Source organism: Agrobacterium sp. B1(2019) (genome assembly GCF_008274755.1).
Taxonomy (GTDB): Bacteria; Pseudomonadota; Alphaproteobacteria; order Rhizobiales; family Rhizobiaceae; genus Agrobacterium; species Agrobacterium salinitolerans.
The window spans coordinates 1856245-1913915 of sequence record NZ_VTPB01000001.1; the positions used below are offsets into that span (position 1 = coordinate 1856245).

The window sequence follows — 57671 nt, forward strand, 5'->3', positions numbered from 1 at the left end:
CTATTTAGGTTGATATCAACATATTTAGCGCATGTCAAACGCCAGCGCGATTCCTTTTTCGACAACTCTTCTTGTGCGCGATTCCTGCCTGTGCCTGCATGCGCAGCGCGCGGCACGGGCGCTGGCGCGGCTGTTTGATAATGCGCTGAAGCCGGTGGGTATCAATAACGGCCAGTTTTCGCTGCTGATGTCGCTGAACAGGCCGGAGCCGCCGCCAATGGGGCCGGTCGCCAATCTTTTGGCGATGGACCGCACGACGCTGACCGCGGCGCTGAAGCCGCTGGAGCGGCGCGGGCTGGTCAGCATCGAGCAGGACCCGAAGGACAAGCGTGGCAAACGGTTGCGGCTGACGGCTGACGGGATGGCCGTACTCGCCGCCGCCTTCCCCATCTGGGAGCGGACCCATGCGGAAATAGAAGCGAAGATCGGCAGCGGCGACCCCAACCGGCTGCGCCGCGATCTTATCGACCTCGGATGACAAGAGTGACGGCATGATGCCGCTTTTGCGAGCAAAACTGTCATCCGGCTGTTGTGCCGGAGAGCGAAACTGACAAAACGCAATCAAGGAGGAATGATCATGCGTGCAATCGTTTTTGTGAAAGCAACAAAAAGCAGCGAAGACGGCGTGATGCCGACGACGGAGCTAATTGAGGCGATGGGCAAATTCAACGAGGAACTGGTCAATGCCGGCATCATGCAATCTGGCGATGGCCTGCACCCCTCCTCCAAGGGCAAGCGCGTGATTTTCGACGGCGACAGCCGGACCGTTGTCGATGGCCCCTTCCCGCATACCAACGAGTTGGTCGCCGGTTTCTGGATCTGGCACGTGAAGGACATGGATGAGGCCGTGGAATGGGTGAAGCGCTGCCCGAACCCGATGCTGGAGAAGAGCGAAATCGAAATCCGCCCGATGTTCGAGATGGAAGACTTCGGCGATGCCGTGACGCCCGAGATCGCCGCCCATGTGGAAGAACTGCGCGCGCGTGTCGGCAAACAATGATGCCAGCGCGCTGAACAAATCCGCGTAAAATGATCCGGTGCGGCACCTGTCACCCTCCGCTCTAGGATGGATCCGGCCGCACCGCCCTTCCCAAATCCTCACCCTTCTCTAATCGGGTTGCCATGGATCACCACCGCTGGTAATGGTCAGGCGGTTCAACACGTTTCAAGAAAGGAGGCTTCGCATGGATATTTCCTGCTTCTGGCGCAATCGTCAGCTCTGCCACCTTTTTGCCCTGCGGACACGTTTGCAGGGCTGACCGGAACACCACCCCTCTGGTTTGCCTAAAAGGCCGCGCAGGACGCAGTTTGTCTGCCATTGCGCATAGTTTCACGACGGATCACCGAGAACCGAATCCCGTCCTGCACGCGCAGGCAACGGTACGGGTCCGTCTTTGCCAGAGACGACATCATGACCATCATTACGCTGCGCAACCTCGGAATCATTCTGGGCAAGCCGCTTTTTTTCAATCTCAACCTCACCATCAATGCGGGGGACCCGCATCGGCATCGTCGCCGCCAATGGCTGCGGAAAATCCACCCTGCTGAACTGCCTCGCGGGTGACATTGAACCCACCAGCGGCGACATCACCCGGCTGCGCGGGCTGACGCAGTCCATCGTCCACCAGCACCTGCCCTCGCCGCTGATGGAACAGACGATGCGGGACGCCGTGCTTTCCGCCCTGCCGGCGGATACGATCGGCAGCGACAGCTGGCGCGCCGACATTATTTTCGACGGCATGCTGGTGCCGGAGCCATTCCGCGAGCGCCGCCTGAAAGAATTGAGCGGCGGCTGGCAGCGGCTTGCCATGCTGGCGCGGGCATGGATCACCGAGCCGGATGTGCTGCTGCTCGATGAGCCGACCAACCATCTCGACCTTGAAAAGATCAACGTGCTGGAAAGCTGGCTCGGCACCCTGCCGCGCGATACCGCCGTCATCATCGTCAGCCATGATCGCGCCTTTCTCGACAATGTCACGCGCTCGACACTCTTCCTCCGGCCGGAAAATTCGGCGCTGTTCCGGCTGCCCTATGGCCACGCACGGGCGGTGCTGGAAGAAGAGGATGCCGCCGATGAGCGGCGTTTCCAGCGCGACATGAAAACCGCCCAACAATTGCGCCGGCAGGCGGCCAAACTCAACAATATCGGCATCAATTCCGGCAGCGATCTTCTCACCGTCAAGACCAGGCAATTGCGCGAGCGTGCGGAAAAGATCGAGGAGAAGGCGCGGCCCGCCCATATCGAGCGATCCGCCGGCAAGATCCAGCTCGCCAATCGCGGCACCCATGCCAGGGTTCTGGTCACTCTGGAAGATGTGCCGGTCTCGACGCCGGACGGGACAGTGCTGTTTCGCAGCGGCCGGCAATTTGTCCGTCAGGGGGACCGCATCGTCATTCTCGGCCGCAACGGCGTCGGCAAGACACGGCTGATGTCGCTTCTGCAGGCGGCTGTATCGGGCGCAGGTCAGATACAGGACGGTATCAAGGCCACGCCCTCGCTGGTGGCCGGATATGTCGACCAGTCGCTCGCCGAGATCGATGACGACAGCACGCCCGTTTCGCTGCTGTCCCGCCGCTTCGATATTGGCGACCAGCGCATCCATGGCCTGCTTGCGGGCGCAGGCATTGACATGGAAATGCAGAAGCGCCGCATCGCCGCCCTTTCCGGCGGGCAGAAGGCGCGGCTTGCCATGCTGGCACTCAGGCTGGCGGAGCCGAATTTCTACCTGCTGGACGAGCCGAGCAACCATCTGGATATTGAGGGGCAGGAAGCGCTGGAGACAGAAATCATCAGCCGCGAAGCCAGCTGCGTGTTCGTCTCGCATGACAGGCGTTTCGTTCGGGCTGTCGGAACCCGCTTCTGGCTGATCGACAAGCGCAGACTCGTGGAAGTCGACGATCCCGAAGCATTTTTCGCCTCGGCCTGATGGTTTTGAAAAGCAAACGCCCGTCAGCCCAAAAGGCTGGCGAGGCGCGGATCGTTGGCGAAATCTAAAACTGCAAAACCCGTTCTGCGCATCGGAAATTCGCAGAGCGCCTGCACCCCCGTTTTCGACAGGTGGATACGCCAGCTCATCCGTTCCACCGGTGTCTTCGCGGCAAAAGCCTTCGGCGACAGAACCGCGATGTTGAGGCCGCCGGCGGGGTCGCGTACCGAGCGATAGAGGATAGCCTCGATCTTCGCCAGACGTGCCTGATCGGCCAGCGCCTGGCATGGCTCGTAATTCTGCAGATCGGTCCACAGGCGAGCATCCCGGCTCAGTTCCGGTTTCGTCAGGTTGAGCGCCGCATCGGTGGCGATACGGGCGGCGAAGGCGGAATAGTCGGCGGGATTGGCGGGCAGCGGCGTTCCAGGCGATTCGGCATAAAACAGCAGCCGGTAAAAGGCCATTTCGGCCAGCGCCGTCTCCACCTTATGGGCGGCGTAATAAACGCCTTCGGTATAGCCCGCGCGGCGGAAGCGCGAACCATGCGGATAAGCGGCTCCATACCGGAAGGGCGTGGCAAGAAGATAGTCGAAACCGGCGCATTCCGGCGGAAACGGCCGCTTGCTCACCTCCAGAATATCTTCCAGCAGCGATTGCTCCTCCACCGTGTCCACCAGTTTCATGGTGGAAACCTGATGCTGCGCTTCCACCAGCCGCCAGTATTTTCCCGATACGGCGCGTTTTTCAGACAGGAGCGCGTCGGGCGTCCAGATAGGAGAGGACATCGATCAATCCGGTAATGGTGGTCAGTTTGTCGGCAGGCACGGCGTTCAGCGCAACATTGTGATTGCGCAGCCAGTTCTTCGCCACGGCCTCATCGCCGCCGGCAATCGCATCCAGCGAGCGGAAAACCCGGATCAGCAGCACCGCAAGCTCGAAGGATTTGGCGCCCGGCTCCAGCAGGAAATCGAGTCGCTTCATGCGCGACACGGTGGGGGCGGAAACGCCGAGAATATCGGCCGTGCGAGCGGCATTCAGGCCCAGCCGCTCGGCGGCGGCGATGACAGCCTTGGTGACGACCCTGCCCTGCGATGTAGGTTCCATGGCGTTCTTGGCGTGAATATTCATGACGCATATCCTTTCCTTGGAAAGAATATAGCATTTTTCTTTCTGAAAACAAGAAGGCCGGGATGAACCCGGCCTCATTGCTCACATGGATTGCTTCCGCGAAATGGATCAGGCCACCGAGACCGGCACTTCCGTGGAGGTGCGCATGGCGTGGCTATAGGGGCAGACGATGTGAGCGGCGGCAACCAGCTTTTCGGCAACTTCGCGCTCGACGCCCGGAATATTGGCCTTCAGCGACACTTCGATGCCGAAGCCGCCGCCATCTTCGCGCGGGCCGATACCGACGGTCGCCGTCACAGTCGTGTCTTCAGGAATTTTTACTTTTTCCTTGCCGGCGACAAATTTCAGCGCACCCAGGAAGCAGGCGGAATAACCGGCTGCGAAAAGCTGCTCCGGATTGGTGCCACGGGCGCCATCGCCGCCCAGTTCCTTCGGAACGGTGAGCGTGACGTCGAGAACACCGTCTTCCGACTTGGCGTTGCCGGCGCGGCCACCGGTGGCGGATGCTTTGGTCGTATAGAGAATGGGCATGACATTTACTCCTTCGGGTTGATGTGAATATCTTGTAGCTCACAATTAAATTGTGCGCAATATAATTTTGCACATTGAATGCGATTTTGTTTTTTGCGATAATTTTCAAGAAATTTCGCCGCGCATCCATGCGGCAGGAACCGAAAGCGGGGGCTGATTGTTCCCTTCCCGGTTGATTTTGGAGCAGGAAAATGGACACAGCGGGCGACGAGAAGAAGATGGAAAGCCTGTTGAGGCTGGACCAGCAGATATGTTTTGCCCTTTATGGCGCGGCGCACGCCTTCACGCGCGCTTATAAGCCGTTGCTCGACCCGATCGGGCTGACCTATCCGCAATATCTGGTGATGATGGCGTTATGGGAAAAGGAGACATCCACCGTCAAGGCGCTCGGCGAAATGCTGGGCCTCGATTCGGGCACGTTGTCGCCGCTGCTGAAACGGCTCGAACATGCGGGGCTGATCACCCGCAAACGCGGCACGGTGGATGAACGGCAGGTGCTGGTGGCCCTGACGCCCAAGGGCGCGGACCTCAAAAAAGAGGGCGTGAAGATCATGGCAGCAATCGGCGGCGCCACCGGCTGCGGGCTGGAGGAACTGGTACAGATTCGCGACAGGGTGAATGCGCTCAAGGACAATCTCACTCGCCCTTAAACGAAAAAAGGCGGCACAGGGCCGCCTTTTTTCCTCGAATGAGATGGCTTACTGCCACACCACCACACGCGCCTTCTGCGGCACGCGGTCGTAAAGGTCGATGACGTCCTGGTTCATCAGACGCACGCAGCCGGAGGAGACGGCCTTGCCGATGGAGTTCCATTCCGGCGAGCCGTGCAGGCGGTAGAGCGTGTCCTTGCCGTTCTGGAAGATATAGAGCGCGCGCGCGCCGAGCGGGTTCTTCAGGCCCGGCGGCATGCCGCCGTTCTTGGACGAATATTTGGTGAGTTCCGGCTGGCGGGCGACCATTTCGTCCGGCGGGGTCCATTTCGGCCATTTCTGACGCCACTGGATGACGCCCTCGCCCGACCAGGCGAAACCTTCGCGGCCGATGCCGACGCCGTAGCGCATGGCGCTGCCGCCCGGCTCCACAACGTAGAGGAAGCGCGAACGCGTATCGACAACCACGGTGCCGGGGCGTTCGCCGGTCGGATCGACAACCCGCTGGCGATAATAACGGCGGTCGATCTTCTGATAGGGCACGGCAGGAATGACGTAACCGCCATCTTCAACAGAGCCGTACATGACGGCCAGTTCCGCATCGCTGACGCCCGGCGAGAACATCTGCCGGAAATCGCTGCCGATGGCGCCTGCCTGCTGACGAATGGCGCCTCCCGGACCGGATGAGGCACAGCCTGCGAGAAGCGAAGCGGAGGAGATGCCGAGAAGGGAAAGGAAGGTGCGTCTGGAAAGATCTGTGTCGGTGCTTGTCATAAGGCCGGGTTGTCCCACATTTCGAACGGCTATATCGCCGTTGTACGTCATTTGTTCCGTTTCATGCGTATTGCGAAAATAGTTAACCGACCGCTAAAAGCCAGTCACAAGGCGCTGGCGGAATGGGTCTGACAACTCTTTCTTTTAGAACGTGTTCAGATAACCACAATCTGCGCCCCTTGCGGCACACGCTCATATAGATCGATCACATCCTGATTGAGCATGCGCACGCAGCCGGAGGACGTCGCCTTGCCCACGGATTGCCAGTCCGGCGTGCCGTGGACGCGGTACAGCGTGTCCTTGCCGTCCTTGAAAATATAAAGCGCGCGCGCACCGAGGGGATTGTTGAGACCCGGCGTCATGCCGCCATTGGCAGCGGAGATGGAGGCGAGTTCCGGCTGGCGCTTAACCATTTCATCCGGCGGCGTCCAGCGCGGCCATTTCGCCTTCCACTGGATTTTGCCCCGACCCGACCAGGCATAACCGTCGCGCCCCAGCCCAACGCCGTAACGGATCGCCTTGCCCCCCGACTGCACAAGATAAAGAAAATGCTGCTTCGTATCGACCACGATAGTGCCCGGCGCTTCCGCCGTCTGGTAGCTCACTTCCTGCCTGAGATAGCGCGGATCGATGCGGCCATAGGGAATGGCCGGCAACGAGCGGTCATCGTCGCGGATCGGGCCATATATGACCCGGTGCAGCGGATTGGAAACCGGCAGGCCATAAGCCATGGCCTGACCCCGCCCCTGAGGGGCGTTATAACCTTGCACCTGTGGGGCTTGCAGCCCCTGCCCCCGCACCGGCGGACCGTATTCCTGATGGAAGCGGGTTCTGAACAGATCCGGCGGGCGCGTCGAAAGCTGGCCCGGCTGCGGCGGCAGTTCCGGCTGGCGATTAGAGCTGACGGAGTTGAAATTGAACACCGGCGCCGTTTCCCTGACGAAAACGTCCGGGTCCATCCGGGTCGTATCCGTCACGAAAAGGCAGCCGCTCATGAGAGGCAGCAGGGCAAGCCCCGCCAGAGAGGCCGCCCGGCGACCGTTTTTCAAAAGGAGTGCTATCATCTGAACCGCTTCATGGAATCCAATCTGCCGGCATGATGGACCCCGCGGCTGGCGCGAAGCTGGCGTTGGTCTTTCAAAAAAAATCGAAAAACCGCATTTTTCCTCTTGAAGCTCTAGTTGCTAGAGGTGCCAGATTGGCTGTCGAGTGGAATTCAGGAGCGAACCATGAATATTTCGACACGCGGCAGTTTGGACGGAGCATCGGAGGACCTGACCTTTTCGGTCGGCGGCATGGATTGCGGCAGCTGCGCGGCCAAAATCGAAACCGCGCTTTCCCGTTTGCCCGGCGTTGGCGACGTCAAGGTTTCGGTGGCCCGCGAAAGGCTGAACCTCTCGCTTGTCGAGAACAAGACCCCGGTCGACAAAATCGAGGATACGCTGCGCAAGCTCGGCTTCAAGCCCGCTCTGCTGCCGCAGGAAAAGACCGCACGCGAAAAGACGCCGGATCATAAGCACGAACATGACCATGATCCCGCTACATGCGGTGGCCATCACGATCATGACCATTCCGGGCATGACCATTCCGGGCATGATCATTCCGGGCATGATCATTCCGGCCACGACCATTCTGGAGACGAGCACCACTCCTGCAACGGGCATAACCACGATCACTCCGGCCACGATCATTCTGGTCACGATCACGGACACGACCATGCGGGCCACTCCCACGCTGCCGCGCCTGCCGCCGCAAGCCAGAGCGCCGGGATAGGGCATGCCCACGGCGCGGATGAAAAAGGCGCGTGGTGGCGCACCGCAAAGGCGCGCAACACCTTCACCGGCACGATCCTGGTCGCCATCGCCTATGCGGCGGAGCTGACCTTCCCGGCCTGGGGCAGTTACGCCTTCGTCGTCGCGACGCTCGCCACGCTTTTCCCGATCGCGAGAAATGCCTTCAACGCCGCCCGTTTCGGTGCGGTCTTCACCATCGAGATGCTGATGACGATTGCCGCCATCGGCGCGATCATCATCGGCGAGGCGGAAGAGGCGGCCATTGTCGTGCTGCTCTTCTCCGTCGGCGAATTGCTTGAAGGTTTTGCGGCCGCCCGCGCTCGCTCCGGCATCAAGGCGCTCGGTTCGCTCTTGCCAAAAACCGCGATGGTAGAGGAAAACGGATCGCTTCGGCAGGTCTCCGCCGATCAGGTGCGCATCGGCCAGATGGTCGTCGCGCGCCCCGGCGACCGTATCGCCGCCGATGGCGTTGTCATGGAAGGCCAGTCCAGCGTCGACGAATCGCCGATGACCGGCGAGAGCATTCCGGTCGCGAAAGAAAAGGGCGACCGTGTCTTTGCCGGCTCGATCAACCATGACGGCTCGCTGCGCATCCGTGTCGACCGCGCCCCGGAAGACAACACCATTGCCCGCATCATCACGCTGGTCGAGGAAGCGCAGGATGCCCGCGCCCCGACCGAGCGCTTCATCCAGAGCTTCTCGCGTTATTATATGCCGCTGATCGTCGCGATCTCGGTGCTGACCATCATCGTACCGCCGCTTCTCGGTCTCGGTGAGTGGGATACCTGGATTTACCGCGGTCTCGCGCTCCTCCTGATCGGTTGCCCCTGCGCGCTGGTCATTTCGGTCCCCGCAGCCATCGCCTCCAGCCTTTCGGCTGCGGCACGCCACGGCATGCTGGTGAAGGGCGGCGCCGTCATCGAAATGCTGGCGCGCACCGAAACCGTGGCCTTCGACAAGACCGGCACGCTGACGCTCGGCGAACCTGTCGTAACCGACGTGGTGGCGCTTGACGGCAACGAGGCCGAGCTGATTGCGCAGGCCGCAACCATCGAGCATGAATCGAGCCATCCGCTGGCGCGCGCCATCGTCAATCACGCCGAAAAAAGCGGTGTGAAGCCCCTGCCCGGTTCCAACATCAAGGCGATTTCCGGTCGCGGCATGCAGGGCAATGTCGGCGGAAAAGACCTGTTCATCGGCGCACCGCGCTTTGCAACGGAAGTCGGTACGCTCTCCAAGGATCTTGCAGATCGCATTTCCGCACTGGAAAGCGAAGGCAAGACGGTGGCTGTCGTGATGACCGGCGGGGCGGCAAGCGGCCTGTTCGCCATGCGTGACGAGCCGCGCAAGGATGCGGCCGACGGCGTGAAGGCGCTGAAGGATATGGGTATTTCCTCGCTGATGTTGTCGGGTGACAATGCCCGCACGGCGCGCGCCATCGGCAACAAGCTGGGCCTTGAGGCGCGCGGTGAACTCCTGCCGCAGAACAAGGTCGAGGAAATCCGCAAGCTTGCCGAAAAGAAGACCGTTGTCATGGTGGGTGACGGCATCAACGATGCGCCGGCCCTTGCCGCGGCAAGCGTCGGCGTCGCCATCGGCTCGGGCACTGACGTAGCGATGGAAGCGGCGGATGCGGCGCTGATGCGCAACAATGTCGGCGATGCCGCCCGCCTCATCGGCCTGTCGCGCGCCACCATGAGCAATATCCGCCAGAACGTAACCATCGCGCTTGGCCTGAAAGCGGTCTTCCTGGTGACCACCGTAACTGGCGTTTCAGGCCTGTGGCTCGCCGTTTTCGCCGACACCGGCGCGACGGTTCTGGTCACCGCCAACGCTATGCGGCTGCTCGGCTATTTCAACCGCAAGGGCTGAAATTCCATTCGCGTGCACGACGGCCGGGCCTCGTCCATCGAGGCCCGGCCGTCTTATTTACGGCATATTGACAAACTAATTGCGTCCAATACATACCGCCTACCTCCGTTTTCCACGCGCGCGACAAACGATTCCACGCGCAGGAGCGCTGACATTGGCAAAGACTGGCTATAACCGCATTGCGTATCGCGCGATCAAGATCGGCGGCAATATCGTGAAGGTTATTTTCTCCATCGATCTGTTTTTGCGGCCCGGCAGAAGAAAAACGCTTCCGCAGTATTTGCCTGCCAGGCGCAGCCCGAAATCGGAAAAAGCCATTCCCCGCATCATCTGGCAGACCAATTACTCCAACCGGGTAACGACGCCGATCTATGCGAATTTCCTGTTCAACCGTTGGCTGACGCCGGAATTCGAATATCGCTACCATGATGACGAGGCGTGCCAGGCCTATATCGACCGGCATTTTCCCGGACGTTACGCCGATGCCTTCCGCCGCCTGCAGGTGGGCGCCGCCAAGGCCGATTTCTGGCGTATTCTGGTTCTTCTGCAGGAAGGCGGCATCTATCTCGATATCGATTCCAATTTTGCAGCTCGCCCGGAAGATGTGATCGGCACGGATGAAGAAGCCGTTTTCATTGCCATGAAAGACGGCGAAATCACAAATTACTTCATGGCGTCAAAACCCGGCCACCCGGCGCTCAGGCTGATAGCCGATCGTATTGCCCAGAATATCGAAGACGGAACGCTCGTCAGCGTCTATGACATGACCGGCCCGACGGTGGTGCATGCCGTCGTCAAGGAACTGGGCCTGCCTGTCCGCAATTACCGCGAGATGTGTACCCAGGGGCAGTTCACCAACAAGCGCGCCCAATATGCCGACAAGAAGGACGGCGCATGGTGGGCGGAGCAGGCCAAAACCGCAATCGTCAAAAACTAGCGGCGGCCTTTCTGCTGGAGGCGAAACTGGCGCCTCAGGCGAAACCGTTGAAAAGGCGGATGCTTTCCTCGACCGCATGCGGCACCACACCATTATGGGTGCCGGGCAACAGCTTTTTGTCGACTTTGAAACCCGATGTCAGGGCGCGATCCACGAAAAGCTGGTGATCGGCATCGAAGGGCCGTTCCTCCGTGCCCCGCAAAAGCAGCGCCGGACATTTGAGGCTGGGGCCGAAACAGACGGAGGAGCGCATGATGAATTCGCGCTCGTCGGTCTCGTCGAAACAGATCTCGTCGCTATAGCGATTGAAATAACGCCAGGAACTGACGCCAGCGGAGATGGGTGCTGCGGCGCGAAACTTCCGGCTCATCGCGGCCAGAAGCGTCAGCGTGCCGCCATTGGAATGGCCGGCGATGAAGAAGCGGTTTCTGTCGATGCCGGGAAGATTTTCCAGATAGGCGGCGGCGGCCAGTGCATCCGTCGTTTCGTCGTAAAAACCGGAATAATTGCCGCTCTGGCCGTTTTCACCACGGAAGGATGGCAGAAGCACGACATAGCCCGCTTCCCAATAGGGCTTCATCAGCGCCCAATGGCCGTCCCCGGTGGCGTTGCCGCCATGGAGGAAAAGGACGGCGGGCTTTAGCGTTTTTGAGGGCTGGTAGTGGGAGAGCCACGCGACAAGCGCAATGGAACCATCCGGCCCGCCCGGATAGGTGATCCGTGTCGCCCCGGGCGGCGTGCCGAGTGCGGAAGATTTTTCCGGCGCCGGCATTTTTCGCAGGAGATGGGTGTGGAAATGCTGACGCGCCACCGCATAATCCTGCCGCTCAAGCGGCAGCACCTCTGGCGCAACAATGCCCGCTTTCGCTCGGGGTGGTAAAAATGCGGACGCTGAGAGCCCCATGGCGCCGGCCACAAGGCTTCGCCGCGTCAGGCCCGGCGAGATGGCGCCGCTCTTTTCCTGTCCGAAGGCTTGGGAAAGAAAGCGTTTGTCTGCCATATGTCACCTGCGGGGGATTGTTACTAGAGCAGTTCAACACTGCGGCTGGAGGCTGTCCAATCACGGATTCGCGAATGACAACAATGTATTCGCAGCCATCATGGCAATTTCTGGACAGCGTCTCTCCGTTCCTGCGCCTGCCGCGGGGGATGAGGGACGGGTCAAGGCGCCCTACCCTTCCACACCGTCGATCATCGCCACCAGAGTCGAGAGCCTGTCCGCCTCCGCCGGCACCTTGTCGGCGCGAAGCCGCGAAATGCGCGGGAAGCGCATGGCCACGCCGGATTTGTGGCGGGTGGAGCGGTTGATGCCCTCAAAGGCCACCTCCAGCACGAAACCGAAATCCGGCGTGGCACGCACCGCCCGCACCGGGCCGAAACGCTCGACGGTATTGTCGCGCACGAACTTGTCCAGCACCTCCAGCTCCGCATCGGTGAAGCCGAAATAGGCCTTGCCCACGGGAACAAGCTGTTCACCATCCTCGCCTTCCGCCCAGACGCCAAAGGTGAAATCGGAATAATAGCTCGATCTTTTGCCGTGGCCGCGCTGGGCATACATCATGACGGCGTCGATATTATAAGGATCGCGTTTCCACTTGAACCAGGGGCCCTTGGCGCGCCCGGCCTGATAGGTGCTGTCACGGCGCTTGATCATGACGCCCTCGATCACAGGATCGGGCGGTGCGGCACGAAGCGTATCGAGTTCCTGCCAGCTGGAAAAGCCAATCAGCGGCGAGAGGTCGAAGCGATCATGAGGCGCGTGCTCGATAATATCCGAGAGGCGGCCGCGGCGCTCCATGTAGCTTTCGGCGCGAATATCGTTCTCGCCCTCGAACAGCAGGTCATAGGCGCGAATGAAGGCTGGATAATCATCCAGCATCTTCGCAGTCACCGTCTTGCGGTTCAGTCGCTGCTGCAAGTCGGAAAAGGTGCGGGTGAGATTGTTGGACCGCACCGTGCCGCCAATCAGCAATTCGCCATCCATCACGCCTTCGAAATCGATGGCGTCGAGCACGTCAGGGAAAGCGCCGGAAATATCGTCGCCGGAGCGGGAATAGAGTTTTCGCGTGGCGCCTGCGCGGGACAATTGCACGCGAATACCGTCCCATTTCCATTCTGCGGCATAGTCGGCTGGGTCCAGACTATCGAGGTCGCCATCGGCCACCGGCGTCGCCAGCATGACCGAATGGAAGATGGCGGGCGTCGCCAGAACCGGCCGCTCGGACTTCCCCTCAAGCCACGCGAAAAGCGGCGTATAGGGCGGCGTCAGCCCGTGCCAGAGGGTTTCGATCTCGGTGATGTCTTTGCCCGCAAAATCCGCCAGCGCCTGCCGTGCCAGCCGCGCCGAAACGCCGATGCGCAGGCTGCCGGTTGCGAGTTTGAGGAAAGCGAAACGCGAGGACGTATCGAGCCGGTCAAGCAGATCGCGCACCGCGCCGCGAACCTCGGTACGGCCGAGCGAGTTCATCAGCGTCACGACGTCGCCGAGGCGCGGGTCCTGCGCCTCGGTGTCATCCGCGCCGCCGATATTGCCCCAGACCAGCGAAATGGTCTCGGCCAGATCGCCGACATAATCATAGGAATAGCGAAACAGCACCTCGTCCATGCGCTCCAGCACCAGTTCGCGCAGCATGGCCGGCTTGACGCTCTTGAGGTCCAGCGTGCCGGCAATCGCCGCCAGACCGTAACCCCGGTCGGGATCGGGCGTATCGCGGAAATAATCGGTTAGCAGCTTCAGTTTGCCGTTGCGCGAGGGAGTGAGAACGAGACGGTCGAGAAGGGTGGCGAAGGCTTTCATCTCAATCCCCCTCATCCTCGTAACCGACAAGATGCAGCGGCTTGGCGGCAATGCCCTGCAATTCACACCAGCGCACCAGCGCCTCCTCCCGGCCATGGGTGACCCAGACGGCCTGCGGGCCGATTTCCTTGATGGTCTCCAGAAGCTCCGGCCAGTCGCAATGGTCGGAGATCACCAGCGGCAGTTCCACACCGCCCTGTTTGGCGCGTTGCCGCACCATCATCCAGCCGGACGCGAAGGCGATCAGCGGTTCGTTGAAGCGCCGTGCCCAGCGTTCCTGAAAGGCGGAGGGCGGGCCGACGACAATCGCACCCTTGAAGGCGGAGGGATCGCTTTTTTCGAGCGTCGCGGGCCTGAGATCGCCGAGATCGATGCCCTGCGAAATGTAATAATCGCAAAGCCGCGCCAGCGCGCCGTGAATATAGATGGGATCGGAATAGCCGTTGTCACGGAGCAGCCGGATGACGCGTTGTGCCTTGCCCAGCGAATAGGCGCCGACAAGGTGCGTCCGCTCGGGAAACTGTTTGATGGAGGTGAGCAGCTTGGCCGTTTCCACGCGCGGCAGCGGATGGTGGAACACCGGCAGGCCGAAGGTGGCCTCTGTGATGAAGACATCGCAGGGCACCGTCTCGAAGGGAGCGCAGGTGGGGTCGATGCCGCGCTTGTAGTCTCCCGAGGCGACGATGCGCAGGCGATTCACTTCCACGGAGATTTGCGCCGAACCCAGCACATGGCCTGCTGGATGGAAACCGACGGTAACGCCGTTTACCTCCACCCTTTCGCCGAATGCGACCGCCTGCTCGCTGCCACAGAAATCCTCGCCATAACGGATGCGCATGATATCCAGCGTCTGGCGCGTGGCCAGCACCGCGCCATGGCCGGCGCGGGCGTGGTCGGAATGACCGTGGGTGATGAGCGCCCGCGCCACCGGGCGCACGGGATCGATATAAAAATCACCCACCGGGCAATAAAGGCCCTTGGGCGTGGAATTCAACAGCTGTTCCTGCTTCATATTCATTGAGATAGGGCCGCCCGCGCGAATCTAAAGTGCTGCGAGCATAACGCGGAACGGGCATTAAATTTCCAGCGGCGGTGTTTTTGTTTTGTGGGACCGTGATGGTGAAACACATTGCACGGCCCGTCCTTTCCCTCATTTCTATGCTCGTCACAGGGATGAGGGTATGGTGAGCAACGTGAACAAGGCGCTTCAATCCCATCGAACCGTATTGGGTGACGGACTTTACTCCCCCGCCCCTTCGGCCGGCTTCGCCTCAACCGCCGCCGGTAGCCGCACCGGTTTCAGCATCAGCGCCGCGGCAAGACCGATGGCGGCGGTTGCGGCGGCGGCGAAGAACAGCGGCGTAAACGCATCCGAATAGAGCGAGGCGACGGCGGCCTGTGAGGCGGCAGGCAGTTCGGAGAGTATTTTCGGCGTCAGTTCCTCAATCTTGCCGACACCGGGAATATTGACCGCGACACCTTTCAGGCTCGATGACACGATGGCGCCATAGACAGAAATGGCGATCGCCGCACCGCCCATGCGGGTCAGGGTCACCGCGCCACTCGCCGCGCCAATATCCGCCTTGGGTGCTGAATTCTGCACGCCGATGATCGGCGCCTGCTGGCCGAGCCCGACAGCAAAGCCTTGTGCCAACATGAGGACCGCAATCACCCAAAGCGGCGTTCCGGCATGCATCTGCGTGAAGAGCAGCATGGCGATGACGTTGATGGTAAGGCCCGCCACAGAGAAGGGCTTGTAAACGCCGGTGATCGAAATCAGCCGTCCGGCCGAAAGCGAGCCCATGACGATGCCGCCGGTGACGGCGATGAAGAACAGGCCGGCATGGGAAGGCGAAAGCCCGGTGGTGGTCTGCAGGAACAGGGCATAATAATTGACCATGCCGATGCCGATGCCGCCGCTGGTCAGCGAGACAATCATCAGCAGCGGAAAGGTGCTGTCCTTGAAGAGGCGCAGCGGCACGACGGGTTCCGGCGCGCGACGCTCCACCTGTACCCACAGGAAACCCGCAATGACGGCGAAGGCGACGATACCGAGGCTTGGGGCGGCGATCAACGAGCCGAACAATTCGCTGCTGTCGGCCCAGAACACCACGCTGGCAATGGTGGCAGCCAGCAGGATGGCGCCGAGATAATCGATCTTCGGCTGGCGCGCCGGGCGGCGGTAAGGCAGCATCAATGCCAGCCCTGCAATGACAATAATGCCGAGCGGCAGGTTGATGAGGAAGATTGATCTCCAGCCGAACAGGTCGCTCATCGTGCCGCCGAGGATCGGGCCGACACTGCCCGACGCCATGATGGTGAGGCTGGAATAGCTCTGGTAACGGGCGCGTTCGCGCGGCTCGAACAGATCCGCATTGACGGAAAAGATCGAGACCATGATGCCGCCGCCGCCAAGCCCCTGCAACACGCGGGCGGCAATCAGGCTGTCCATCGACCATGCCAGCCCGCAGGCCAGCGAGCCGAGCGTGAAGATGACGACCGCCGCGATCATTACATATTTGCGTCCGAACAGATCGCCGAGCTTGCCATAGACAGGCATGACAGCACTGGTCGCCAGCAGATAGGCGGAGCCGATCCAGCCGAAGCGCTCCAGCGCGCCGAATTCACCGACAATGGTGGGAAGCGCTGTCGATACGATCTGGTTATCGAGGGTCGCCATGAACATGGCCAGCATCAGGAACAGAAAGACGATGAGCCTGCGCCGATGATCCGACACAAGCGGCGCCACGGGGGCGGTGGACATATCCATGAAAAATCTCGTTGGCTACGGCGGTTTTGCTACGGCAATTTGTGTGCTATCAGCATATATATGTCAATAGCAAGTTTTTGACATCCATGTTATTCGCGCTAAATGTGATCGCGAACTGGCAATGAAAGGAACGGCAAAGCGTGGCGAGCGAGGAAAACTGGAACGAGGATCTGCCCGAGGACATCAAGCGGATCGGCAATACGATGACGCGCATGCGCATCATGATCGGCCGCCGCATCATCGGCCGCATGGCGCTTGCCAAGCTCGCTCCGGGTCTTGAACTCTCCCATATCGACGTTCTCGATATTCTGCGCCGCACCGAAGGCGATGTTACCGTGGGTGCGATTGCCGAGGGCATGCGCATCGATCCCTCACGCGGCAGCCGGGTGGTGGCAGATATGGTAGGGCGCGGCCTGCTGAAACGCAGCGTTTCCCAGGAAGACGGCCGCCGCAGCATTGTCGAGATTACGCCGCTCGGCACCAGCCTTTTGCAGAAAATGCGCCGGACCAAGATGAGCGTCATCGAGGATGTGATGGATGGATGGCCGGCGGAGGATGTAGAGACATTCGCCCGCCTGTTCGAACGCTTTATCGACCGTTTCGAATATCGTCTGTCACCGGATACGGACTTATTCGCGGATCAGAAAAAATCATAGTTGGCCCAGGGATCTGCAACTTCACTTTAAAGCGACGAAACCGTAACGTGCGGCGCATCGAACTGGTCAAGGGGTAATTTCGATGTTGACGATTTACGGTGTCTACCGTTCCCGCGCTACGCGCACACTGTGGCTTGCGGGTGAACTGGGCATAGAATTCAAGCATGTACCCGTGATACAGGCCCGCCGCCTTGCCGATCCGCTGGCTGCGGATGCGCCGCTCAACACGCTGTCGCCCGCATTTCTCGCCGTCAATCCGATGGGCACCATTCCCTGCATTGAGGATGACGGCATGGTGCTCTACGAATCCATGGCCATCAATCTCTACCTTGCCCGTAAATATGGCGGGCCACTTGCGCCGGTCGATCTGAAGGAAGATGCGGCGATGTTGCAATGGTCCTTCTTCGCCGCCACCGAAATCGAGACCAATTCGCTGAAGATTTCCTCCGCCATCGCCGAAGGCCTGTCGGAAAGCGACACTGGTAAGGCTGTTATCGACGTCGCCGCCCGCTTGCTGAAGCGCCCCTTCCGGGTGCTGGAACAGCATCTCGCCACCCATGATTATCTGGTGGGAGACCGTTTCACCGTCGCCGACCTCAACGCGGCGGAAATCGTTCGTTACGCCCAGGACCACAAACCGCTGTTCGATGCCCATCCGGCGCTGAAAGCCTGGCTGGATCGTTGCCAGGCCCGCACGGCGTTCAAGTCCATGTGGGATACCCGCGCGGCCGAGGCGGCTTGACACGAGCTTTGGGCGCGGACTGGAGACGTCCCTCCGTACTCAACGTCATCCTCGGGCTTGTCCCGAAGATCCAACCACGTCAAATAAAATCAATACGTTGCAGATCCTCGGGACAAGCCCGAGGATGACGACAGTAACTATTAACCCCTCTCCCCCGCCAGCGCCCGCTGCACTGCCGGCCGGTCGTTCATGCGGCGGAAGTGGTCGTGCACCTTCGGGAAGCGGGCAATATCCACGCCATCGCTTTCCAGCCAGCCGGACATGACGAAAAGATAAGGATCGGCAACCGAATAAGCGGTGCCCAGAACCCATGGGCCGTGCAGCATGCCGTGTTCGATCAGTTCGAAGCACTCGCCCATGGTCTGCGGCACTTTCGCCTTCATATCGGCCAGCGAACTATCCTCATTCGCCCAGCGGCTGCCCCGCCGGCCGTGGGCATGGGCGACATGCACCGTCGAAGAAATGAAGGAGTTGAAGGACTGCATCAACGCGAATTCGAAGGGATCGTCGAGTGGCGCGAGTTTCTTCTCAGGCGCCATCTGGGCGATGAAGGCGAGGATGGCGGGCGTCTCCGTCAGCACGCCGCTTGCCGTTGCCAGCGCCGGCACGCGGCCCTTGGGATTGATCTTTAAAAATGCCTCGGAGCGTTGCTCGCCTTCCGCAAAATTAACGCGGTGGGCCTTATAAGGCAGGCCGGATTCCTCAAGCACGATATGGCTGGCGCGGGAACAGGAACCGGGAGAGAAAAACAGTGTGAACATGGGTATGCGACCTCCAAAGCAATGAAGCGCCCGTTTCTTCCTCGTACGAACGCCGACCCGCGGCGACCAAGGGATGGCCGTCACACGCAGGTCGCACCATCATCGTGCCGGCAAACGGCCGCGTCAAAGGTTATTTAGAGACCGACGACCCTGACATCGCCGACATGGATGCCGTTCCAGTTGCGCATCTGCCGGTTCGCCATGCCGCTCAGCGCCTGTTGTTCGGCGCTGCCTTCATCGAAATAACGGGCGAGCAATGCCGAAACCATGGCTTCTGCCGCACGCGTCGTGCCGTCTTCGCATTTCACCGCCATGGCGATGCCCTTTGCCGGCAGGGCGGCGATGAAGACGCCCTCCGCGCCGGTCTTTGCGAAGATTTTTCCCGGCGCGATCTGCATCAGCTTCGTGCAGGCGCGGCCAGTGCCCGCCACGTAAAAGGGTTCAGCCATGCAGGCCTCGATGAGACGGCCCGAGGCTTTCGCACGCCCCGGTTCCAGCCCCCTGCCCGTCGCCATTTTCGCGAAACCATGCGCCAGCCCCTTGAGCGGCACGGCATAGGTGGGGATGGAGCAGCCGTCCACGCCGCAATTGTCATGGCCGAGAGTAGCACCCGTCAGGCTTGCCATCGTGGCGCGGATTTCCCGCTGCAGCGGATGATCGTAACCGACATAGCCCTTGGGGTCCGTGCCGGTGTGGCAGCAGGCGCAGATGAAGCCGGAATGTTTACCGGAGCAATTATTGTGAAGCGCCGTCGGCTTTTCCAGCGTGCGGGCCTGATGGATGATGGTTTTCTGGTCGGAAGACCAATGCGCGCCGCATTCCAGCGTATCGGCATCCCTGCCCGCCTTCGCCAGCATCGAAGCGGCGAGTTCCACATGCGCGTCCTCACCGGAATGGGAGGAACAGGCAAGTGCGAGTTCGCGGTTGCCGAATTGATAGGCATCCGCAGCACCGCTTTCCACCAGCGGCAGCGCCTGCATGGCCTTGCAGGCGGAACGCGGAAAGATGCCGCGCTCAATATCGCCAGCCGAAAACAGCACGCCGCCATCGCCATCCACCACCACGGCAAGGCCATGATGGCGGCTTTCGACCAGATTACCCCTGGTGACTTCGACGGTAACGGAATTGTTCATTTTTGTGGCCTCAAAAAATTCTGATTTCATGTGGTTGATACCGCAATTGATTTTTCGATGCACGGGGCTGTTCGTGAAATTTGCAAAACGTCTTCTGCTGGCGATTGCCGTTATCTATCTGCTTCCCGCGCTGGCATCGGCCGGCCTGTGGGCCATGAAGGACCATCCGCGCGGCTGGAACGCCGCGAGATGGTCGTCCTCCGGCATGCTGCCGGCCGCGTCCAGCAACAGAGAAGCCGCCGTCTACGTCTTTTCCGCCATGACCGGCGGTTTCAAGGGCTCGGTCGCCAGCCATGCCTGGGTCGTGCTGAAAAAGCCGGACGCCACAAATTATGACCGTTATGACAAGGTGGGCTGGGGCACGCCGATCCGCCACAATGGTTATGCAGCGGATGCCTACTGGTATTCCAACATGCCGCGCCAAGTGGTGGCCATTCACGGCGCGGAAGCGGAAAAGCTGATCCCCAAGATCGAAAAGGCGATTGCCGATTACCCCTACGGCAAGCCGGGCGGCTATCGCATCTATCCCGGCCCCAACTCCAACACCTTCGTCGCCCATGTGCTGCGCAGCGTGCCGGAACTCGGCGTCGTGCTGCCGCCGGATGCGGTTGGCCGCGATTATCTGCCGGACGGCGCGTTTTACCACATCGCCGACGACTGGAAGGATGTAAGCGTTTCGCTTGGCGGCCTGTTCGGCGTTTCGGCGGGTGCCCGCAGCGGTCTCGAGGTGAATTTTCTCGGCCTTGTCGCCGGCATCGATTTCAGCCGGCCCGGCGTAAAGATACCGGGGCTCGGTTATTTCGGCGTGGCGGGCGTCCGCGCGTAAGCGGTTAGGTTTCGCTGGCCTGAGCGGCGCGTCGGGCGCGGATGCTCTGGGCGATGAAGACCCGCGACAGGCCATGATAAAGCGGCTCGCGGGAGAAAAGCCGCGACGTCAGATATCCCAGCATCGATGCGGCCATGATGGGCATGACGCCTTCATGATTGCCGGTCATTTCGAGGATAATGACAAAGGCCGTCATCGGCGCCTGCACCACGCCCGCAAAATAACCCGCCATGCCGACGATGGCGCCGAGGCCGATGCTGGTGCCAAGCAAGGTGGCCATGGTGCTGCCGAAACCCGCGCCCACTGACAAGGACGGCGCGAAAATGCCGCCGGGAATGCCCGACATCATGGCAAGGAACGTCGCCGCCAGTTTTTCGATGAAGAAGAAGGTCGGCGCGGCCTCGCCCTCGATTGCGGCGCGCGCCTGTTCGTAACCGGTTCCGAAGGTGGCGCCTCCAGACGCTATTCCGATTGCCGCGGAGGCAAGGCCGCAGGCCGCCGCCACTGCCAGCATCCGCTTTAACGGCATGGTCTGGGCGAAACGGCGGATGCGCGCAGATAGGCGCAGGGCGCCAGAGCTGAAAAGAGCGCCAAACGCACCACCGCCGACACCGCAGACGAGCACCAGCAGCCAGTCCATCGTCGTTTTCGCCATGACCGAGCTGGTGCCGAAATAGGTATAGCTGCCGACCAGAGCCAAGGACGCAAGGCCCGACAGGATGACGGCAGTGAGAACCAGACCATTGGCGCGGGATTCATAGGTCTTGCTCATTTCCTCGATGGCGAAGACGATGCCCGCCAGCGGCGTGTTGAAGGCCGCCGCAATGCCTGCCGCCGAACCGGCGAGAATGAGGCCCTTCGCCTGCGCCATGCCGCCCCAGCGGGCTGCCTGCAGCATGATCGAAGCGCCAACCTGAACGGTCGGGCCTTCGCGGCCTATGGACGCGCCGGAGAGCAGACCGGCGACCGTCAGCACCACCTTGCCGAAAGCAAGCTTCAGCGACAGAAGCCGCGAACGGTCCGCATCTTCCCGCAGGTGCCGCGCAGCGATGGCCTGCGGAATGCCGCTACCGCCGGCATTGGGAAAAACCGTGATCGCAAGCCAGGCGCAGAGCGTAAACCCGAGCGGCGTGATGATGAGCGGCAGCAGAAACGCCCATTCCCCCGATGAGGTTGCCGCGAAGAAAAGGTGCTGGGCCCGATCCGCCGCCCACGCAAACCCGACGCTGATAAGGCCAACCGCAATCGCACCTATCCAGAAAACCGCCCTCGGCCTCCACACCCGCCATGAGCCCCAGACGACACGGGAACGGCGGAGCATCTTCAGCTTCTTGTAGTCGACGGGCATGGTGATTCCAGATCGGTGATTTCAGTTATTGTCGGGCGGGAGGCCCTTTTATCGGCCTCTCGGGCGGGGATTGCAAGGTTTTGCATTTGACAGGTCGCCCCTATCGGCGCATTCTTTGCGTCGCAATTGCAACGCATGGAGACGTGGACATGAAAACGGCAACGATCCCTTCACTGCGGGTGACGGCGGATTTTCGCGAGGCTGCTGAAAGCGTGCTGAAGGAAGGCGAGACGCTTTCTTCCTTCGTTGAAGAGTCCGTGCGCAGGCAGGTGCAAATCCGTAAATCGCAGGCGGAATTCATTGCGCGCGGGCTGGCGTCACTCGAAGAAGCGGAGCGCACCGGCATTTATTATAGCACCGACGATGTTCTTTCGATGATGCAAAAGAAACTTGATGCTGCGAAAGCCGCGAAGCGGAAATGACGTATGAGCTTCGCTATACCGAAGAAGCCTTGGCCGATTTTGATCGCATCTATGATTTTCTGATCGCCTACGACATCGATGTGGCTGAGAAAGCAATCCGCGCCATAAGAGCAGGACTGGAGATTCTCGGCGATTTTCCCTTCAGTTGCCGCAAGGCATCTGCCGAAAACAGCCTCTTACGCGAACTCCTCGTGCCCTTCGGTTCCTCCGGCTATATCGTGCTGTTCCGCATTGATGGCCCGAAAACCGTCACCATTGCCGCCGTCCGCCACCAGCGCGAGGACGATTACCATTGATCCTCACCGGTCGCTGACGGCCGCACGCGGGTTTACCCACGGCTCCTGATTGGAGCGCGGCAGCGGGGTTTTGCCGAGAATGTGGTCGGAAGCCTTCTCGCCCGTCATGATCGACGGGCCGTTGAGGTTACCATAGGTCACGTGCGGGAAGATCGAGCTGTCTGCAACGCGCAGCCCTTCGACGCCGATCACACGGCATTCGGGATCGACAACCGCCATCGGGTCGTTCCTGTCGCCCATGCGGCAGGTGCCGCAGGGGTGGTAGGCGCTTTCCAGATGTTCTCGCAGAAAGGCATCGATCTGCTCGTCGGTCTCGATATTCTCACCCGGCTGGATTTCCGGGCCACGGAATTCGTCGAATGCTTTCTGGCCAAAGATTTCACGCGTCAGGCGCACGCAATGGCGGAATTTCTCCCAGTCTTCTGGGTGGCTCATATAGTTGAAGCGGATGACGGGATCATCCGTGGGATCGGCGGAGCGCAACGTGACATTGCCACGCGACGGCGACAGGTTGTAGCCGACATGCGCCTGAAAACCATGGCTTTTCGCCGCCGCCTTGCCGTCATAGGAGATGGCGACAGGCAGGAAATGATACTGAATGTCAGGCTGTTTGAGGCCCGGTGCGGAGCGCAGGAAGGCGCAGGCCTCGAACTGGTTGGAGGCGCCAAGTCCGCCCTTCGACAACAGCCATTGCGCCCCGGCAACACCCTGCCAGAACCATGGTAGCCACGAGTAGAGCGAGACCGGCTTGGTGGAGACCTGTTGGAAATAAAACTCCATATGGTCCTGAAGATTGGCGCCGACACCCGGACGGTCCGCCTTTACCTCGATGCCCATGTCTTTCAGATGCGCGGCAGGCCCGATGCCCGACAGCATCAGCAGTTTCGGCGAATTGAAGGAGGACGCAGAAACGATGACCTCGCGACCCGCCTTGATGGTTTCCACCACGCCCCTGCGCTCGATCTCGACGCCAACGGCGCGACCGTTCTCGATCACGACCTTGCGGGCGAAACCGTTGACGAGCGTGACATTGCCGCGCTTCAGCGCCGGTTTCAGATAGGCATTGGCGGCAGACCACCGGCGGCCATTATGGATCGTCTGCTCCATCAGGCCGAAACCTTCCTGCTTGGAACCGTTATAGTCATCGGTCAGTTCAAAACCCGCCTGCGCGCCGGCCTGAATGAAGGCGTGAAACAGCGGATTGTTGACCGGCCCGCGCTGCACATGCAGCGGCCCGTCCGTGCCGCGCCAGCCCTCTTCACCGCCATGGCTGTGCTCCATGCGCTTGAAGTAAGGCAGCACATCCGCATAGGCCCAGCCATGCGCGCCAAGCTCTTCCCAGCGATTGAAATCCTCGGCATGGCCGCGCACGTAAACGAGGCCGTTGATGGAGGACGAGCCGCCGATGACTTTTCCGCGCGGGGCGGTGATGCGGCGATTGTTGAGATTGGGCTCGGGTTCGGAGAGATAACCCCAATTGTAGCGCTTCATGCTCATCGGCCAGGCAAGTGCGGCCGGCATCTGGATGAAGGGCCCGAAATCGGAACCGCCCGCCTCGATGACGATGACGGAATAACGGCCGTCTTCCGACAGGCGGTAGGCGATGGCGGAGCCTGCGGAACCCGAACCGACGATGATGTAATCTGCCTGCATTGTTTGCTCCACTTGGGGCTTTGGTTCCGATGAATGTATTGGGGTGGGGTTTACCCCCCTCTGCCCTGCCGGGCATCTCCCCCTCAAGGGGGGAAATCGACTCGCGGATAGGTCTCGCCTATCTCAATATTTGCGAATGAAGTGCTGGAGCGCCTCTTGCCGATTTCCCTCCTTGAGGGGGAGATGTCCGGCAGGACAGAGGGGGGTAAACCCCGCTCGCCAACCCATCAATAAGGCGCGTCCACCTTCCCCGTGCTCACGTAAACCGTCTTCAACTCGCTATAATGCTCCAGCGCCGCCGCCGAATTCTCGCGGCCGAAACCGGATTGTTTCGAGCCGCCGAAGGGGATTTCCACCGGGCAGAGATTGTACGTGTTTATCCACAGCGTACCCGCCTCCAGCTGATCCACCACACGGTGAGCGCGGGCGAGATCAGCGGTGAAGACGCCGCCGGCGAGGCCGAACTCGGTGGCGTTGGCGCGGGCGAGAACCTCTTCTTCGTTATCGAAATCCAGCACGCACATGACAGGTCCGAAGATTTCTTCACGGGCGATGGTCATATCGTCCGTCACATCGGCAAACACGGTCGGCTGAACATAAGCGCCCTCGCCCGCAACATTGTTGGGAATGCCGCCGCCAGTGATGAGCGTTGCCCCTTCCGCCTTGCCCTTTTCGATATAGGAGAGAACCTTCTCCTGCTGGGCCTTGGAGACCAGCGGGCCGAGATGGGTGGCGTAATCGAGGGGATCGCCGAGGATCATTGCCTCGGTGCGCTTTTTCAGGTTTTCGAGGAAACGCGCCTTCGCCTTTTTCTGCACGAAAACGCGCGTGCCGTTCGAGCAGACTTGCCCGGAGGAATAGAAATTGCCGAGCATGGCGCCACCGACAGCGCTTTCAATATCGGCATCGTCGAACACGATCATCGGCGACTTGCCGCCGAGTTCCATTGTGACATGCTTCAAATGCCCGGCGGCGGCGGCGGCAACCTTGCGACCGGTCGGCACCGAACCGGTGAGCGAAACCTTGGCGACATCGGGATGGTTGACCAGAAGCGGGCCAGTGTCACGATCGCCCTGGATGACGTTAAAGAGGCCCTTGGGAAGACCGGCCTCGATCAGGATTTCGGCGATCTTCAACGCGCCGAGCGGGGTGTTTTCCGAGGGCTTGAAGACCATGGCGTTGCCGGCGACGAGCGCGGGAGCGGCCTTCCAGCAGGCGATCTGCTGCGGATAGTTCCACGCGCCAATGCCAACGCAGACACCGAGCGGTACGCGCTTGGTATAGGCGAAATCACCGCCGAGGGGAATGTAGTCGCCATTCAATGCGGAAGGCGCGATGCCGCCGAAAAACTCGAAGGCATCCGCACCCGAGGTCGGGTCGGCGACGATGGTTTCCTGAATGGGCTTGCCGGTATCCAGCGTCTCCAGCGTGGAAAGCGCATCGTTGCGTTCGCGCATGATATCGGCGGCGCGTTTGAGGATGCGGCCGCGCGCCATGGGACTCATCGCCGCCCATTCCTTCTGGGCGCGCTTGGCCGAGGCGATGGCACGCTCGACAATCGTCGGTGTTGCGGCGTGAAGCCGGGCAATGATCTCGCCGGTTGCGGGGAAGATGCTGTCGAACGGCGTGCCGGTATTATCTTCGACATAATCGCCGTCGATGAAATGCGAGGCTTTCGGCTGCGCCCTAAGCGGCGTGGCGATGGTCATATCGAAGTCTCCTAGAGGGTGCGGATAGACGGCTTGGCGCGCTGTCCATCAGGAAAAGATTTGAGCTGCATGTCGAAATAATCCTCGACGAGCGCCGGCGCGGAAGCGAGGCCGAGCGGCGCGGAGCGCAGGCTGTGTCTGATATAAAGCCCGTCGATCAGCGCCGCCGCCCCTTCGGCAATCCGCGCAGCATCGTCAGGCGGGCAGAGCCGGTTGAGGCTTGCCATGAGGTTGGAGCGCAGGCGGCGGGAATAAATCACCAGCAGACGGCGGGTTTCTTCCGAGCGCTGCGCCTCGACGTAAAAGGCAAGCCATGCCGCCACCGTCTCCGGCGTGAACTGGTCGCTCTGGAAGGAGACATGCACGATGGCGCTCAGCTTTTCACGCGGACCGGATGCGCGGATCAATGCCGCTACGGCATCACGCCTCAGATCGCGCAGCAGGCTGCGGATGGTTTCCAGAAGCAGCTGCTGCTTGCTGCCGAAATAATGATGCGCAAGGGCCGCCGACACGCCCGCTTCCCGGGCGATGTCGGACATTGTCACATTCAGCGAACCATGGTGGCCTATGGTGCGCAGTGCCGCATCCACCAGCGCCTTGCGGCGCAGAGGCTCCATTCCGATCTTGGGCATAAGCGTCTCCTTGATGGCGGGCAAAATATTCTTGATTGATCAATCAATCAATAAAAAACGCGCCATTTTTTGTCGCTGATTTGCGATAGATCATATTTTCCGCCACCGGGGAGCTGTAGGTTGCCGCTCATCCGCCAAGCATGGCGCCTACGCCGCCGCCCGGCTCACGCGGGAAAAACTAAACCGTGATTTACTGCGAATTGGGAATGGAACGCGTTTCGTGCTAATATTGATGGCGATATAAATTTCGCTGGAAGCGGCGCCAGACGAAAGACGATAAAAACGCCCGCCATAGACCACGACGGCACCCGATCCCATAGATCGAAAGACCGTTCGCAGTGTTTAAAGAAGGGAGTGATATCATGCCAATGGTGACAGTATCGATTTCCCCGGAACAGGCAGCAAGAATGCGCGAGGCCGTGAATTGCGGCGCTTACGCATCCGGCAGCGAGGTCGTCAGGGCAGCGCTGAGACTATGGGCGGCCTCCGCCGAACATGGCGTCGGCGCAACGTCCACCGAACCTGTCGAAGCGGACCGGGAACGCATGAATGTCGCGGAACTTTATGCCGCACACACCGGGCATATCCGCCGGGCATAAGGCCCGGCGTAACAACCTTCCATATTGAAAGGGTTGTAACAAAACGTTCATCAAAGCTTCACAGTCGTGAAAGCTTTTGTTGACCTGTAATCTGCGATTGTTCGCCGCAAAAGAGACGGGTTCCCAATGGCGCATTCCATACGGCGCGCCACCAAAGGGACCGGCAACAGCGGAGAAATAGAAATGCAGGCCGTCACGCTGGAGAACGATGTCATAAGGCGTTTTGCCTCCGGGCACATGTTTCCCATGGCGAAACTGGTGCTTGAAACGGCGTTTCAGCCGATTGTCGAGGCGACGACAGGCACGATCTTCGGTTATGAATCGCTGATGCGCGGCCATGACCGGCTCGGTTTTTCCAATCCGCTGGCGCTTCTCGACCAGGCTGCCGCGGATGGTGAGTTGAAGGCCTTCGAGCAGATGCTGGCAAGCCGCGCGCTCGCGAAATTCTCCACGCTGCCCGATTTCTCCTCCGCCACCCTGTTTCTCAATCTCGATGTGCGGCTGATCCCGCATGGCAACGCCATTTTGGACAAGCTCGTCGGCTATCTGGCGCGGGCGGGCATACCGGCCTCCTCCATCTGCTTCGAGCTTTCCGAACGTTTCGACAATACCAGCGTGCCGGAATTCACGGCGCTGATCGCCCGCATGCGCAAGGAAGGCTTCAAGCTGGCGATTGACGATTTCGGCGCCGGCCATGGCGAAATGAAGCTGCTCTGCGACTTCCCGCTGGATTACCTGAAGATCGACCGGCATTTCATCACCGGCGTCGACCAATTGCCGCGCAAGCAGCACCTTGTGCGCAACATCGTCAACATCGCTCATATTCTCGGCGTCAGGGTCATTGCGGAAGGTATCGAAACCGAGGCGGAGTTTTTGACCTGCCGCGAATTCGGCGTCGATCTGGTGCAGGGCTGGCTGATCGCCAGGCCCACGGTCTTCACCAGCGAGCTGCCGGAGAGCTTTCCCCACATCAGCCTCATCGGCGTGGCGCGGCGCAGCAGCCAGACGCTCGACGAAATCCTCATTCGCCGGGAAATCGAGCGTCTTCCAACCGTCTTCGAACATGACAGTGTCGACAGCGTCTTCGAACTGTTCCGCAGTAATCCGCAGCAGGCGTTTTTCCCGGTCCTCAACGCCAATGGCGAACCGCGCGGCGTCATCAACGAATATCACCTCAAGGAATATATCTACCGGCCCTTCGGCCGCGATCTGCTCAAGAACAAGATCTATGAGCGCACCATCTCCCATTTCGTCGATCCCGCGCCGATTGTCGGCCTCGATGCAGATGCCGATCAGTTGATGAACATGTTCGCCAGCATGGGCGGCAGCGCCTGCATCATCCTGACCGAAAACATGCGTTACGCCGGCATCGTTTCCGCCGCTTCGCTCATCAAGGTCATCAACGAAAAACAGCTGAAGATGGCGCAGGACCAGAACCCGCTGACGGCGCTGCCCGGCAACCGCGCGATTGGCGGCTTCATTGCCGACCGCTGCAGCGACGGCGATGAAGTGCGCTTCTTCTGCTATTGCGACTTCGATAATTTCAAACCCTTCAACGACAAATACGGTTTCAACGCCGGTGACCACGCCATCACCCTGTTTTCAGCGCTGATGCGCCGTTACTTTTTTGCCGGAGATTGTTTCCTAGGCCATATTGGCGGCGACGATTTCTTCATCGGTGTGCGCGACTGGACGGTGGGAGAACTAACGGAAATCCTCGAGCGGCTGATCAGCGATTTTCATGATGACGTGGCCGAACTCTATTCGGACGAGGACCGCGCCGCCGGCTGCATGAAAGGTCAGGACCGCCACGGCAATGAACGGGACTTTGCGCTGCTGCGCTGCTCCATCGGCGTTCTGACCTTGCCGAAAGGGCATATCATCGCCAATCCAGAGCGGATCGGCAGCGAGATCGCGAGTGTGAAGGCGGCTGCGAAGGAAAACGAAGGCGGTCTCGTCGTACGGGTCTTCGGCGAGACAAATTGACACTCGTGACCAACGGCCTCCTTCCCTAAGCGGCGCATCTGACCTACATCTTCAGGCGACGCCCACACGTGAGGAGTTGCCCCTGCTATGCCCGACACCATGACCCTGCCCGAAACAATGCGCTTCATCGACCTTCCCTCCCATGGCGGCCCGGAGGTGATGCGGCTTTCGCAAGCGCCTTTGCCGAAGCCCGCCAAAGGCGAGGTTCTGGTGAAGGTCGAGGCGGCGGGCGTCAACCGGCCGGATATCGCACAGCGGCAGGGCGCCTATCCGCCGCCGAAAGATGCAAGCCCGATCCTCGGCCTTGAAATCGCCGGCGAGGTGGTTGCGCTGGGTGAAGGCGTCACCGAATTCAAGTTGGGCGACAAGGTCTGCGCGCTCGCCAATGGCGGCGGTTATGCGCAATATTGCACCGTGCCGGCCGGGCAGGCCCTCCCCTTCCCCAAGGGGTACGACGCCGTCAAAGCGGCGGCTTTGCCGGAAACCTTCTTCACGGTCTGGGCCAATCTCTTCCAGATGGCGGGCCTGACGGAAGGTGAAACCGTGCTCATCCACGGCGGCACCAGCGGCATCGGCACGACGGCCGTCCAGCTTGCCAAAGCCTTTGGTGCGGAAGTCTATGCGACGGCGGGTTCTGCGGAAAAATGCGAAGCCTGCGTGAAGCTCGGCGCCAGACGGGCGATCAACTACCGCGAGGAGGATTTCGCCGAAGTCGTGAAATCCGAAACAGGCGGCAAGGGCGTCGATGTCGTTCTCGACATGATCGGTGCAGCCTATTTCGAAAAGAACCTTTCGGTGCTGGCCAAGGATGGTTGCCTGTCCATCATCGCTTTTCTCGGCGGCGCCGTGGCCGACAAGGTCAACCTCACCCCCATCATGGTCAAGCGCCTCACCGTCACAGGCTCCACCATGCGCCCCCGCACGGCCGACGAAAAACGCGCCATCCGCGACGACCTCGTCGCAGAGGTCTGGCCGCTCATCGAAAGCGGTCAGCTGGCACCGGTCATCAACCGGGTCTTCACACTGGACGAGGTCGCGGAGGCGCACCGGCTGATGGAAAGCAGCAATCATATCGGCAAGATCGTGATACGGGTGTCGTGACGTTTTGAGCACGATCGTTGTTTTCATTGACAACACAGCAAAGTGTTGTCAAGAATAACAACATGAAGGCCATTCTGCTCGAAAAGACGCGCAAAGTGATCGACGAGACGGCCTTCTTCGAGGTTGTCCTGTGGCATCTGTCTGAGCCTGTTCCCGGAAGTCTTCACCCGTTCAAATATCGGCTGGCGCTGGTGATCAAAGGGGAATGTGTTCTGCGTTATGACAATGAACGCGGCAAAGGCGATCATCGTCACATGGACGGGCGTGAAGACACCATCGCCTTCACCACGCTCGAAGCCCTGTTCGATGCTTTTCAGGCGGATATGGAAAGGATTTTGTCATGACCGCACTCACCGTCCGTCTCAGCACGATCAAGGATATCAAGAGCCGCTTTGTTGCCGCCGGTAATCTGGCCATGTCTGGAAAGCCGGTGGAGGCGAAACCGTCCGTCGAATTTTCCAGCTATGAGGACCTGCACCGCATTCTCGCGCCGCTTCGCCTTGCCATCGTCAAGGCTCTGGCGGGACAGGGACCGCTTTCTATCCGGGAGGTTGCCCGTCGGGTCGGACGGGACGTACAGGCCGTTCATCGCGACGTGACGTCGCTCCTCCATGCGGGCGTTATCGACCGGAACGAGGCTGGCATAGAGTTTCCCTATGACAGCATCCACTTCGAATTCGACGTGAAGGCCGCAGACGCGGCATAGGTGCCGGGCGTCCCCTGGAAGTAATCCCTCTTGCATTACTGACGAATCGTACTACCTTCTAGTTATGTTCAACGTATCGGAAGGAGGTGATCCAATGTCTAGTGAGATTTCGGTCTCTGGTGCAGGCAATGGAAAGGGTGTGTTTTCGACGGGGCAGCCCTCGTTGTAAACCTCTTCTGCCTTCGGAACGTTGAGAAACAGTCCCGGGTCTGTAAACAGGACCAAACTCATGGAAGGGTCGCTTTGGCGACCCTTTTCCGTTTTTGCTTATTGCTTCGACGATTGGGGAAATCTGCGCCTGGGGTGCCGGTGCGGCTCTCCCGCGATGAGAAGAACTTCTTTCAGCCCAAGGACTTGGTCTGGCTGGATACCGGCTCGGGGCAGGTATGACGGAGAACTGAAGCGCGTCGCAAGAATCAGATCACAGTTCACCACAGTTGAAATCATAGACAGTGCTGGGTGTCGTTACCCCCCTCTGTCCTGCCGGACATCTCCCCCTCAAGGGGGGAGATCGGCAAGAGGCTTTCTCGCCACTTCATTCTCGACCGTCGAGAGGTGCGAGACCTCGCCATGGAACGATCTCCCCCCTTGAGGGGGAGATGTCCGGCAGGACAGAGGGGGGTAACGACACCCAGCACTGTCTATGATTTCAACTGTGGTGTACTGAGAGATCAAATTAAATGCGACGCGCGTTAGAGAGCGCCGTATCATCGACCAGCGTTTGCGTTCACGTATTCCTTATTTCTTCCCGAAAACCTTCCACCGTGTCGGGCGGAAGCGCAGTTCCGCGCCCACGGTCACGGCGGCGTTAAGCGGCACCTCGATTTCGAGGTGATACGGCTCATGGCCGTTATTGGCGATGTCGATTTCGGCGATGCGGGCGCCCGCGAGGCGGCGACAGGTGGTGACCTTGCCGTAAAGCGCGTCCTTCTCCTCCGTCAACACCACATCTTCCGGACGGAAGAAAAGCTCGCCCTCGCCAGAACCGTTCTCGTTTATGCCGATGCTTTCTCCCTGGAACAGCACATGGCCGTCGCGGATCGCGACCGGCAGGTTGGAGGATTCGCCGATGAAGGAGAAGACGAAGGGGGAATTGGGCGTGTCATAGACATCATCCGCCGTACCGACCTGCTCGATCTTGCCCTGGCTCATGACGACGACGCGGTCAGCCAGTTCCAGCGCCTCTTCCTGATCGTGGGTGACGAAGACAGTGGTGTGGCCGGTGCGGTCGTGGAACTCGCGCAGCCAGCGGCGCAGTTCCTTGCGCACCTTGGCGTCGAGCGCGCCGAAGGGTTCATCGAGAAGCAGAACCTTCGGCTCGATGGCGACGGCGCGGGCGAGCGCCACGCGCTGACGCTGACCGCCGGAAAGCTGTGAGGGGTAACGCTTCTCAAGGCCGGAGAGATGCACCATGTCGAGAAGCTCGGAGACGCGCCTGCGGATTTCCGCTTTCGGCGGGCGGCTGGCGGAGGGGCGCACCTTCAGGCCGAAGGCGATATTGTCGGCCACCGTCATGTGGCGGAACAGGGCGTAATGCTGGAACACGAAACCGACATTGCGCTCCTGCACCGTGCGGTGCGAGGCATCCTCGTCGCCGAAGAAAATCTGGCCGGTCGTCGGCTGATCGAGACCGGCGATAAGACGCAAAAGCGTCGTCTTGCCGGAACCGGAAGGACCGAGCAGCGCGATCAGCTCGCCGGAACGAATGTCGAGCGACACGTCGTTCAGCGCCGGAAAGCGGTCGAACTGCTTGGTGATGCCGGAAACTTTCACTTCCATGAAGATGCCTTTCAATGCTTGCCGGCTGCGTTGCCCGCGCCAAAGCGTAGTTCGAGAATGGTTTTGAGAACGAGTGTCACCAGCGCCAGACCGGCGAGCAGCGTCGCCACAGCAAAGGCCGCGCCTATATTGTACTCATTATAGAGTATCTCGACATGCAGCGGCATGGTGTTGGTCTCGCCGCGAATATGGCCTGACACCACCGAGACGGCGCCGAACTCACCCATGGCGCGGGCGTTGCAGAGCAGCACGCCGTAAAGCAGGCCCCATTTGATATTCGGCAGCGTGACGTACCAGAAGGTCTGCCAGCCGGAAGCACCGAGCGAAATCGCCGCCTCCTCATCGCCATTGCCCTGATCCTGCATCAGCGGGATCAGCTCGCGCGCGACGAAGGGAAAGGTGACGAAGATGGTGGCAAGCACGATGCCCGGCACGGCGAAGAGGATTTCTATGCCGTAACTCTTCAGCCATGGCCCGAGCACGCTATGGGACGAGAACAGGATGACATAGACCAGACCGGAGATGACCGGCGAGATCGAGAACGGCAAGTCGATCAGCGTGATCAGGAACGCCTTGCCCTTGAACTCGAATTTCGCAATCGCCCAGGCGGCCATGACCCCGAAGATCAGGTTGAGGGGCACCGAAATTGCGGCGACGAGCAGCGTCAAGCGGATGGCGGAGAGTGCGTCGGGTTCGACAATCGCCTCCCAGAAGGCGTCTGCGCCCTTGCGGAAGGCTTCGAAGAAGACCGAGACCAGCGGCAGCACGAGAAAGGCCGCAAGGAACAGGAAGGCTATCGCAATCAACGCCAGCCGGGCGGGAAGGCTTTCGCTGGCGGGATCGCGGAACGGCCGCGGGGACGTGCGGGAAACGGTCTCAGACATAACCGTACCTCCTGCGGCTCCAGGCCTGAATGAGATTGATGAGGAACAGCATGGCGAAGGAGATGATCAGCATGATGGTGGCGATGCCGGTCGCGGCCGCATAGTTGAACTCCTCCAGCCGGATGACGATGAGGAGCGGCGCGATTTCCGAGACGTAGGGAATATTGCCGGCGATGAAGATGACCGAGCCATATTCACCGACACCGCGCGCAAAGGCGAGCGCGAAACCCGTGAGGATGGCGGGCGTGAGGCTCGGCAAAAGAACGCGGCTGATAGTCTGGAAACGGTTGGCGCCAAGCGTTGCCGCCACTTCCTCCACCTGCCGGTCGATTTCTTCCATGACCGGCTGCACCGTGCGGACGACGAAGGGCAGGCCGATGAAGATCAGCGCGATGACGATGCCGGTCGGCGTAAACGCGATCTTGATGCCGAAGGGTTCGAACAGCGCGCCGACCCAGCCTCTGTTAGCATATAGCGTGGTGAGCGCGATGCCTGCGACCGCCGTCGGCAGGGCAAAGGGCAGATCGACGATAGCGTCCACGAAGCGGCGGCCGGGGAAGCGATATCGCGTCAGCACCCAGGCGACGATGACGCCGAAGACGGCGTTGACCAGCGCGGCAAGAAATGCCGTGCCGAAACTGACACGCAGCGCATTCAGCGTGCGGCTATCGGTGGCAATTGCAATGAAATCTGAAAAACCGAGTTTCGCCGTGGACCAGACAAGGCCGCCGAGCGGAATAAGAATGATGAGAAACAGATAGGTCACGGTGTAACCAAACGTCAGGCCGAAGCCCGGTATGACGCTCGACTGCCGCCATCTCCACCTGTTTCCGGATGTATTGTTGCTCATCAAGGCTCCGGATAAACTTTGTTCTATTTTATTTTCAGGACAGGAACCGGGGTCCGCTGTCCTGAAGATGCCCTCTGGGAGCCGGTATTCCCGGCGTGCATTACAAAGTATCGACCGGCACGGCGTCCGGTCGATCAGGCTTTCATCGCCTTGTCCCCGCGGACGGATGACGACGTGTCACCTCATCATCCGCTTACTTGGCGGGCTTGTAAATCTGGTCGAAGATGCCGCCGTCACCGAAATGTTCAGGCTGCGCCTTCGCCCAACCGCCAAACTGCGGGTCGTCAATGGTAACGAGCTTGATCTCGGGCAGCTGCTTGAGGAGATCCTTGGAAACCGCAGCGGGATTGGACGGGCGGTAGAAGTGTTTCGCCGCAATATTCTGGCCCTCGTCGGAATAGAGATATTGCAGATAGGCTTCCGCCACCTTGCGCGTGCCCTTGGCATCGACATTGGCGTCAACCACGGCGACCGGCGGTTCCGCAAGGATCGAGATCGGCGGCACGACGATATCGAAGGCGTCAGAGCCGAATTCCTGACCGGCGAGATAGGCTTCGTTTTCCCAGGCGAGCAGCACATCGCCGATCTGGCGCTGTGCGAAGGTCACCGTGGAACCACGGGCACCGGTATCAAGAACCGGGGCGCGCTTGTAAAGCTCGCCGACATAGGCCTTGATCTTGTCCTTGTCACCCTTGAACTCTTCGTTCGCCCAAGCCCAGGCTGCAAGATAGTTCCAGCGCGCGCCGCCCGAGGTCTTTGGGTTCGGCGTCACGATCTGCACGTCGCCCTTCACCAGATCGCCCCAGTTATGGATGCCCTTGGGGTTACCCTTGCGCACCAGGAAGACGATGGTGGAGGTGTAAGGTGAGGAATTATGCGGCAGACGGGTGCGCCAGTCCTTGTTGATCTTGCCGGAATTCTGGACGATGGCGTCGATGTCGCTCTGCAGCGCCAGCGTCACGACGTCGGCTTCCAGACCGTCGATGACCGAACGGGCCTGCTTGCCGGAGCCGCCATGTGATTGCTGGATGGTGATATCCTCGCCGGTATCGGCCTTCCACTTCTTGGCGAAGGCTTCGTTGAAATCCTTGTAGAGTTCACGGGTCGGGTCGTAGGACACGTTGAGCAGCTTGGTCTGCGCAGCGGCCGGGCCAGCGCCGCCAAACGCCAGTGAGAGGCCAAGCGCCACAACGCTCAAACCGGACAAAAGCTTGGACATCGGTATTCCCTCCTGATTGCGACGGCTTAACTCTACCGGTTGGGTAGAGTTGGTCAATGAGGCCGAATACGATCGAAAAACTGTTTCCCGAGAGCGTTTTTCCGGGCAACAAAAACAGCGTAGCGTCAGCGAAAGGCGCAAGAAGCGTCGTGTAAAACTTTGCTGAATGCAAAAGCGTTTCACATTCTAGATGATTTTTTTGCGCTGGCGCGAAAATATTATGGGGTTTTAGACGATTTTTTCGTTAGGGGGATGCAGGAGGGCGACAGCTAAGGGCTTTGCCGCTGTTTCGTTGTTTGAGCATTCACCACTGCGAAACTCGTGTCACAAGTTGCACGACCATGTGCCGACAGGCAGGTATGCCCTCTCCCCCGGTCATCCTCGGGCTTGACCCGAGGATGATGGTGGAATTTCTGGGTGGAGGTCGTGGATGGTGTGGTGCTAGGCCGTCAAAAGCTCGGGCACGTCCACCCCCGCCACCGCATCCGCAATAGTGGTATTGAAAAGAATGTTGCGCGTCGCATCGGCCACGCGGGCAAAGACGTGGCGGATCTCGCACTGCTTCTCGCCGTCGCAATCCTCGCAGCGGCGATAGGCGGTCTGCGACAGGCAGGGCAAGGGCGCAAGCGGCCCGTCGATGAGGCGCAGCACCTCGCCGAAGGTGATATCGTCCGCCGGACGGGACAGAAGATAACCACCCTGCTTGCCGCGCCTGCTTTCAACGAGGCGTTCCTTCTTCATTTCGAGAAGGATCTGTTCCAGAAACTTTTTCGGGATGGCCTGTTCTCTCGCAATGTCGGAAATCTGCACAGGACAGGCCCCGTCGGCCTTGGCCAGCGAAAGGAGCGCCCTCAGCGCGTATTTTGCCTTCTGCGAAATCATCGTAAAACCAGTAGACCACAAGCCCGGATACCCGGCAATTCCCGCTTAGCGCAGAAGTTGTCACAATTCAAATCCAAGCTGCAAAGAAGGTGAACGGGCATCTTTTGCTCATAGATCGTGCGCGTGAGGCATTTTTGCTCTGAAGTGCAGCGCACAAAGACTGTCATTTCTGTTCGCATAGCCGGATTTCAACAATAATCGGCCATGGAAATCCCGGACGTGACAATGACGATCAATTCAGCAAATGCCTCCGCCGATGCCGCTTCTCTCGACGCCACGCTTGCCGGGCTCGATCTTTCGGGTCGGCTTTCGTTTATCGCCGGCCTTGGCGGGCGGGCGGTGTTCACCACCAGCCTCGGCATCGAGGATCAGGTCATTACGGCCGCCATCGGCACGCACCGCCTGCCGATCGATGTCGTGACGCTCGAAACCGGCCGGCTGTTCAAGGAAACTGTCGATCTCATCGACGAAACCGAAGAGCGTTTCGGCATTGAAATCCGCCGCTTCCGACCGGAGCAGGACGATATCGACGCCTATGCCGAAAAATACGGCCTGAACGGTTTTTACGAAAGCGTTGAAGCGCGCCACGCCTGCTGTCATGTCAGAAAGCTGATCCCGCTTGGCAAGGCGCTGGAAGGCGCCACCTTCTGGATCACCGGCCTCCGTCGCGGCCAGTCGGGCAATCGAGCCACGACGCCGTTTGCCGAATTCGACTCGGATCGTAATCTCATCAAGATCAATCCGCTGGCTGACTGGGATATCGACCTCATCCGGGCGCATGTCGCGCAGGAGAACATTCCCGTCAACCCGTTGCATCAGCGCGGTTACCCCTCCATCGGCTGCGAGCCGTGTACGCGCGCCATCAAGCCCGGCGAGCCTGAGCGCGCCGGACGATGGTGGTGGGAAAACGACGAGAAGCGCGAATGCGGTCTTCACGTCGCCGGTGCGGAACAGAGCCCCACCGTTTCCACCATCCCGCAACGATAATCATTCAGTTCATCTCCCGGAGTTCAACATGTCCAACGCAGTCCACGAGACGGACAGCAAGAATACTGTCGCAGCCAAGCCGCCGCTCGATCCGCATCTGAAGGCGCTTGAAAACGAAGCCATTCACATCTTCCGCGAAGTCGCCGCCGAATTCGACAATCCCGTGATGCTCTATTCCATCGGCAAGGATTCGTCCGTGCTGCTGCATCTGGCGCGGAAGGCTTTCTTCCCCGGCCGCGTTCCCTTCCCGCTGTTGCACGTCAATACAGGCTGGAAGTTCAAGGAAATGATCGAATTCCGCGACAAGATCGTCAAGGAATACGATCTCGACCTGATCTCCTACACCAACCCGCGTGGTGCGAGCGAAAACGTAACGCCCTTTACCCACGGTTCGGCGCTTTACACCGACATCATGAAGACGGAAGCGCTGCGCCAGGCGCTGGACGCCGGCCAGTTCGATGCGGCCTTCGGCGGCGCGCGCCGTGATGAGGAGGCAAGCCGCGCCAAGGAGCGCATCTATTCCTTCCGCACACCAGACCATAAATGGGACCCGCGCAACCAGCGCCCGGAACTGTGGAACATCTATAACGGCATGGTCCGCAAGGGCGAAAGCGTGCGCGCCTTCCCGCTCTCCAACTGGACCGAAGTGGATATCTGGCGTTACATCGAGGCGGAAAACATTCCGCTGGTGCCGCTCTATTACGCCGCCGAGCGTCCCTATGTCGAACGCGACGGCATGATGATCCTTGCCGAAGACGAGCGGCTGGAACTGCTGCCCGGCGAAGAGATCAAGCATGGCTCGATCCGTTTCCGCACGCTCGGCTGCTTCCCGCTGACCGGCGCGATCCGTTCCGAGGCGGCGACGCTTCAGGAAGTGATCGCGGAACTCGAAATCGCTACCGTTTCCGAACGGCAGGGCCGCGCGATTGACCGCGACCAGTCCGGCTCCATGGAGAAAAAGAAGCGCGAGGGGTATTTCTGATGAGCGCTGCCGCTGCCAACACCCCCGCCTCTTCCGCCACCATCCTGCCCTTTTCCGAGCATTCGAAGGCGGCGCGCGACACGCGTCCGCTGCGCCTCATCACCTGCGGCAGCGTGGATGACGGCAAGTCGACCCTGATCGGCCGTCTTCTCTGGGACACCAAGGCCGTCAAGGAAGATCAGGCCGCAACGCTACACCGCGACAGCGGCAAGCAGAACGATCTTGGCCTGCCCGATTTCGCGCTGCTGCTCGACGGTCTTCAGGCGGAGCGCGAACAGGGCATCACCATCGATGTCGCCTATCGTTATTTCGCCACCGACCGGCGCGCCTTCATCGTCGCCGACACGCCCGGCCACGAGCAATATACCCGTAACATGGCGACCGGCGCTTCCACGGCCGATCTTGCCGTGCTGCTCGTCGATGCGCGCACCGGCATTCTCGAACAGACCCGCCGCCACGCCACCATCGCGGCGCTGATGGGCATCCGGCAATTCGTGCTGGCCGTCAACAAGATCGACCTGACGCATTACGACAAGGCCGGTTTCGAACTGATCGCCCACGAGTTCCGCGAGTTCGCCTCCGATCTCGGTATCAAGCAGATCACCGCCATTCCGATGTCGGCGCTGAAGGGTGAAAACGTCGTTCTGTCAGGCAAGGCCGCCATGCCCTGGTATGAAGGCCCAACGCTGGTGGAAACGCTGGAGTTGGCCACCGTTCGCTCCGCGCAGTCCGGCGGCTTCCGCCTGCCGGTGCAGCGGGTCTCACGCCCCGGTGAAAGCTTCCGTGGTTATCAGGGTACGGTTGCCGGCGGTTCGGTGAAGCCGGGCGACAGCGTCGTCATCCTGCCTTCAGGCATGGTCGCGAACGTCAAGCAGATCGTGACTTTCGATCTCGTGCGCAATGCCGCCGTGGCGGGCGATGCGGTCACGCTCGTCCTCGACCGTCAGGTGGATGTGTCGCGTGGCGACATGATCGTCTCCATAGAGGCGCAGCCGCAGACGGGACTTGCCTTCGACGCGCAGATCGTCGCGTTGCAGCCGGGCGGCATAGAAGCGGGCAAACGCTATTGGCTCAAAAGCGGCAGCCGCCGCCAGCGCGTCAGCGTCCAGCCGGTCAGCCAGCTGAACCTGAAGGAAGGTGAATGGCAGGCGCATGAAACCGCACTGCCGATGAACGCCATCGGCAAGGTGCGGCTTTCCTTCGATGAGACGGCGATCTTCGATCCCTATGAACAGAACCGTTCGACCGGTTCCTTCATCCTGATCGATCCCGACACCAACAACACGGTTGCGGGCGGCATGATCGCCGGCAAACGCAGCGTCGGTGCGTCGGAAGAACAGGGCGACCGGGTCATTCTCTCACTGCCCGCCGATCTTGCGGAAAAACTGCTGGCCAGCGAGCTCCTCGCCAAGCACCGCGACGAGATCGACATCCGCCGCACCGACGGCGCAACGGCCGCGCGGCTGATTGGCGATCTGGGCTGACACGCCCCCCGCTCAGACAAACAAAAGGCGACCGTCAGAGCGGTCGCCTTTTTCGTTTCAGGGCCTTTTCCGTGTCAGAGACGGCGGATTGGCTTAAAACACGAACATATAAAGCAGAATGATCACGAAGATCGGAACGCCCATAGCCCACAATGCGATACCCTTCAGCATGCTATCCTCCATTGTTGTCTGGTTGAATAACGACTGAGGCGGCTTTCCGATCCATGCCGCTCTCCTGATTTTTACGGGTTGTTTCTCGGCGGCAGAAAAAGCTGTTTGTTCATCCGACGTTCATGCACGAAAGGCGAATTTGCGTGCGGTCGCTCCGCCAAGCGGCCCAACAGAGGCTCGTTGTTTGAAAAAGCAGCGGGCCTCTTTTTTGATCGCGATAAGTTGATCGTGACGATGCCCCTGAAATTCAGGGCCTATGACGGTGATGGATAACTTCTTGGATTGTTACGAAGAATTGAGGCTTCTAAGACAGTTCCTGTCGCGCGTCCCCTGAAACAGGCCGCGACATTGAGGCCTGGCGCTTGGCGGAGCGACGGGCCTCTTTTGCTGGTATGCCGCGTGGCGACCCCAAAAGCCCGCCGAAGCGGGCCATCCCATTTTTTGAAGGCGCTTATTCGCACCTGCGCCCGGATTTCGAGAAGTAAGCGGTGAATGCAGTCCAGCCGGCGCGGCTTTTCACAGTCCGGTTTCGATGCGAGATTTTGATCTTGGAAGTTTCGGGATGAATTGCAAGCCGCTGTAACTATTCGGCTTCAAGCTGGTCGGAGTGAGAGGATTCGAACCTCCGACCCCCACGTCCCGAACGTGGTGCGCTACCAGACTGCGCTACACTCCGTGACCAGCGGCGCTTCTATAGACCAGCCTCCGGCATTCGACAAGCGGCTTATTGCATTTTTTGTGACAAGTTTTTCCCATCCGTTGAAGCAACCCTGCCAAGCGCCTGCGCCGCCGGCTGGAAGGCCTCAAAACGTTACAAAAAAGCAATTGTGGCAGGAAATTTTCATCGAACCTCACACCTCCCCTGCCCGCCGCCGCCAAATCTGCTAGGGGAACGGAATGACCGGCGGGAAGCCGGACACGGCACAAAGGACATTTCACCATGCTATCTCGCAGCGTAACGCTTGCAGCGTTTGCCATTGCGCTCTCGGCCTGCACCACCTCCACGGGCGGCTCCACTCCCTCCTTCACCCAGAAGAGCCCCGTTGAGACCCGCTGGGTCGGCCAGTCCGCAGGCGTTTTCTTCGCAAAATTCGGCCCGCCGCAGAGCGATACGGAAACCGGCAGCTCCACCGTGTATAACTGGCGCGGCGGCTACAGAAAGGCCACCATTCCGGCCAGGTTCGAAGATGGCAAGGACGGCAAGAAGGGTCGCCAGATCTCGCCCGCCCGCACCGCCTCGCTCTCCTGCACGGTGCAGCTCGTCGTTTCCAGCGACTATAGGATCACCGCCGTGCGCACGGTCTCCGACCGCCCCGGCGTCAACGGCCCGAGCTATTGCGCGGAATTCCTCGCCGCAGACTGATCTTCGGCCACAGACCAAACGCAGCAAGGCCCGCCCGAACCGGCGGGCTTTTTCATTTTTTCGGGATTATTGCCACTTTCCTGCAAAATTTTTACCTGTGGCCGCACCCTGCGACCCGCAATGCGCCGGAAACAGCGTCATGTCCGCCTTTCCGCGACACCCCGCTTTCAGAACCCTTTCAACCGTTTGAAAGCGCCGGCAAATCTTCGCTGTCACAAAAATGACGATCGGCAAGACTGCAAAATTGGCCGTTGCGACCATATTTCCCTGCAAAATCCCCGCAAAACTGCTTGAACCGGAGTGAAGAAGTCCGGGTTGTGCCAGTTTGCGCTTTGCTATAACGGGGCGAGCGGGAGGAGTGTTTTTAACACAAAACAAGAATCAGGTATGGCCGTGACTCCCATCGAACAAGACAAATCCCAGCTCACTGATCTCTCCCATGCATTTCCGATGAACCGCCGACAGGTTCTGGGCGGTGCGCTCGCCGGAATTGCCGCAGCGGCGCTGCCCTCTTCCCCGCTTCTCGCCAATACGGCCGCCAAGAAGGTCGACGTGCTTCTCATCGGCGGCGGCATCATGAGCGCGACGCTCGGTGTGTGGCTGCGCGAACTGGAGCCCACCTGGTCGATGCAGATGCTGGAGCGGCTGGATGGCGTGGCGCTTGAAAGCTCCAACGGCTGGAACAATGCCGGCACCGGCCATTCCGCGCTTGCCGAACTGAACTACACCCCGGAAGACGCCAACGGCAACATCAAGATCGCCCAAGCCATCAACATCAACGAATCCTTCCAGATTTCCCGGCAGTTCTGGGCATGGCAGGTGAAGAACGGCGTTTTGAAGAACCCGCGCTCCTTCATCAACCACACGCCGCATATGAGCTTCGTCTGGGGTGATGAGAACGTCGCTTATCTGGAAAAGCGTTATCAGGCGCTGAGGGCCAGCCCGCTTTTCGCCGGCATGGAATTCTCCACCGATCCCGAGCAGATCAAGAAGTGGGTGCCGCTGATGATGGAAGGCCGCGATCCTTCCCAGAAGATCGGCGCGACCTGGTCGCCGCTCGGCACCGACATGGAATTCGGCGAAATCACCCGGCAATTCGTCTCGCATCTGCAGGGTGACCAGAATTTCGACCTGCAGGTCAATAGCGAGGTTTCCGACATCCAGCGCAATGCCGATGGCAGCTGGCGCGTGACCTATACCAACACCAAGACCGATGCCGAACAGGTGGTGGATGCGAAATTCGTGTTCATCGGCGCTGGCGGCGGCGCGTTGCATCTGTTGCAGATGTCCGGCATTCCCGAAGCCGATGATTATGCCGGTTTCCCGGTGGGCGGCTCGTTCCTCATCAACGAGAACCCCGATGTGACGATGCAGCATCTGGCCAAGGCCTATGGCAAGGCCTCGGTCGGCTCGCCGCCCATGTCGGTTCCGCATCTGGATACCCGCATGCTCGGCGGCAAGCGTGTCATCCTGTTCGGACCATTCGCCACCTTCTCCACCAAGTTCCTGAAGGAAGGCTCCTATTTCGATCTCGTCTCCTCCGTCACGACTAGCAACGCCTGGCCGATGGTGCGGGTGGGTATCGATGAATATCCGCTGGTGGAATATCTCGCCGGCCAGCTGATGATGTCGGATGACGACCGTTTTGCTGCGCTGAAGGAATATTTCCCGAATGCCAAGCAGGGTGAATGGCGTCTCTGGCAGGCAGGCCAGCGCGTGCAGATCATCAAGCGCGACGAAGAAAAGGGCGGCGTACTGCGGCTCGGCACCGAAGTGGTTTCCGCCAAGGACGGCAGCATCGCCGGCCTGCTCGGCGCGTCTCCGGGCGCCTCCACCGCCGCACCGATCATGCTCAGCGTTCTGGAAAAGGTGTTCAAGGACAAGGTGGCGACGCCGGAATGGCAGGCAAAGCTGCGCCAGATCGTGCCGAGCTACGGCACCAAGCTCAATGACGACCCGGAAAAAGTGCAGCAGGAATGGGCTTATACGGCCGAACACCTGCAACTGCCGACCCCGCCGCAGATCGACCTTGAGGCGCTGAAGGGCGCCGGTGCGGCGCCTGCGGGTGCGCCGGTGAAGAAGGTGCCGGATATCGCGCTTTAAGGCTTGGCTGCGATTTAGGATTGCACGCCGCGTGTCTCTGGATGCGCGGCGTTTTCTATTGTGATTTTAGTACCGCATATTCGCCTAAGATTCAGTAGAACGCGGGATTGCAAGCACTGGCTTTCTAAATATTGTTCTCCAAGGATCAATCACGAGAATATTATATGACACTCGACCCCGAGACCGCGCGATATTTGATTGAACTTGATGACGAGATACAAAAGCTATGGCAGCGCCTCGAAAGCCACACGTCTGCCGACGAATATAGGCGGATCGCTCAAGATTATCGTGAAAAATCTAAAAAAATAAACGAACAAACGCTCGAATATAAAACAGAGCTTGCATCGCAAATTAAGTCTTTGAACGAAGAGTCAGCACGTTATGTGAACATAGTTTCGGTTATTGGTTACGCCGGATATTTCACCACATGGGGATTTACGAAGGACATACTTGAAAAGGAAATGACCGCATTTGTCGGACTGGCGGGGATGTTATCTGTAGGTCTTTTTGTCATTTGGGAAATGTTTAACGTCTTGCTTCGTTTCAAAACATTAAATGCTATCGCTTACTTATTTCAAAGCGGTACTTCTGTAGAACATTTTGAAGAAATCAGTTCAAAGCTGAAACAGGATGAGGCTCGAACCATCGCGATATATGCCCCAATCCATGGAATCGTTTTTAGCGTGAGCTTCATTGCAGCCATAGGTGGCGGCTTAGCTATGATGCACAAACTTTATCTTAGTCTGTGACGCGAGCAGAATAGCCAAACAAATAAATTATTTCCTTAAACTACGTGTCATTTTAGGAAACACAAAAATGGCTGGGGCGCCAGGATTCGAACCTGGGAATGCCGGTACCAAAAACCGGTGCCTTACCGCTTGGCGACGCCCCAACAGGGCAGCGAGAGCGAAACGCCGCTGCCTGAACCGCGCCTGATTAGCAAAGCCTGCCCGGCGCGGCAATGACCCGGCGACCAATTTTTTCACAAAATTCAAGCTTTTTGGATGTCGCGCCGCAGACGGCATGATAGGGCTTGGCAATTGTGTGGCGGGCACCGTCGGCACGGGCGGCATGGCATTCATTCAGGAGGTCTCGATGGCGGACCCGGCATTCGATCTCGATTTCAAGCCGGCCTATGGCGAGGCGGTTCCCGTCGCCCCGCTGATCCAGCGCCTCACCGTCAACAATCCCTCCGCCTTCACCTTTCATGGCACCAATTCCTATATCGTCGGCGACCGTTCCGTCGCCGTCATCGATCCCGGCCCGGAGGATGAGGCGCATTTTCGGGCGCTGATGGCGGCGCTCGAAGGCCGCGAGGTGACGCACATCTTCGTCAGCCACACCCATCGCGATCATTCACCGCTTGCCCGCAGGCTGGCGCAGGCGACCGGGGCACTGACGGTGGCGGAAGGCCCGCACCGCGCCGCCCGGCCGCTGCATGTGGGCGAGACAAATCCCTTTGCCGAAAGTTCCGATACGGCTTTCGCGCCTGACATTGCGCTGGGTGACGGGCAGAGCCTTTCCGGCGACGGCTGGACATTGACGGCGCTGCACACGCCGGGGCACACCGCCAACCACGCCGCCTTTGCGCTCGAGGGCAGCGGCATCGTCTTTTCGGCCGATCACGTCATGGCCTGGGCCACCACCATCGTAGCACCTCCGGATGGGGCGATGAGCGACTACATGGCTTCACTGGAGCGGCTTCTGGAGCGTGACGACCGGTTGTTCCTGCCTGGCCATGGCGGCCCGGTCACCGATCCCACCGCATTCATGCGGGGCTTGCGCGCCCACCGCCGCATGCGGGAAAAGGCAGTTCTGAAGCGTATTCGGGACGGCGACCGGCTGATCGCCGATATGGTGAAGGTGATCTATGCCAGCACCGACAAGCGTCTGCATGGGGCGGCCGCACTTTCCATACTGGCGCATATAGAGGACCTGATCGAAAAGGGCGAGGTGCAGACGGATGGTGCGCCTTCGCTGACGGGTGAATATTTTCCGGCGTGACGGGTAGTCGTGGTGCTAGAGATTTCGAGGCGTGCTCTTTAGGCCTCGTCGATTGGATCGAGCGGTAACCGCTTGTTTCTTCTCCCCGCCGGGGAGAAGTCCGCGGCAGCGGGATGAGGGGGCAAGGGTGCAGTCAATCGCTGGCGTTGCCCCCTCATCCGACCCTTCGGGCCACCTTCTCCCCGGCGGGGAGAAGAAACCTAGCGCCGACGCTGTGCGCTCCTCACACTTCAAACGCCTCAATTATCGTTGAGCCCCTGCATCTCCGCATCCAGCGCATCGAGATAGGCCTCGGCAATCGCCGCACCCATGCCAAGATCATGCGGGCCGTAGCGGGAGGCGACGCGCACGTCGACGATGGTGGTTTCAGCCTCTTCCTTCAGGCGGATGAGGATATCGAAACGCAGGCCCCAGATGCGGGTGCGGGTTTCACCCTGCATCAGCACCACGCCGCTGCCGTTAAAGAAGGTGGGTAACGGCGCATCAGTCGGGCGGGCCATGGGCACGGGCACGATGGAGGGCAGGTCTTCCACCGGCGCATCTTCCGTGGGCTGCTGCTGCCTGTCCTGTGGCGGCACCCCGACGGAGGGGGCATCTTCGACGCCGATCACACCCTTCGTATGGGTGATGCGGATGGACTGGGCAGCCGCCATTTTTTTGGCGGCGGCATAGATGCGGTCGATCGCGCCTTCATAACGGCGTCCGGCGAGGCTGGCATAGGCCTCCATCTGCGCATCGCGTTCGGCCCTGGTGATGACGGCGGGCCGCACCAGCCATTGCTGATTGGCCGCTGGTGCCGCCAGCCACTCCGGTACATCGCTCAGGTCAGTGGAAATGTCGTAAATCTTCGGCTGCTGCCAATAAAGAAAGGCGCCGTAACCGACCACGCCGAGCGGCAGGGCCGAGAGAAGCAGCGCCGAAAGCGCCGAAAGCCCGCCGCGTGCGCCTTTGGTCCAAAGCCGCTCGAGGCCGATCAGCGCCAGAAGCACGGCCAGAAGAGCGATACCGGCGGCAATGAGGAGCAACCCGACAAGATCAGGCGTCGTCAACGGTCCGAAACGGTGGATGCCGGCGGCGATGAGAAAAAGCGCCAGCGCCGCAAGGCCCAGATACCGGGAAAGATAGGCTGCAACCGAAAAAGGCCGGACGAAACGCACAGTCATGGAAGCGGATATCCGTTAGATCGCATTGGCTAAAAAGCGTTGCACCCGAATTCTGGCAGGGAATCACCTGCATATGATGTCATAGACCGGATTTGCGACGAGGAAAACAAAGGACAATGGCGATCTGCGCTACGACGGCGAGAGCCTGGAATAATTTTCCGCATCGCACATGTTCCTAGGAATAATTCCCCGACAATGAAACAAATACGCAAGTCCATCCCTTAATTGCTGAGGAAATCGGCGTATTGTCGGCGACCTCCCTCGAGAATGCGTGTAAAAAGTGCAACATTCTCGTTTTCTTGCACAATAAAGAGACATATCATGTCACAGGCAACGACGCCCGCCGGCCCCTCCGGGCCTAAACCCTTTTACCGCAATTTCGGCTTTCAGGTTCTGATCGCCATGGTCATCGGCCTGCTGCTCGGGCTCGTTGCGCGCAACATCGGCCCCGATGCAGCCGGCAACGCGAACTGGCTTTCGGTGACGCTGCAGACCATCGGCAGCATTTTCGTGCAGCTTTTGCGCGCGCTGGTGCCGCCGCTGATCTTCACGGCCATCGTTGCCTCCATCGCCAATCTCAAGAACCTCTCCAATGCGGCGAAGCTCGTGTGGCAGACGCTTTTGTGGTTTGCCATCACGGCACTGATCGCCGTTGTCATCGGCATCGTGCTCGGCCTCGTCATTCAGCCCGGCGTCAATACGGCGATTGCCAATACGGCGGCGGCTGCACCTTCTTCCACCGGTTCCTGGCTGGATTTCCTGAGGGGGCTGATCCCGGCCAATGTCTTCGGCCTCGAAGCGTCTACCAAACTCAATAACGGCGCGGCCAGCACCTCGTTGAACTTCAACGTGCTGCAATTGCTCGTGGTGTCGATTGCTTTTGGCGTCGCGGCCCTGAAGGCCGGCAAGGCGGCTGAGCCGTTCCTCGCCTTCAACCAGTCGCTGCTCGCCATCGTGCGTAAAATCCTGTGGTGGGTCATCCGTCTCACCCCCATCGGCACCATCGGCCTGCTTGGCCGCGCGGTTGACCAATATGGCTGGACGACGCTGTCGCAGCTCGGCTGGTATGCGGCGGCGGTTTATATCGGTCTGGCGCTGGTGCTCTTCGTGGTCTATCCGGCGCTGCTTCTGGCGCATGGCCTGAAGCCATCGCGGTTCTTCGCGGGGGCATGGCCAGCCATCCAGCTCGCCTTCGTGTCGCGCTCCTCCATCGGCACGCTGCCCGTCACCGAAACCGTGACGGAAAAGAGCCTCGGCGTGCCGCGCGAATATGCCGCCTTCTCCGTGCCGCTCGGCGCCACCACCAAGATGGATGGCTGCGCCGCGATCTACCCGGCAATTTCGGCGATCTTCATCGCGCAGTTCTTTCAGGTGCCGCTCGGTATTCAGGACTATGTTCTGATCGTTTTCGTCTCGGTGCTGGGCTCTGCCGCAACAGCGGGTCTCACAGGGGCCGTGGTGATGCTGACGCTGACGCTTTCCACGCTCGGTCTGCCGCTTGAAGGCGTGGGCCTGCTGCTTGCCATCGACCCGATCCTCGACATGGGCCGCACGGCGGTCAACGTCGCCGGACAGGCACTGGTGCCCACCATCGTCGCCAAGCGCGAGGGTATTCTGGACGAGGCCGTTTATAACAACGCCAAGGACATCGACGCGCTCGATGACCGTGAGGCTGTGACGGCCTGAGTACTCTGCCGGCTGTGGCGGTCGCGACATGCGGCCGCCCGGTTTGCAACGCAACTTTCCACCCCGCTGCGGCTTTTCCCCATATCAAAACAGGCGTATCAATCGCGGCAATAAAACTGCCTTACGGCTGTCATATCAGGGAGAAACAAGATGCGTGTTTCCATCGTCCTCGGTTCGCTTGCCACGATACTGGCGCTCACCGCCTGCCAGACGTTGACGCCGGAAGAGCGCCGGGCGCGGGATGAGGCAACGTGCCGGGGGTATGGTTTCCGCCCCGGCACGGACCCGATGGCCGGTTGCCTTCTCGATCTGGAAATGGACCGCCGCGCGGATAACCGCGCCTGGCAGGCGCAGATGAACCGCGACATGTTCTACCGCCCCGTGGTGGTGGAGCGGCGCATCATCGTCCAACAGAACCCCTGACGGGAATGAAGGCGACATTGCTTGGCGTCTCGCCCTCTCTCGCCTTTGCGGCCAGTGTGGCCTGCGCGGCGGCAAGACGGGCGATCGGCACGCGGAAGGGCGAGCAGGAGACGTAGTCGAGATCGGCATCCTCACAGAAATGGATTGAGGCCGGATCGCCGCCATGTTCGCCACAGATGCCGAGCTTCAGCTCCGGCCGTGTCTGGCGGCCGCGTTCGGCGGCAATGCGGATCAATTCGCCAACACCGTCGAAATCGAGCGAAATGAACGGGTCGCGCTCGATGATGCCCTTGCGCTGATAGGTATTGATGAACCGCGCCGCGTCATCGCGGGAAATGCCGAAGGTCGTCTGCGTCAGGTCGTTCGTACCGAAGGAGAAGAACTCCGCCGCTTCGGCAATGACGTGGGCGCGCAGAGCTGCGCGCGGCAGTTCGATCATCGTTCCGGTCAGATATTCGATCTCCATGCCGGTCTCTTTCGCCACGGCCGCGGCAACACCATCGATGACCGCAGTCACGTAATCCAGCTCGGAACGCAGGCCAACCAGCGGCACCATGATCTCAGGCACGACGGGCGCGCCGGTGATGCGCGCCGCCGCAACGGCGGCTTCGAAAATGGCGCGGGCCTGCATTTCGGCGATCTCGGGATAGGAAATCGCCAGACGGCAGCCGCGATGGCCGAGCATGGGGTTAAATTCGTGCAGCGCATCCAGCCGTTGGCGGAACACCGTCTGCGGCATGCCCATGGCGGCGGCGACCTCGACGATCTCGCCGTCGGTCTTCGGCAGGAATTCGTGCAGCGGCGGATCGAGCAGGCGGATCGTTACCGGCAGGCCGTGCATGATCTGGAACAGTTCGGTAAAATCCGAGCGCTGCATCGGCAGAAGCTCGTCAAGCGCTGTCCGCCTGCCCTTTTCGCTTTCGGCAAGGATCATCTCGCGCATCACATGGATGCGGTCGCCCTCAAAGAACATGTGTTCGGTGCGGCAGAGGCCAATGCCCTCCGCACCGAAGGCACGGGCGGCCCGCGCATCGGCTGGGGTGTCCGCATTGGTGCGCACCGTCATGCGGCGCAGGCTATCAGCCCATTCCATCAGCTTGCCGAAATCACCTGAGAGTTCCGGCTGCGTCATCGGCACGTCGCCCTTCAGAACGCGGCCAGAAGAACCGTCGATGGTGATAACATCACCGCGTTTGAGCATGCAGCCAACGCCGATCAGCACCTTGTTGCGCATGTCGACGCGCATGGAGCCCGCACCAGTGACGCAGGGAATGCCCATGCCGCGCGCCACCACGGCAGCGTGGCTGGTCATGCCGCCGCGCGTCGTCAGGATGCCTTCGGCGGCGTGCATGCCGTGAATATCTTCCGGGCTGGTTTCGATGCGCACCAGAATGACGCGACGCCCCTCGGCTTCCGCCGCAACCGCCTCTTCCGCGGTAAAGACGATTTCGCCCGTCGCCGCCCCCGGCGAGGCCGGCAAGCCGGAACCGATGATGGGGCGGGAAACACCGGGATCGATGGTTGGGTGCAGCAGCTGGTCGAGCGATGACGGCTCGATGCGGCAGACGGCCTCTTCCTGCGAAATCAGCCCTTCTTCCACCATATCAACGGCGATCTTCATCGCGGCGCGGGTGGTGCGCTTGCCGGACCGGGTCTGGAGCATCCAGAGCTTGCCGCGCTCGATGGTGAATTCCAGATCCTGCATGTCACGGTAATGCGTTTCCAGCCGTCTGCAGATCGCGAGGAATTCGCCGAAGGCCTCCGGCATCAGCTTTTCCATGGAAGGCTTGTCGGAGCCGGAGGCCAGACGTGCGGCCTCGGTGATGGATTGCGGCGTGCGGATGCCAGCCACCACGTCTTCGCCCTGAGCGTTGACGAGGAATTCGCCGTAAAGCTCCGCCTCGCCCGTCGAGGGATTGCGGGTGAAGGCAACACCGGTTGCCGAGGACGAGCCGAGATTGCCGAAGACCATGGCCTGAACGTTGACGGCCGTGCCCCAGTCGCCCGGAATATTGTGCAGGTGCCGATAGGTCACGGCGCGATGGTTGGTCCAGCTGGCGAAAACCGCGCCGATGGCGCCCCAGAGCTGGACATGACAATCCTGCGGGAAGGCTTCCCCGAGCTCATCCTCGATCAGTTTCTTGTAGAGCGAAACGACGTGCTGCCATTCGACTGCCGACATGTCGGTATCATATTCGTGGCCGAGACGGCCTTTTTCATCCTCCAGGATTTCCTCGAACATTTCATGATCGAGACCCATGACGACGTCGCCATACATCTGGATGAAACGGCGGTAGCTGTCCCAGGCAAAACGGGCATCACCCGCATCATGGCCCAGCGCCTCGACCGTGCGGTCATTGAGACCGAGGTTCAGCACCGTATCCATCATGCCGGGCATGGAGGCGCGAGCGCCGGATCGAACGGAGAGAAGCAGCGGCGAGTGGCTGCCGCCGAAGGTCTTGCCGGTGACAATCTCCATGCCGTGCAGGCCGGCCATGACCTGCAGTTTCAGCTCTTCGGGAAGATCGCGGCCGTTCTTGTGATAAAGCGCGCAGGCATCGGTGATGATGGTGAGGCCGGGGGGAACGGGTAGGCCGAGACTTGCCATTTCGGCAAGGTTCGCGCCCTTGCCGCCCAATATCGCAACGTCACCTGCCCTGCCTTCGGCAGCACCATTGCCGAAGGTATAAACCCATTTTTTCATTCCACGCTCTCCACCCAGAAGCGTTGTCATTTTTCTATCATCTACAGCATTGGCAGCACGTTGGGAACGCCGCAACGCGTAGTTTACATCGCAGTGCAGCATAATTGCGGCGAATTGCGCGCCAGAATTGCCTTAAACAGGACATAACAGCAGCATTGACGCATTCGTGTAGTGCGCTGAAACGGAGTGTTGCCTAAGCCATTCACATCGCCGACAAAGAGATTATTCATGCAATTTACCCGCCGCCATACGCTTAAATTTGCCGGAATTTCCTGTGCCGCCACCGCTCTTGCCGGTGCGCTCAAAGCAGAAGGGGCAGCCCCCGTTGCTGGCGCCTCCTCCGCCCTTCCCTTCGCGCTGATGACGCCGATGCATATCGGCCAGGCCGCGTTGCGGGTGCGCGAACTCGATCCGATGATCGATTATTACCGTTCTGTTCTGGGTATGAACGAAGTGGAACGCACGGCAAGAGGGGTGACGCTCGGCGTTGGCACCGTGCCGTTGCTCGATCTTGTGCACAAGCCGGCCGCGGATTTCGAAAGCCCCACCTCCGCCGGCCTTTTTCACATCGCCTATCTGATGCCCTCCCGCATAGATTTGGCACGCTGGCTGGTGCATGCGGCGCTGAAGCAGGTGCCGCTCTCAGGTTTTGCCGATCACAATGTCAGCGAGGCGATCTATCTCAACGATCCCGAAGGCAACGGCATCGAGGTTTACAGCGACAGGCCGAAGGACACCTGGGAATGGAGCGGCAATGTTGTGAAAATGGGCACCGAACAACTCGATATCGATGATCTCGTGAAGCTGACCGACACCAAAAGAAGCGATTATGAGGCTGCCCCGGCGGGAATGCGTATCGGGCATGTTCACCTACGGGTCGGCGACATCGCCGCTGCCCGCGCCTTTTACGAAGAGGCCATCGGCCTGCGACCGACGCAGGATGCGCGCCCGGACGCATCTTTCCTTTCTTCCGGCGGTTATCACCATCATCTGGCGGTGAATACATGGAACAGCAGGGGTGCGAAGGAACGCAACGCCTCCGAAACCGGCCTCGACTGGTTTTCAATTACCGTTCGCAATCCTGCCGATCTCGAGGCGCAGAAGACGCGGCTGAGGGCGACCGGCTGCGTGCTTGTGGAGATGGAAAACAATGTGGTGGAGGCAATCGACCCCTGGGGCACGCGGCTGCGGCTGGTGCCGGGGTGAGGTCTGAGGCTTTAATTTTGCGGCGAGTAGATGCCGAGAAAGCCTGTGCCATATCGTTCGAATTCCGCAAAGCACAGCATCCGCATTCCCTCATTCCTGTGCTCGTCACAGGAATGAGGAAAAAAGGGGCGCGTGGCCCCTAAAAAGAAAGCCTTGCGAGGCCACGGCAGCGGCCTCGCAAGGCATTCCATCCGGTACAGGAAACCGGATGGTGGGGTCTCAGGAGAACCTTTGGCTCTTGCGGAAGACATAGCAAACTGTCGCGTAATGTCGCTCACCCGAATGGGTGATATGGCAAGATAAATTGACATTGAGCAAAACTGGAAATTGAATCCCGAAAAAGTCGCCTCAAACGGCTTCGCGCAACTGTTCGGCAGTCTGCAAATCAACAGACACCAGCTGCGACACGCCCTGCTCCGCCATGGTGACGCCGAAGAGGCGGTTCATGCGGGCCATGGTGATGGGATTATGGGTGATGATGACGAAGCGGGTTTCGGTGGAGGCCACCATCTCGTCCATCAGGTTACAGTAGCGCTCGACATTGTGGTCGTCGAGCGGCGCATCCACCTCGTCCAGCACGCAGATCGGCGCGGGATTGGTAAGGAAGACCGCAAAGATAAGCGCCATAGCCGTCAGCGCCTGCTCGCCGCCTGACAGAAGCGTCATGGTCTGCGGCTTCTTGCCCGGCGGGCGGGCGAGGATTTCGAGGCCGGCTTCCAGCGGATCATCGGACTCGATCAGCTGCAATTCCGCCGTGCCGCCGCCGAAGAGATGGGTGAACAGCCGCTGGAACTGTGAATTGACCACATCAAAGGCGGCAATCAGCCGTTCGCGGCCCTCGCGGTTGAGGTTCTGGATACCGGCGCGCAGCTTGCGCACAGCATCGATGATGTCGTCCCGCTCCTTGATGAGCGCCTCGAGCTTGGCGGAAAGCTCGGCCTGCTCCTCCTCGGCGCGCAGATTGACGGCGCCAAGCCTTTCACGCTCGATCTTCAGCCGGTCGAGATCACGCTCGACATCACGGATATCGGGCTTCGGCTGGTCCGGGCCAAGGCCGGTGAGGCGAAACGCCATATGCGGCTCGGTATTCAGCGTTTCGCGGATGCGATGTTCCGCCTCCTGCCGTTTCTCGCGGGCGGAAACCAGCCGCTCTTCGGCACGGCCGCGCTTTTCGCGGGCTTCGGCGAGTTCAGAAAGCGCCGTTGCCGCCACCCGGTCGGCGGCGCGCTGCAGGTTTTCCGCCTCGGCCAGCCGGTCGGCGGCTTCGCGGCGGGCGTCTTCGGTCTTCTGCAGTTCGTTGAGGAGGTTGCGGCGTTTTTCGTCGAATTCCTCGGGCGCAATGTCCAGCTCGGCGATTTCCTCGCGCGCCTCTTCCTCTCGTTCGCGCAGCGTGGCGATATGGTCGGCGGCACTTGCCGCCCGCGATTGCCAGGTGGAACGCTCCTGCCCGATTGCCTGAATTCTGCGTTGGCGGCTTTCCGCCTCACGGCTCACGCCTTCATGGCGGGCGCGCGCTTCCGCCAGCAGGCCGCGATCGGTCGCGACTTCGAGTTGGCTTTCACGCAGCTTGAGATCAAGCACGGAAAGGTCAGGCGCATCTTCCATTTCGATACGGGCATTTTCCTCCTGAACGGCGATTTCGTCGATCTGCGCGCCGATCTGGTTCAGTGCTTCAGAAACGACATCCCGACGCCGCAGCAGATCGCCCGAGGCGCGCTCGGCAGCGGTGAGAGCCTCTCGCGCCTCGGCAAGCTGACGGGTCGCAAGCCGGCTCCGGTCGCGCACGTCCGAAAGCCGCAATTCGCTGCTTCTGATCTCCTCGGTTTTCGCGGCAAGCTGGTCTTCGGCCTCTTCCAGAATGGAGCGGGCCTCATCCAGTTCGGTTTCGATTTCGGCGAGGCGGTTCTTTTGCGACAGGCGAAGTGCCGCAGCACCCGGCGCATCGGCGCTGGCGATATGGCCATCCCAGCGGAACAGCGCGCCTTCACGCGTCACCAGCCGCTGGCCGGCTTTCAGCGACGGCAACAGGCGCCGAGCCTCCGTGACGTCTGCAACGACGCCGATCTGTGCAAGGGCACGTCTAAGCGCATTGGGTGCCTGCGCATAATCCAGAAGCGGTTTGGCACCCTGCGGCAGGGCGGGATCGCCAGCACCGTCGCCATTGCCACCCCAATAGGCAGGGGCTGCGGCATCGAGCGGGCTTTCGAGATCATCGCCAAGCGCCGCGCCAAGTGCGGCCTCGTAACCGCGTTCCACCCTCATTTCTTCCGCCACTGGCGTGAAACTGCCATTGGCAGCGGCACTGGAGGCAAGAATCTTCGTAATGGTGCGTGCTTCGGTATCCAGCGCGTTCAGCCGGTTCCTCGCCGTTTCCAGCGGTCCGCGCGCCAGTGCTTCGGCGGAACGTGCCTCGGCAACGGCGGCCTCAGCCTCTTCCACCACCATCATCGCGTCCTCGACCGCGATCTCAGCCGCCTCGACCGCTTCGCGCCGTTCTGCGGGGTCCGGAAGGCCGGAGAGTTTTTCGTCAATGGCCTCGATCTCGGCCGTTGCTTCCTGCGATTGCCGCTCGAGCCTCAGCTTGCGGTCGGAAAGATCGCGGATCGCCCGCTCCAATTGCTGACGGCCGGCAGCCGCCTCGGCGCGCTCGGCGGTGATGGCGGTGAAGATGGCTTCGCTTTCCGCCAGCTTGACGGACGCAGCTTCGAAGGCTTCGCGCATCTCCTCGGCGTGGCGGCCGGAATCGGAGAGGATTTCGAGAAGTTCGGCTTCTTCCTCATCGAGCCGCGCCAGTATCTGGGCATTATCAGAGACCAGCCGTTCCTCGCGGACGATATCCTCGCCAAGCTGTGAGAGACGGCGCGCCAGCTCGTCGCGGCGGCGCAGCAGCCGGTTCACCTCATCATCCAGCTGGGTGCGGGCGATTTGCAGGCGTTGCAGGGCGGCGGCGACTTTCGCCTCGTCCTCGCGCAGCTCTGGCAGCTTCAGGCTGGCGATACCCTGCTGCTTGGCCGCTTCCATCTGGGCTTGCGCCTTTTCGGCAACGGTATTCGTTGCCTGATTGAGCGCGCTTTCCGCCTCGCCTTCGGCTTCCTTCGCCTCCACCCAGCGAATGTGCAGCAGGGTCGCCTCACGGGCGCGGATATCGGCCGAGAGCATCTTGAAGCGGTTCGCCTGACGCGCCTGCCGTTTCAGGCTTTCGATCTGGCTTTCCAGCTGGGCGGTCACATCCTCCAACCGCTCCAGATTGGTTTCGGCGGCGCGCAGGCGAAGCTCGGCCTCGTGGCGGCGCGAATGCAGGCCGGAAATGCCGGCCGCCTCTTCCAGCAGCTGGCGACGGGCTTGGGGCTTGGCGTTGATGAGTTCGCCGATACGTCCCTGCCCCACCATGGAGGGCGAACGCGCGCCGGTGGAGGCATCCGCAAACAGCAGCTGCACATCCTTGGCGCGGGCTTCCTTGCCGTTGATACGGTAGACGGAGCCGTTTTCGCGCTCGATACGGCGCGTCACCTGAATTTCATCGGCATCGTTGAAGGCGGCAGGCGCGGTGCGGTCGGAATTATCGAGATAAAGGCCGACTTCGGCGGTGTTTCTGGCCGGGCGATTGCCGGAACCGGAGAAAATGACGTCATCCATGCCGGATGCGCGCATGTTCTTGTAGGAGTTCTCGCCCATCACCCAGCGCAGCGCTTCGACAAGGTTGGACTTGCCGCAGCCATTAGGGCCAACGACGCCGGTCAAACCGGGCTCGATGATGAATTCGGAAGGTTCAACGAAGGACTTGAAACCGACGACGCGGAGCTTGTTGAACTTCATGCCGTCATGCTCCGGCCGGAAGACAGGCAATAAAAAACGGGCGAACGGAAATTTCCGCCGCCCGTCTCTTTCAGGGTTCGGCGATCAGAGCAGCTTGTCGATGACAGCCGACATGGTTTCAACCGACATGTCTCCTGCGTATTTCTTGCCGTTGATGATGAAAGTCGGCGTGGAGTTGACGCCGAATTCCGTCGCACCGCGTTGCATGGTTGCGTTCACATCATCCAGAAGTTTCTGGTTCGTCAAGCAGGCCTCGAAAGACTCCTGTGAGAAACCGGCCATTTTCGACATTTGCAGCAGGGCGGCGCGCGCATCCTGGGCAGTTGCCCAGCTCTGCTGCTGCTTGAACAGCATGGAAACGAAGGGGAAATACTGACCTTCCGGTGCGCAACGCGCCAGCATGAAGGCGGCAGCGGCGCGCGGATCGAACGGGAATTCGCGCAGCACGAAATAGACCTTGCCGGTATCGATGTACTTCTTCTTGATCTCTTCGAAGGTCTTGTTGTGGAAGTTGGCGCAGTGCGGGCAGGTCATCGACATATATTCGACGATCTTGACAGGTGCGTTGGCATCGCCGAGCGCTGCTTCCGGCAGCGGGCCGGGCTTCATCACCGCAGCCATATCCACATCACCGGTGGATTCAGGCAGTTCCTGCGCCTGGGCAATACCGGGCGTGAAGGCAAACGGCAGGGCCGTGGCGATGGCGGCAAGGGCAACGCCGCCGAGAAGGCTGCGTCTGGTAATATTCAATTCGGAAATCGGCATGGAAACACCCGTGTTGATTTGAAACTGCCTGATGCGCAATTCGCTAACCCGATACCACCAGCACCGGCAGCGCGACAAGCGGGCTATGGAACTTCCTTGTCAAAGAATCGTGACCTGGAAAAGGCGAAAACGCAAAAACAACGAAGAGAAACAAGTCCTGAGTACAGAGACGCGGGCAATGGTCGCAGCGAGCGTCTCTTAAGACATCAACGCGATAGACCAAACTGTATTTCGATATTGTGGTAAGACGAGCCGTCCCCGTTCCAGCCGTGATAAATTTCGCGGCTCTCACCCGAGAAATGATGGCGGGACATTTCTATCTCCGCAACCAGCGGGGCATATCCTTTAGTGAATAACGATCTCAGTGATCCTTGATGCACCCGGCTTGCAACGATGATTGGTTCGAGATGATGAAGCTCGATTGTCTCATCCCACTGCACGGGTTTGCTTA

50 protein-coding genes, 2 tRNA genes and 1 pseudogene (1 of these 53 running past the window's edge) are annotated in these 57671 nt (G+C 60.2%); 26 read left to right on the forward strand and 27 right to left on the reverse strand.

Annotated elements, in window-relative coordinates; translation table 11 throughout:
- Positions 1-31 precede the first annotated feature (31 nt).
- The 3 genes and pseudogenes from AGR1_RS09325 (at position 32) to AGR1_RS09335 (ending at position 2927) form a co-directional block, all read left to right on the forward strand.
- A complete protein-coding gene (locus AGR1_RS09325; RefSeq protein ID WP_149146757.1) occupies positions 32-478 on the forward strand; it encodes a MarR family transcriptional regulator in 447 nt (148 codons plus the stop codon).
- 99 nt (positions 479-577) lie between these two features.
- Positions 578-1000 carry a YciI family protein gene (locus AGR1_RS09330; protein WP_077983018.1) on the forward strand — a complete coding sequence of 141 codons (423 nt, stop codon included), beginning with the start codon at positions 578-580 and terminating at the stop codon, positions 998-1000.
- Between the two features lie 411 nt (positions 1001-1411).
- A pseudogene (locus AGR1_RS09335) lies at positions 1412-2927 on the forward strand (ABC-F family ATP-binding cassette domain-containing protein).
- A 23-nt stretch (positions 2928-2950) separates the two neighbouring features.
- Here AGR1_RS09335 and AGR1_RS09340 read toward each other — a convergent pair.
- The 3 genes from AGR1_RS09340 to AGR1_RS09350 all read right to left on the reverse strand — a co-directional run bounded on the left by AGR1_RS09340 (position 2951) and on the right by AGR1_RS09350 (position 4586).
- On the reverse strand, positions 2951-3712 hold the full coding sequence (locus AGR1_RS09340; RefSeq protein ID WP_187772097.1) for an RES family NAD+ phosphorylase: 762 nt from the start codon (positions 3710-3712) through the stop codon (positions 2951-2953).
- Positions 3672-4055 carry an MbcA/ParS/Xre antitoxin family protein gene (locus AGR1_RS09345; protein ID WP_149146758.1) on the reverse strand — a complete coding sequence of 128 codons (384 nt, stop codon included), beginning with the start codon at positions 4053-4055 and terminating at the stop codon, positions 3672-3674. Before AGR1_RS09345 ends, AGR1_RS09340 begins: the two co-directional genes overlap by 41 nt.
- A 108-nt stretch (positions 4056-4163) precedes the next feature.
- Positions 4164-4586 (reverse strand): organic hydroperoxide resistance protein, encoded by a 423-nt coding sequence (locus AGR1_RS09350; RefSeq protein WP_003509379.1) that lies wholly within the window; start codon positions 4584-4586, stop codon positions 4164-4166.
- Between the two features lie 191 nt (positions 4587-4777).
- On the opposite strand from AGR1_RS09350, the gene AGR1_RS09355 reads away from it, so the two are divergent.
- Positions 4778-5236, forward strand: a complete 459-nt coding sequence (locus AGR1_RS09355) for a MarR family transcriptional regulator (protein WP_149146759.1) — start codon at positions 4778-4780, stop codon at positions 5234-5236.
- Positions 5237-5284: 48 nt separating this feature from the next.
- Here the strand turns inward: AGR1_RS09355 and AGR1_RS09360 are convergent, their stop codons facing one another.
- Both AGR1_RS09360 and AGR1_RS09365 read right to left on the reverse strand, forming a co-directional pair.
- The gene (locus AGR1_RS09360; protein WP_080791174.1) at positions 5285-6010 is read right to left on the reverse strand and encodes a L,D-transpeptidase; all 726 of its coding nucleotides are present in this window, start codon (positions 6008-6010) and stop codon (positions 5285-5287) included.
- 155 nt (positions 6011-6165) lie between these two features.
- Positions 6166-7074, reverse strand: coding sequence for a L,D-transpeptidase (locus tag AGR1_RS09365; protein WP_080791175.1), 909 nt, complete (start codon positions 7072-7074; stop codon positions 6166-6168).
- A gap of 165 nt (positions 7075-7239) precedes the next feature.
- On the opposite strand from AGR1_RS09365, the gene AGR1_RS09370 reads away from it, so the two are divergent.
- Together AGR1_RS09370 and AGR1_RS09375 are read left to right on the forward strand one after the other, a co-directional pair.
- A complete protein-coding gene (locus AGR1_RS09370) occupies positions 7240-9675 on the forward strand; it encodes a heavy metal translocating P-type ATPase (protein ID WP_149146760.1) in 2436 nt (811 codons plus the stop codon).
- 154 nt (positions 9676-9829) lie between these two features.
- Entirely contained in the window at positions 9830-10612 is a 783-nt protein-coding gene (locus tag AGR1_RS09375) for a glycosyltransferase (protein WP_162927407.1), read from the forward strand.
- Between the two features lie 34 nt (positions 10613-10646).
- Here the strand turns inward: AGR1_RS09375 and AGR1_RS09380 are convergent, their stop codons facing one another.
- The 4 genes from AGR1_RS09380 to AGR1_RS09395 all read right to left on the reverse strand — a co-directional run bounded on the left by AGR1_RS09380 (position 10647) and on the right by AGR1_RS09395 (position 16179).
- Positions 10647-11612 (reverse strand): alpha/beta fold hydrolase, encoded by a 966-nt coding sequence (locus AGR1_RS09380; RefSeq protein ID WP_149146761.1) that lies wholly within the window; start codon positions 11610-11612, stop codon positions 10647-10649.
- Positions 11613-11783: 171 nt separating this feature from the next.
- Positions 11784-13409 carry a cisplatin damage response ATP-dependent DNA ligase gene (locus tag AGR1_RS09385; protein ID WP_149146762.1) on the reverse strand — a complete coding sequence of 542 codons (1626 nt, stop codon included), beginning with the start codon at positions 13407-13409 and terminating at the stop codon, positions 11784-11786.
- Position 13410: 1 nt separating this feature from the next.
- Positions 13411-14421, reverse strand: a complete 1011-nt coding sequence (locus AGR1_RS09390) for a ligase-associated DNA damage response exonuclease (RefSeq protein ID WP_187772177.1) — start codon at positions 14419-14421, stop codon at positions 13411-13413.
- A gap of 228 nt (positions 14422-14649) precedes the next feature.
- The gene (locus AGR1_RS09395) at positions 14650-16179 is read right to left on the reverse strand and encodes an MDR family MFS transporter (protein WP_187772098.1); all 1530 of its coding nucleotides are present in this window, start codon (positions 16177-16179) and stop codon (positions 14650-14652) included.
- Positions 16180-16319: 140 nt separating this feature from the next.
- Between AGR1_RS09395 and AGR1_RS09400 the strand changes: the two genes are divergently transcribed.
- Complete coding sequence (locus tag AGR1_RS09400) at positions 16320-16835, forward strand: MarR family transcriptional regulator (RefSeq protein WP_149146763.1); 516 nt, start codon at positions 16320-16322, stop codon at positions 16833-16835.
- Between the two features lie 82 nt (positions 16836-16917).
- Positions 16918-17577, forward strand: a complete 660-nt coding sequence (locus AGR1_RS09405) for a glutathione S-transferase family protein (RefSeq protein ID WP_149146764.1) — start codon at positions 16918-16920, stop codon at positions 17575-17577.
- Between the two features lie 140 nt (positions 17578-17717).
- Here AGR1_RS09405 and AGR1_RS09410 read toward each other — a convergent pair whose 3' ends face one another.
- Together AGR1_RS09410 and AGR1_RS09415 are read right to left on the reverse strand one after the other, a co-directional pair.
- Entirely contained in the window at positions 17718-18338 is a 621-nt protein-coding gene (locus AGR1_RS09410) for a glutathione S-transferase family protein (protein ID WP_080791179.1), read from the reverse strand.
- A gap of 134 nt (positions 18339-18472) precedes the next feature.
- Positions 18473-19471, reverse strand: a complete 999-nt coding sequence (locus tag AGR1_RS09415; protein WP_149146765.1) for an asparaginase — start codon at positions 19469-19471, stop codon at positions 18473-18475.
- Between the two features lie 73 nt (positions 19472-19544).
- Between AGR1_RS09415 and AGR1_RS09420 the strand changes: the two genes are divergently transcribed.
- The gene (locus AGR1_RS09420; RefSeq protein ID WP_162927409.1) at positions 19545-20297 is read left to right on the forward strand and encodes a DUF3750 domain-containing protein; all 753 of its coding nucleotides are present in this window, start codon (positions 19545-19547) and stop codon (positions 20295-20297) included.
- Positions 20298-20301: 4 nt separating this feature from the next.
- Here the strand turns inward: AGR1_RS09420 and AGR1_RS09425 are convergent, their stop codons facing one another.
- Positions 20302-21645 (reverse strand): chloride channel protein, encoded by a 1344-nt coding sequence (locus AGR1_RS09425; RefSeq protein WP_187772099.1) that lies wholly within the window; start codon positions 21643-21645, stop codon positions 20302-20304.
- 149 nt (positions 21646-21794) lie between these two features.
- Between AGR1_RS09425 and AGR1_RS09430 the strand changes: the two genes are divergently transcribed.
- Together AGR1_RS09430 and AGR1_RS09435 are read left to right on the forward strand one after the other, a co-directional pair.
- On the forward strand, positions 21795-22067 hold the full coding sequence (locus AGR1_RS09430; RefSeq protein WP_060723899.1) for a YlcI/YnfO family protein: 273 nt from the start codon (positions 21795-21797) through the stop codon (positions 22065-22067).
- Complete coding sequence (locus AGR1_RS09435) at positions 22064-22363, forward strand: type II toxin-antitoxin system RelE/ParE family toxin (protein ID WP_149146766.1); 300 nt, start codon at positions 22064-22066, stop codon at positions 22361-22363. Before AGR1_RS09430 ends, AGR1_RS09435 begins: the two co-directional genes overlap by 4 nt.
- Before the next feature lie 3 nt (positions 22364-22366).
- Here the strand turns inward: AGR1_RS09435 and betA are convergent, their stop codons facing one another.
- From betA to betI, 3 genes are all read right to left on the reverse strand, one after another.
- A complete protein-coding gene (betA, locus tag AGR1_RS09440; protein WP_149146767.1) occupies positions 22367-24016 on the reverse strand; it encodes a choline dehydrogenase in 1650 nt (549 codons plus the stop codon).
- Between the two features lie 227 nt (positions 24017-24243).
- Positions 24244-25725 carry a betaine-aldehyde dehydrogenase gene (betB, locus tag AGR1_RS09445; RefSeq protein WP_149146768.1) on the reverse strand — a complete coding sequence of 494 codons (1482 nt, stop codon included), beginning with the start codon at positions 25723-25725 and terminating at the stop codon, positions 24244-24246.
- 11 nt (positions 25726-25736) lie between these two features.
- Positions 25737-26357, reverse strand: coding sequence for a transcriptional regulator BetI (gene betI, locus AGR1_RS09450; RefSeq protein WP_010971178.1), 621 nt, complete (start codon positions 26355-26357; stop codon positions 25737-25739).
- A gap of 362 nt (positions 26358-26719) precedes the next feature.
- Between betI and AGR1_RS09455 the strand changes: the two genes are divergently transcribed.
- The 5 genes from AGR1_RS09455 (at position 26720) to AGR1_RS09475 (ending at position 30749) form a co-directional block, all read left to right on the forward strand.
- On the forward strand, positions 26720-26956 hold the full coding sequence (locus AGR1_RS09455; protein ID WP_077982768.1) for a type II toxin-antitoxin system ParD family antitoxin: 237 nt from the start codon (positions 26720-26722) through the stop codon (positions 26954-26956).
- 183 nt (positions 26957-27139) lie between these two features.
- A complete protein-coding gene (locus AGR1_RS09460; RefSeq protein ID WP_149146769.1) occupies positions 27140-28942 on the forward strand; it encodes an EAL domain-containing protein in 1803 nt (600 codons plus the stop codon).
- 87 nt (positions 28943-29029) lie between these two features.
- Positions 29030-30043, forward strand: coding sequence for an NAD(P)H-quinone oxidoreductase (locus AGR1_RS09465; RefSeq protein WP_187772100.1), 1014 nt, complete (start codon positions 29030-29032; stop codon positions 30041-30043).
- A gap of 62 nt (positions 30044-30105) precedes the next feature.
- A complete protein-coding gene (locus AGR1_RS09470) occupies positions 30106-30387 on the forward strand; it encodes a DUF6516 family protein (RefSeq protein ID WP_149146770.1) in 282 nt (93 codons plus the stop codon).
- Positions 30384-30749, forward strand: coding sequence for a helix-turn-helix domain-containing protein (locus AGR1_RS09475; RefSeq protein WP_020812514.1), 366 nt, complete (start codon positions 30384-30386; stop codon positions 30747-30749). Before AGR1_RS09470 ends, AGR1_RS09475 begins: the two co-directional genes overlap by 4 nt.
- 738 nt (positions 30750-31487) lie before the next feature.
- On the opposite strand, the gene AGR1_RS09490 is transcribed toward AGR1_RS09475, so the two are convergent.
- The 5 genes from AGR1_RS09490 to AGR1_RS09510 form a co-directional block, all read right to left on the reverse strand.
- Positions 31488-32528: a sulfate/molybdate ABC transporter ATP-binding protein gene (locus AGR1_RS09490; RefSeq protein WP_149146771.1), complete on the reverse strand. Its 1041-nt coding sequence runs from the start codon at positions 32526-32528 to the stop codon at positions 31488-31490.
- A gap of 11 nt (positions 32529-32539) precedes the next feature.
- Positions 32540-33412: a sulfate ABC transporter permease subunit CysW gene (cysW, locus tag AGR1_RS09495; protein ID WP_080791187.1), complete on the reverse strand. Its 873-nt coding sequence runs from the start codon at positions 33410-33412 to the stop codon at positions 32540-32542.
- Positions 33405-34262, reverse strand: a complete 858-nt coding sequence (cysT, locus tag AGR1_RS09500) for a sulfate ABC transporter permease subunit CysT (protein WP_080791188.1) — start codon at positions 34260-34262, stop codon at positions 33405-33407. Before cysT ends, cysW begins: the two co-directional genes overlap by 8 nt.
- Before the next feature lie 193 nt (positions 34263-34455).
- Positions 34456-35481 (reverse strand): sulfate ABC transporter substrate-binding protein, encoded by a 1026-nt coding sequence (locus AGR1_RS09505; RefSeq protein ID WP_149146772.1) that lies wholly within the window; start codon positions 35479-35481, stop codon positions 34456-34458.
- Positions 35482-35922: 441 nt separating this feature from the next.
- Entirely contained in the window at positions 35923-36363 is a 441-nt protein-coding gene (locus AGR1_RS09510) for an Rrf2 family transcriptional regulator (RefSeq protein WP_080791190.1), read from the reverse strand.
- A 204-nt stretch (positions 36364-36567) separates the two neighbouring features.
- Here AGR1_RS09510 and AGR1_RS09515 point away from each other — a divergent pair, with 204 nt between their 5' ends.
- The 3 genes from AGR1_RS09515 to cysN are packed head-to-tail and all read left to right on the forward strand — an operon-like array spanning position 36568 to position 39816.
- Positions 36568-37350 (forward strand): phosphoadenylyl-sulfate reductase, encoded by a 783-nt coding sequence (locus AGR1_RS09515; protein WP_187772101.1) that lies wholly within the window; start codon positions 36568-36570, stop codon positions 37348-37350.
- Between the two features lie 28 nt (positions 37351-37378).
- Positions 37379-38332, forward strand: a complete 954-nt coding sequence (cysD, locus tag AGR1_RS09520) for a sulfate adenylyltransferase subunit CysD (RefSeq protein WP_149146774.1) — start codon at positions 37379-37381, stop codon at positions 38330-38332.
- On the forward strand, positions 38332-39816 hold the full coding sequence (cysN, locus tag AGR1_RS09525) for a sulfate adenylyltransferase subunit CysN (RefSeq protein ID WP_149146775.1): 1485 nt from the start codon (positions 38332-38334) through the stop codon (positions 39814-39816). Before cysD ends, cysN begins: the two co-directional genes overlap by 1 nt.
- A gap of 770 nt (positions 39817-40586) precedes the next feature.
- Here cysN and AGR1_RS09535 read toward each other — a convergent pair.
- Positions 40587-40663: transfer RNA gene (locus AGR1_RS09535), tRNA-Pro, on the reverse strand.
- Between the two features lie 264 nt (positions 40664-40927).
- On the opposite strand from AGR1_RS09535, the gene AGR1_RS09540 reads away from it, so the two are divergent.
- The 3 genes from AGR1_RS09540 (at position 40928) to AGR1_RS09555 (ending at position 44202) form a co-directional block, all read left to right on the forward strand.
- The gene (locus tag AGR1_RS09540) at positions 40928-41350 is read left to right on the forward strand and encodes a hypothetical protein (protein ID WP_149146776.1); all 423 of its coding nucleotides are present in this window, start codon (positions 40928-40930) and stop codon (positions 41348-41350) included.
- 387 nt (positions 41351-41737) lie between these two features.
- Positions 41738-43453 (forward strand): malate dehydrogenase (quinone), encoded by a 1716-nt coding sequence (mqo, locus tag AGR1_RS09550; protein ID WP_187772102.1) that lies wholly within the window; start codon positions 41738-41740, stop codon positions 43451-43453.
- A gap of 164 nt (positions 43454-43617) precedes the next feature.
- Positions 43618-44202, forward strand: a complete 585-nt coding sequence (locus tag AGR1_RS09555) for a hypothetical protein (protein ID WP_149146778.1) — start codon at positions 43618-43620, stop codon at positions 44200-44202.
- 68 nt (positions 44203-44270) lie between these two features.
- Here the strand turns inward: AGR1_RS09555 and AGR1_RS09560 are convergent.
- A tRNA-Gln gene (locus AGR1_RS09560) sits at positions 44271-44345 on the reverse strand.
- Positions 44346-44548: 203 nt separating this feature from the next.
- Here AGR1_RS09560 and AGR1_RS09565 point away from each other — a divergent pair.
- Positions 44549-45457: an MBL fold metallo-hydrolase gene (locus AGR1_RS09565; protein WP_149146779.1), complete on the forward strand. Its 909-nt coding sequence runs from the start codon at positions 44549-44551 to the stop codon at positions 45455-45457.
- Positions 45458-45696: 239 nt separating this feature from the next.
- On the opposite strand, the gene AGR1_RS09570 is transcribed toward AGR1_RS09565, so the two are convergent.
- Entirely contained in the window at positions 45697-46620 is a 924-nt protein-coding gene (locus AGR1_RS09570) for a DUF1499 domain-containing protein (RefSeq protein ID WP_149146780.1), read from the reverse strand.
- Between the two features lie 321 nt (positions 46621-46941).
- Between AGR1_RS09570 and AGR1_RS09575 the strand changes: the two genes are divergently transcribed.
- Positions 46942-48306 carry a dicarboxylate/amino acid:cation symporter gene (locus AGR1_RS09575; protein ID WP_149146781.1) on the forward strand — a complete coding sequence of 455 codons (1365 nt, stop codon included), beginning with the start codon at positions 46942-46944 and terminating at the stop codon, positions 48304-48306.
- Between the two features lie 150 nt (positions 48307-48456).
- A complete protein-coding gene (locus AGR1_RS09580; RefSeq protein ID WP_020010640.1) occupies positions 48457-48729 on the forward strand; it encodes a hypothetical protein in 273 nt (90 codons plus the stop codon).
- Here the strand turns inward: AGR1_RS09580 and ppdK are convergent.
- Positions 48707-51433 (reverse strand): pyruvate, phosphate dikinase, encoded by a 2727-nt coding sequence (gene ppdK / locus AGR1_RS09585; protein WP_080791198.1) that lies wholly within the window; start codon positions 51431-51433, stop codon positions 48707-48709. The genes AGR1_RS09580 and ppdK overlap by 23 nt on opposite strands.
- Before the next feature lie 228 nt (positions 51434-51661).
- Between ppdK and AGR1_RS09590 the strand changes: the two genes are divergently transcribed.
- Positions 51662-52639: a VOC family protein gene (locus AGR1_RS09590; RefSeq protein WP_080791199.1), complete on the forward strand. Its 978-nt coding sequence runs from the start codon at positions 51662-51664 to the stop codon at positions 52637-52639.
- Between the two features lie 348 nt (positions 52640-52987).
- Here the strand turns inward: AGR1_RS09590 and AGR1_RS09595 are convergent, their stop codons facing one another.
- The 3 genes from AGR1_RS09595 to AGR1_RS09605 form a co-directional block, all read right to left on the reverse strand.
- Complete coding sequence (locus AGR1_RS09595) at positions 52988-56455, reverse strand: chromosome segregation SMC family protein (protein ID WP_149146782.1); 3468 nt, start codon at positions 56453-56455, stop codon at positions 52988-52990.
- A gap of 84 nt (positions 56456-56539) precedes the next feature.
- Entirely contained in the window at positions 56540-57220 is a 681-nt protein-coding gene (locus AGR1_RS09600; protein WP_080791200.1) for a DsbA family protein, read from the reverse strand.
- A gap of 206 nt (positions 57221-57426) precedes the next feature.
- Positions 57427-57671: the 3' portion of a GyrI-like domain-containing protein gene (locus AGR1_RS09605; protein WP_149146783.1), read on the reverse strand. The gene runs 214 nt beyond the window's last position; the window shows 245 of its 459 coding nt (coding positions 215-459); its start codon lies off the right edge, out of view; it ends in the stop codon at positions 57427-57429.

Bases quoted from the DNA above. Each gene is read 5' to 3' on its own strand.
- AGR1_RS09580 (WP_020010640.1), top strand. From the start codon at position 48,457: ATGCGTGTTTCCATCGTCCTCGGTTCGCTTGCCACGATACTGGCGCTC.
- AGR1_RS09360 (WP_080791174.1), bottom strand. From the start codon at position 6,010: ATGACAAGCACCGACACAGATCTTTCCAGACGCACCTTCCTTTCCCTT.
- cysW (WP_080791187.1), bottom strand. From the start codon at position 33,412: ATGTCTGAGACCGTTTCCCGCACGTCCCCGCGGCCGTTCCGCGATCCC.
- AGR1_RS09490 (WP_149146771.1), bottom strand. From the start codon at position 32,528: ATGGAAGTGAAAGTTTCCGGCATCACCAAGCAGTTCGACCGCTTTCCG.
- mqo (WP_187772102.1), top strand. From the start codon at position 41,738: ATGGCCGTGACTCCCATCGAACAAGACAAATCCCAGCTCACTGATCTC.
- AGR1_RS09470 (WP_149146770.1), top strand. From the start codon at position 30,106: ATGAAGGCCATTCTGCTCGAAAAGACGCGCAAAGTGATCGACGAGACG.
- betI (WP_010971178.1), bottom strand. From the start codon at position 26,357: ATGCCCAAGATCGGAATGGAGCCTCTGCGCCGCAAGGCGCTGGTGGAT.
- cysN (WP_149146775.1), top strand. From the start codon at position 38,332: ATGAGCGCTGCCGCTGCCAACACCCCCGCCTCTTCCGCCACCATCCTG.
- AGR1_RS09355 (WP_149146759.1), top strand. From the start codon at position 4,778: ATGGACACAGCGGGCGACGAGAAGAAGATGGAAAGCCTGTTGAGGCTG.
- AGR1_RS09505 (WP_149146772.1), bottom strand. From the start codon at position 35,481: ATGTCCAAGCTTTTGTCCGGTTTGAGCGTTGTGGCGCTTGGCCTCTCA.
- AGR1_RS09390 (WP_187772177.1), bottom strand. From the start codon at position 14,421: ATGAAGCAGGAACAGCTGTTGAATTCCACGCCCAAGGGCCTTTATTGC.
- AGR1_RS09330 (WP_077983018.1), top strand. From the start codon at position 578: ATGCGTGCAATCGTTTTTGTGAAAGCAACAAAAAGCAGCGAAGACGGC.
- AGR1_RS09415 (WP_149146765.1), bottom strand. From the start codon at position 19,471: ATGAACAATTCCGTTACCGTCGAAGTCACCAGGGGTAATCTGGTCGAA.
- AGR1_RS09370 (WP_149146760.1), top strand. From the start codon at position 7,240: ATGAATATTTCGACACGCGGCAGTTTGGACGGAGCATCGGAGGACCTG.
- AGR1_RS09600 (WP_080791200.1), bottom strand. From the start codon at position 57,220: ATGCCGATTTCCGAATTGAATATTACCAGACGCAGCCTTCTCGGCGGC.
- AGR1_RS09405 (WP_149146764.1), top strand. From the start codon at position 16,918: ATGTTGACGATTTACGGTGTCTACCGTTCCCGCGCTACGCGCACACTG.
- AGR1_RS09590 (WP_080791199.1), top strand. From the start codon at position 51,662: ATGCAATTTACCCGCCGCCATACGCTTAAATTTGCCGGAATTTCCTGT.
- AGR1_RS09430 (WP_060723899.1), top strand. From the start codon at position 21,795: ATGAAAACGGCAACGATCCCTTCACTGCGGGTGACGGCGGATTTTCGC.
- AGR1_RS09575 (WP_149146781.1), top strand. From the start codon at position 46,942: ATGTCACAGGCAACGACGCCCGCCGGCCCCTCCGGGCCTAAACCCTTT.
- AGR1_RS09565 (WP_149146779.1), top strand. From the start codon at position 44,549: ATGGCGGACCCGGCATTCGATCTCGATTTCAAGCCGGCCTATGGCGAG.
- AGR1_RS09540 (WP_149146776.1), top strand. From the start codon at position 40,928: ATGCTATCTCGCAGCGTAACGCTTGCAGCGTTTGCCATTGCGCTCTCG.
- cysD (WP_149146774.1), top strand. From the start codon at position 37,379: ATGTCCAACGCAGTCCACGAGACGGACAGCAAGAATACTGTCGCAGCC.
- AGR1_RS09385 (WP_149146762.1), bottom strand. From the start codon at position 13,409: ATGAAAGCCTTCGCCACCCTTCTCGACCGTCTCGTTCTCACTCCCTCG.
- AGR1_RS09570 (WP_149146780.1), bottom strand. From the start codon at position 46,620: ATGACTGTGCGTTTCGTCCGGCCTTTTTCGGTTGCAGCCTATCTTTCC.
- AGR1_RS09460 (WP_149146769.1), top strand. From the start codon at position 27,140: ATGCAGGCCGTCACGCTGGAGAACGATGTCATAAGGCGTTTTGCCTCC.
- AGR1_RS09365 (WP_080791175.1), bottom strand. From the start codon at position 7,074: ATGATAGCACTCCTTTTGAAAAACGGTCGCCGGGCGGCCTCTCTGGCG.
- AGR1_RS09465 (WP_187772100.1), top strand. From the start codon at position 29,030: ATGCCCGACACCATGACCCTGCCCGAAACAATGCGCTTCATCGACCTT.
- AGR1_RS09595 (WP_149146782.1), bottom strand. From the start codon at position 56,455: ATGAAGTTCAACAAGCTCCGCGTCGTCGGTTTCAAGTCCTTCGTTGAA.
- AGR1_RS09410 (WP_080791179.1), bottom strand. From the start codon at position 18,338: ATGTTCACACTGTTTTTCTCTCCCGGTTCCTGTTCCCGCGCCAGCCAT.
- AGR1_RS09340 (WP_187772097.1), bottom strand. From the start codon at position 3,712: ATGTCCTCTCCTATCTGGACGCCCGACGCGCTCCTGTCTGAAAAACGC.
- AGR1_RS09475 (WP_020812514.1), top strand. From the start codon at position 30,384: ATGACCGCACTCACCGTCCGTCTCAGCACGATCAAGGATATCAAGAGC.
- AGR1_RS09425 (WP_187772099.1), bottom strand. From the start codon at position 21,645: ATGCCCGTCGACTACAAGAAGCTGAAGATGCTCCGCCGTTCCCGTGTC.
- AGR1_RS09510 (WP_080791190.1), bottom strand. From the start codon at position 36,363: ATGATTTCGCAGAAGGCAAAATACGCGCTGAGGGCGCTCCTTTCGCTG.
- betA (WP_149146767.1), bottom strand. From the start codon at position 24,016: ATGCAGGCAGATTACATCATCGTCGGTTCGGGTTCCGCAGGCTCCGCC.
- cysT (WP_080791188.1), bottom strand. From the start codon at position 34,262: ATGAGCAACAATACATCCGGAAACAGGTGGAGATGGCGGCAGTCGAGC.
- AGR1_RS09555 (WP_149146778.1), top strand. From the start codon at position 43,618: ATGACACTCGACCCCGAGACCGCGCGATATTTGATTGAACTTGATGAC.
- AGR1_RS09325 (WP_149146757.1), top strand. From the start codon at position 32: ATGTCAAACGCCAGCGCGATTCCTTTTTCGACAACTCTTCTTGTGCGC.
- AGR1_RS09515 (WP_187772101.1), top strand. From the start codon at position 36,568: ATGGAAATCCCGGACGTGACAATGACGATCAATTCAGCAAATGCCTCC.
- AGR1_RS09380 (WP_149146761.1), bottom strand. From the start codon at position 11,612: ATGGCAGACAAACGCTTTCTTTCCCAAGCCTTCGGACAGGAAAAGAGC.
- AGR1_RS09455 (WP_077982768.1), top strand. From the start codon at position 26,720: ATGCCAATGGTGACAGTATCGATTTCCCCGGAACAGGCAGCAAGAATG.
- AGR1_RS09350 (WP_003509379.1), bottom strand. From the start codon at position 4,586: ATGCCCATTCTCTATACGACCAAAGCATCCGCCACCGGTGGCCGCGCC.
- AGR1_RS09345 (WP_149146758.1), bottom strand. From the start codon at position 4,055: ATGAATATTCACGCCAAGAACGCCATGGAACCTACATCGCAGGGCAGG.
- AGR1_RS09435 (WP_149146766.1), top strand. From the start codon at position 22,064: ATGACGTATGAGCTTCGCTATACCGAAGAAGCCTTGGCCGATTTTGAT.
- ppdK (WP_080791198.1), bottom strand. From the start codon at position 51,433: ATGAAAAAATGGGTTTATACCTTCGGCAATGGTGCTGCCGAAGGCAGG.
- betB (WP_149146768.1), bottom strand. From the start codon at position 25,725: ATGACCATCGCCACGCCGCTTAGGGCGCAGCCGAAAGCCTCGCATTTC.
- AGR1_RS09395 (WP_187772098.1), bottom strand. From the start codon at position 16,179: ATGGATATGTCCACCGCCCCCGTGGCGCCGCTTGTGTCGGATCATCGG.